This is a genomic window from Nostoc sp., from assembly GCF_036917555.1.
GTDB lineage: Bacteria > Cyanobacteriota > Cyanobacteriia > Cyanobacteriales > Nostocaceae > Nostoc.
Genome location: NZ_JBALDD010000001.1, coordinates 1 through 57,296, shown reverse-complemented (window position 1 = coordinate 57,296; position 57,296 = coordinate 1). Strand labels below are relative to the sequence as shown.

The window sequence follows — 57,296 nt, the reverse complement described above, 5'->3', positions numbered from 1 at the left end:
AATATTTATAATTTGTGACTGTAACCAACATTACCCCATCTACCTTTCACATTTTGATAATATTCAGCTTGTGACTTGTATTACCCTCTTAACGACGATTAACCGTTGGCAAGCGCAACTAGTGCAACAGATGCTGATTGTTCAGAACCTAGCAATACGAATAATTGATTAGGGTGGGAGGGGGAAAGCATCTTATTTGGAGGTTGGTATTCTCATGGTTTTGTCACTACGTCCATATAATTAAGTCTGCTGAAAAAAAGAGCAAGAGACTTGTATTGGTATAAGTATTTTCGTTAAGCTGGCAACCAAAGACGAAAATTAAGGTCTGAATTGCTTAAAAACGTAGTTTAACGATGTATTCATAAGTCATTAGTAAAGACAAATGACTTATGACTAAGCACAACCCAATACGGTTTGAAATGTTTTCGACCTCATACCCACTTAAAATAAAATAAAAAATGGCTAACAACGAAGAATCACGTGGTTTAAAGTCTCTATTTGATTGGTTTGCAAATCGAAGGAAGTCAGGATCTACCAGCCTCGAACGCCAAGAACGTGAAATTGCTGATGGTTTGTGGCACAAATGTTCTAAATGCGGCGTGTTGGCATATACAAAAGACTTGAAAGCCAATCAGATGGTTTGTGTCGAATGTGGTCATCACAATCGGGTAGACAGTGATGAGCGCATCCGTCAATTGATAGATAACAATACCTGGAAAGCGCTGGATGAGCATTTGCGTCCAACCGACCCGTTAGAATTTCGCGATCGCAAACTCTACAGCGATCGCTTGCGGGAAACACAAGATAAAATTGGCTTAATAGACGCGGTTAGAACTGGTTTAGGTCAAATCAATGGTTTGCCCATTGCCCTTGGAGTTATGGACTTTCGCTTCATGGGTGGTAGTATGGGTTCGGTTGTGGGAGAAAGACTCACCCGGATGATTGAGCAAGCCACTCAACGACGCTATCCTGTAGTTATTATCTGTACCTCCGGTGGCGCGAGAATGCAAGAAGGTATGCTCTCTTTGATGCAGATGGCAAAAATCTCCGCAGCCTTACAGCGCCATAAAGACGCCCGACTATTATATATTCCTGTTTTGACCAATCCGACAACGGGCGGTGTTACCGCTAGTTTTGCAATGTTGGGCGATATAATTTTGGCAGAACCCAAAGCAACCATTGGTTTTGCTGGTCGGCGAGTGATTGAGCAAACCCTGCGGGAAAAACTACCCGAAAATTTCCAGACTGCTGAAGATTTGCTCCAGCACGGTTTTGTTGATGATATCGTACCTCGTACCCAATTAAAGAACACCTTAGCCCAGTTGATTGCCCTACACCAGCCTGTATTAACAACACCTCACATGGTGTTGTGGGAAACAATGTCCTTGACTTCTACCGCCGCAGAATAAAGCATTGGGCATTGGGCATTGGGCACTTGTACTGAGTTTACGGTGAGCGCAGTCGAACTGCGACTTGTGCCGAGCGACTTGTACTGAGCGTAGTCGAAGTAAGCCGAGGTAAGCCGAAATATTGGGCATGGGGCAGAGGAGAAAACTCTTCTCCCTGCTCCCTGTTTCTCTCATGCTCTGCCTGGCTCTTGGAGAAACATGAGTGGAACAAGGGCTATTAGTCGGAATAGACCAGAGAGGACAAACAAGCTTAGTAAACCTCCAGACTGGGCAAATTGGACGATGAAACTGCCTATAGTTGTGCCCAAAGCACCACTTACTCCAGCAACGGCAGCTGCGATTGCAAAATAGATAGACTGATTTTTAATTGGTGCAATGCCCAATTGTATATTGTTACTGCACAAGTCAATTGCCGCCCAAGTACCTCCAGTCAAGATATGTAACAGTGGCAACCACAACCAAATATCAAAGCGATTTACCCCAATCCCTAGCCACAATAGTGGTGTGACTCCAACCAAAATCCCAATACAGATGAGGATGGGACGATTACCTATCTTGTCTGCTAATTTTCCCCACAGGATAAGCATTAGCAAAGTTGCCCCCGCCTGAAGGCTGTTGTAGATAGTCACATAGCTGACATCTAAATTCAGCGTGTTGAGCATATAGAGGTTAAAAAAAGGACTGCTAAGGTTAACAGCAAGCGTCCAGAAGCTGAAATACAGCAGAAAAATCAAAAAGTTAGAGTTTTTCCAGATGCTGTTAGTTGACTGGTCTTGTGGCAAATGAATTGATTGAAGCGCTTCAGAAGATTCATCTTTTGCAACCTCTGATTGAATCTCACTTGTTGGTGATGACTTGCCATAATAAGTGTTTTGCAATTGCGGATTCATATCCACCTGGAAAGACTGACACCCCAATCCCATAATCCCGAACACAACACTTACCAGTAGAACTATCCCATAACCTTGTAAAGTTCCCCCATACCAATGTGATACAACTAGACCAGCCATTGGTACGCAAACCAAATTAGTTAGACTAGCAGCACTATTGCGTGTCCCAAAATACCTGCCTCGTAATCGCCGGGGAACTATCATTGCCACCCAACTTAGCCACGATGCAGTTCCTAGTCCTCCCAAAAGATTGCTGAATAGAACAATCAAGAGTGTCAATATGACTAACTGGTGAGCATCAATCACTTGCAAGCTGACGCTGACAATACCAATTACTAAAATCAGCCATAGCAGCCGACCAATTCCGTGTGTCCGAAGCGAATATTGAAAGCGGCTGGTGCTGCGTTCTGACAAGTAAGCACCCAACGGCTGAATGAGATTGACCAACATGGGAATAGAAGACAGCATCCCAAATACCACTGGACTAGCACCCAACTCCACTAATAAATTGCTGAGTAAAATCCCGCCAGTTCCAAGAGAGTAAACCGATGCTAAGACAGAATCCGCAGTAGAGGCTTGCAAACTAGTGCGAATAGTATCCTTGGAAATTCGAGCAATTGCTGTTGGTGGTGAGGCAATCTGGGTAAATTCCAGAGCCAGTGGCGCAGTTGTTTCAATCTGAACAGAATCCATCAACATAAATTATGGGTGAAGTATCCTCGGATAAATCAGGTTGCAAAAGGACTCAGTATGCTTTAATTAGCATTGCTGATAATTTTTCGTTATTTTAGCTTGCAATTTTCAGCCAAAATTTCAAATAAGTAAAATATTATTCCTTAATAACACAAGGTATAAGCCAGGAAAGAGAATATTATTTGTTTGTGAACAATAAAGGATTATTTAATTTTTTGGCATTGGTGATGGCGATCGCGATCGCTATTATTGCTTGTCATAGCCTACAATTGCCAAGCAAGCCGTTAGCATCTACCGCAGTCACCATCAAACTTAGTGGTTGGGGAGGCTCTCCTGTTGAGCAAAAACTCTTGAGACAAGTACTGCAAGACTTTGAGGCACAACATCCAACTATTAAAGTCAAATATGAGGTAATTTCCGACCAATACATGGATGTAATCAAAACTCGTTTAGTTGGGGAAGCTGCGCCCGATGTTTTTTATCTAGATGCGCTGGAAGCTCCTTTCTTAATGAGTCAAAATGTCCTAGAACCATTAGAAAGTTACATTACCCCCGAATTTGACCTAACGGATTTTGAAGATACCCTACTCGACAGTTTCAAATACCAAAATCAGATTTACGGTCTTCCCAAAGACTATTCCACCCTTGCCCTGTTTTATAACAAAAAAGCCTTCGCCGCCGCAGGCTTGAGTAATCCGCCAGCGACTTGGGATGAATTACGTAACTACTCGCAACAATTGACAGGCAAACTTAACAAATATGGCTTTGGGGAAATTCCAGAATTAGCGCGTCAAGCTTATAAAATTAAAGCCTTTGGTGGACAACTTGTTGATCAAAATGGTTATGCTACTTTTGCCAGTGAGTCAGGTTTACAGGGTTTAGAGTTGGTAATAAACCAGTACCAAAAAGACCACTCATCTGCCCAAAAATCTGATGTGGGGACAAACTCAGGTAGTGAAATGTTTGGTCAGAGTAAAGTGGCAATGGTGATTGAAGGTAACTGGGCAATTCCCTATTTAACTGAAACCTTTCCCCAAGTAGAGTTTGCTACTGCACCAGTACCTATGATTAATGATAAAAAAGGCACAATGGTGTTTACAGTTGCCTACGTCATGAATAAGCAAGCACAACACAAAGCCGAAGCCTGGGAGTTGATTTCTTATCTCACAGGTAAAGAAGGAATGCAAAAGTGGACAGGAACAGGGTTTGCTTTGCCAACACGTAAATCAGTGGCAAAGAATTTGGGTTATGACCAAGACCTGTTGCGATCGCCATTAGTCGCAGGTGTGAATTATGCTACACCGTGGCAGGTAGGTCAGTATCCAAGTGCGATCATGAATAATTTTGATAACCAGTTTGTCAGTGCCTTATTAGGACAACAACCACTAAAGCAGGCAATGCTGAAGGCAGAGAATGAAGCTAATCAGCAGATTAAGGCGATGCAGTAACTACGTATACTTGTTTAAAAAGTAAAATATCAACTCCATGAGTACAATTTCTGCCGTTGAAGGTTTTATCTTATTCCGTGGTCATCAGGTGTGGTATCGCATTGTTAAACCAGACCAAGAAGATTCTAAAAAGCTACCACTGCTATGTCTTCACGGAGGACCAGGAGTACCCCACGACTACTTAGAACCATTAGAAGCGTTGGCTTCGCCCGCCGCAGGCATCGCCGCAACCGGACGCAGGGTGATTTTTTACGATCAATTAGGGTGTGGTAATAGCGATCGCCCCACAGACCCCAACTTATATTCCATAGATTTATTCAAAGAAGAACTCTTCGCCGTCCGCAGTGCCTTAAATTTAGACCAAATTCATCTTTTTGGGCAATCATGGGGCGGTTGTTTAGCCTTGGAACATGCTCTTTCTCAACCGACTGGGTTAGTCAGTCTCGTTCTAGGTAACACGCCTTCTAGCATTCGACAATTTGTCACTGAAGCTTATAGCCTGATGAATGAGCTACCAATCGAAGTACAAGAGGTCATTCGTAAACACGAAGCCGATAGTACTACTCAAGACCCCGAATACAAACAGGCAATGGAAGTATTCAATCATTCTTTTCTTTGCCGACTAGACCCTTGGCCCAGCAGCTTAACTAGAGCTTACAGTAAAGTTGGTACAGAGTTTCGGGGTACAGGCAAAATCATCGACTGGAATATTCAAGACCGCCTCGGTGAAATTATCGTACCTACACTGCTGCTATCAGGTCGTTACGATGAGGTTACGCCTACTTGTGTTGAAACAGTTCACCAGGGTATTTCTGGCTCTGAGTGGGTACTGTTTGAAAACAGTTCACATATGCCTCATCTCGAAGAGACGGAACGATTCTTGCAAGTCTTGAGCGAATTTTTGAATCGTGTCGAAACAGCCCTGTAAAGGTGAGATTGTAAGTTGAGTCTCATATTCCTTGAAGCTAAGTCTTCATTTACTCTTGAATTCTCGAAGTTCCGAGTTCTGAACACGAAGTTCCAATATGGTAAACATTAAAGCATCCATAATAAGAATTAAAGCGTTTATGAATACTTTAATGTTTGCCACTAATGTTGTTTTCTAGCAGTTCTCTTTCGCTTTGTAAACGAACCAACAGCTAATCCACCAAAGACTACTACTGCCCCCATGATGATTGTTGGTTCTGGAACTTCTTGGGGAACTTCGATAGAGCCGCTGACTAGAGCCAGACCATTCAAGGTAGTAGTTGATCCTAAATTAACAATGTCCTCTTCGGAGAACAATAGTGTGCTTATACCATTTTTGAATATGCCCTTACCCCCTGTGATATTCACGATGCCAGAACCTTTCGCTGTCAGATTATCAAAATTAACTGAAGCACTGGCATCACTAGTTCCAAATAACTTGTTATCATCGTCGCCAAACACAATGTAGCCTAATGGGAAACCTTGGACACCAAATACTTCTGGATTATTGTTAAAAGTGAGATTTCCCTTGTCATCAATCACAGAGTATGTCAAACCTTTGTATAATCCTAAATCATAGGGGGCATCATCACTCAAACCAACCTCAAATACCTGTGAAACGTTGCCTGAAATAGGCGTAATATTGACTGTTGTCCGATAATTGCCAATAAATGGATAAATGGTCTTTGCTGTTGCTCTGCTTACATTTGAGCAAAGACTAACTGAGGTCAAAACTAGTGGAACAATCCAGATTCTGAGTGAATGAAGCATCATTTAAAATCTCCATTTTTAAAAAGTACCTATTTTCACAGAGAGTTTACAATACCTAAGAAGCAGTTACAATGAATAATCCTTTGATAAAATTGGCATTTTTTTATCAAAGGATATATAGAAACCTCTTCTAAAGATAAAAATTCCACTCTGGTGCATAGCCCAAAAAGAGAACAACAGCTAAGTTAAGCAAGTTTTTCAATAATTTTCTAACCTTTTCCCAAAGCAGAATAATCTTTTCCTTACAAAATGAGGATTGAATGCTTTTGTGACAGGAGTACGATAAATAATCATGCACAACCCATCGCTACAGCCGGGTTAGTGCGAGATTAAACGGAGGTTCAGTAGTGTTTGAAATCAACAGGTGGCGCAGAAATTCCAGATGGAACATCACCGAAGACTTGGCTGGGTATATCTTCATGATGCCCACCATTCTAGTTTTGGGAACTTTTGTAGTCTTACCCATTCTCTACGCCGTTTTTCTTTCTTTGCAAAAAGTCCAACTTCTTGGTGGTATTGAGTACGAGTTCATCGGTTTTCGCAACTTCACGCGATTAGCTGAAGATGAAAGAGTTTGGATTGCTTTGAGAAACACAGCCGAATATGTAGCCATTGTTGTGCCAACTCAAACTATCCTAGCTTTAATTCTGGCAGTAACTCTGAATTCTGGGATTCGCGGTAAAAACTGGTGGCGCATCCTCTATTTTTTGCCGACAGTCACTTCTTCAGCAGTGCTGACACTCATCTTTATGTGGATTTATAACACTGATGGGCTACTAAACGATTTTCTCGCTTTTGTGGGGCTACCTACTTATAACTGGTTGGGCGATCCAGCAGTTGCGCTCAAAGGCATTATGATCATGAACATTTGGTCAACAGCGCCGTTTTTTATGGTGATTTATCTGGCGGCGTTGCAAGATATACCCCAAACACTTTACGAGGCCGCAGAACTTGATGGTGCAAATGGATGGCAACAATTTATCCACATTACTCTTCCCTTGCTTAAGCCTGTAACCTTCTTTGTGGCGACAGTGGGGGTAATTGGCACTTTTCAACTTTTTGACCAGTCTTACATCTTCTCTGGCGGTACTGGCGGACCAAACAACGCTACCTTAACTGTGGTGCTGCTGATTTATCAAGCTGTATTTCGGAATTTACAAATGGGATATGCAGCTGCGATCGCATTTTTGTTAACAGCAGTGATCATTGCCATCACTTTGATTCAGCGGCGACTTTTCGGAGGCGAACGAATTTGACTAACACCTCTGGCTTATCCTGGCTCAAAGCCCTGTTGTACATCTTGCTGACACTTTATGCCATCATTACCCTAATTCCCTTTCTCTGGGCACTTTCAGCATCATTTAAGCCACTAACAGAGATTGTCAGTGGTGAACCCAACTTTCTCCCCAAGAATTTTACTCTCGATAACTACAGGCAAATCTTTCTCCAAGAACCGCTATTTTGGCGCTGGTTGTTCAACAGTGTAGCGATCGCCGTCAGCGTTACGCTTTTAAACTTGTTGTTAAATTCAATGGCTGGTTATGCCTTGGCAAGACTGCGCTTTGTGGGCAAGCACTTTTGGTTCTTCCTAATTTTGGCAGTACTAGCAGTACCGACGCAAATCACCCTGATTCCCACATTTTTGATTTTGAAAGCGATCAGCTGGCTGAATTCTTATCAAGGCATGATTGTACCTAGCATGGTTAATGCCACTTTTATCTTCATGATGCGGCAATTTTTCGTTAATTTTCCTAAAGAACTAGAAGAAGCAGCGCAACTAGATGGCTTGAATACCTTTGGAATTTTTCGACATATTGTCTTACCTTTGGCAAAACCAGCACTAGCAGCACAGGCAGTTTTTGTGTTCATGGGGAGTTGGAATAATTTTTTACTGCCTATAGTTATCCTATTTGACCCAGAAATGTTTACCCTTCCTTTGGGGCTGAACACCTTCAAAGGTCAATACATCAGCTATTGGAATTACATTATGGCGGCTTCTATGGTCTTTACCCTGCCAGCTTTAAGCATTTATGCCTTTTTTAATCGTTACTTTATTCAAAGCGTCACCTTTACCGGGGGAAAAGGTTAATAGGTATTGGGGCATTGGGCATTGAGCATTAATTATTCTCCTTTGCTCTCTCTGTTCCCTATGCCCGATTCCTTAGACCCCAGAACCCATTCCCCATACCCTATGCCCCATGCCCCATTCCCTAAACAGTATTTTGGGCAACAAATTGCACTCCTAACGTGATATTGGTATTACAGCGACTCAATCTCTATCTATCAGTAAACAAGCATTATGGGTTTTGCAGACCTATCGATCGCAGAGATAGCAGCCGACTACAGCATTCCTGTAGAACAAGTGTTTTCTCTGTGCAACCAACTGGGAATCGCCTACAAACACCAAAAGACCCGTTTGGCGTTAGAAGATGCAAAGGCAATTATTTCCCAAATATCCTCTGAAATACGCCCTGAAGGTACTAACGACTTGGTGGGTGATCACGAAGTCCCCTGAAGGGTTATTTCAGAACTTTGGCTAATAACTGATAGCTAATGATAAAAAACAATGAGTCATTAGCAATTAGCAGCTTGGAGATTGAGAATCGCGTTCTTAGCTGTGTTGAGCGTCAAAATCTTTAAGGGGAAACATGTTTATAAGACTAATTGGCGTTGTTGTGGCTACTGTTTTACTCTCGTTTCAGTTGATTGTCGGTAGCGCGACAGCAGTGGAACTAGACGAAGCTACCCGAACAGTGCCATTAAATACTCAAGGTGATACCGTTGTACTCAACCTTAAACAAGTCAAAGAAGGCAAACGCTTATTTAATTACGCTTGCGCCCAATGTCATGCTGGTGGAGTTACCAAGACAAACCAAAATGTGGGACTCACTCCAGAGGACTTGGCACTGGCAACACCTAACCGTAACAACATTGAAGGTTTAGTAGATTACCTGAAAAATCCCACTACTTACGACGGGGAAGAAGAGATTTCCGAAATACACCCCAGTCTCAAAAGCGCAGATATTTTCACAGCAGTGCGAAATCTGACAGATGATGACTTGGAGGCGATCGCCGGTCATATTCTCTTACAACCCAAAATCGTTGGTACTAAGTGGGGAGGCGGAAAAATCTATTACTAAATCCCGGAACTGAGTCATTGGGAATAGGGCATTGGGCATTGGAAATAGGGCATTGGGAAGAATTTAGTCCCCATTCCCCATTCCCCATTCCATATTTCCTATTCCCCATTTACTGCTGATTGGACGGCTTTTTGCAATAAATTACTCTCCATTCTTAAAAAAAAAATAGATATATGACAGATTGTCATACTTTGGCGTTGATTTTATTTAAAATGAGAAAGGGAAAAAAATTGTTTGTTAGGAGAGAGCTATGAAATTAATTTCGGCAAGCTGGCGACGCCTTAGTTTAGCTGTGTTGACAATCCTTTTAGTTGTTAGCAGCTTTGCTGTTTTTACTCCCAGTGCTTCAGCTGAAACCTACAAGGTGAAATTGGGTAGCGATAAAGGACTGCTAGCATTTGAACCGAAAAAGTTGACAATTAAACCAGGTGACACTATTGAATGGGTGAACAATAAAGTTCCTCCCCATAATGTTGTGTTTGATGCTGCCAAAAACCCCACTAAGAGCGCCGATTTAGCTAAATCTCTGTCTCACAAGAAGTTGCTCATGAGTCCTGGTCAAAAGGAAACAACCACCTTTGCAGCAGACGCACCTGCTGGTGACTACACCTTCTACTGTGAACCTCACCGTGGTGCTGGCATGGTTGGTACAATTACTGTCCAAGGCTAGAAACACTATCGTTTCACATAAGAGATTACTCAGTGAAATTAGCTCATAGCAACACGCCACACTCCTAGAGTGACGCACAAAATACACAAATGGCGGTAACTAGTCCTATCCTTACCTAAGACGCTAAACAATCTGTAGCGATCAAGGAGTGAACTCGTTACCGCCAATTTTGATCAAATTTGACTTAATCAGGGATTAATCGCGTTTATACTCTTGCTGGAGCCTTGTTACGAGGAAATTTTGTTGAGAATACTTTTATTAATTCTACTGTCGGCGATCACCCTATTCAAATTTACATTCATTAGTCCAGCGCTAGCTGCCGAAACATCCAATGGTGCTAAAATTTTTGAGGCTAACTGCGCTTCTTGCCATATAGGTGGCGGTAACATCCTTATCAGCCAGAAAACCTTGAAAAAGGAAGCATTGTCAAAATACCTAGAAAATTACAATCAAGACTCAATCCAGGCGATTATCCACCAAGTGCAAAATGGTAAAAATGCCATGCCTGCTTTTAAAGGCAAGTTAAGTTCTGAAGAGATTTTAGAGGTAGCTGATTACGTTTTTCAAAATGCAGAACAAGGCTGGTAAAGTAGCTATCCCGTCTAGTTTTTGTGGGGTGAGCGGTTTTGCCTATCTTTAGTTAATGGCCAGCTAGACGCTCATCCCACAACATAGGAGAATTTATTTATTGGAAATTCTTCAGTGCATTATCCTTGTTGGAACCTTTTAACGAACTTCTAAGTTAAATATTATGGATGACGAACTAGCGATCGCTAATTTGTCAACTACTAAAAATAATATTTTAAACCCAAAACCATGATTTAAAGACGTGATTTATCGCGTCTTGAAAAACCAATTATCTACATCAATAACCCTTAATCTAAGCGGATTGTATTTTAAACAGGACTTATACAAACAATAGTCGAAAAGAATGATTTTCAGGTAAGGACAATAACCTGCAGGTACTCCAGTTGAGAACTTGTAGAGTAGCCGCTTCTTTATCAGACGCTGCGAATGCGTCTAGATAAATTACCCCTACCTGAATCCAAAATTATCAGCGGGTGATTATTTTTCTGGATTAGACTTTTGTCTGTTTTCCTTGACTTCGCGCAACCGTTCTACTAATTTTTTATCCGATTCAGCAGCAGATGTAGACTGGCCCTGATTGATTTTCGGCAACAACAACGGTTCAGAAGTAGTAGCTGCCGATGAAGGCGTAGGCTGGTTATTTTTAATTTGCAGTTCAGATAATGGTTTGGGAGTAGCTGCTGGTGCAGTTAATGGTTTGAGAGTACCTGTTGGTGAGGATGTAGGTGGGTTATTTCTGATTTGTAAATTAGGTAATGGTTTAAAAGTAGTTGCTGGTGAGGGGGTAAGCTGATTGTTATTGATTCCCGGTGCAGATAATGACGAGGGCTTTTGCTCTTGATTAATTCCAGTAAGATTGCTCGTACTGTTTTGGAAACGTAGATTGAATGGATAGGAACTAATCTGTTTATCTCCCTTAGGGGATTGCTTGTTGAAGTATTGCCTTGCTTTTAATTGCAATTCCGGGGAAATTAACTTGTCTTGAAATTTTATATCTAAGACCTTACCATCAGGATCTACAACCAATACACCCAAAACAGCACCTTCAAGATTTGACTTATTCGTGGATAATGTTTGGCGGATGACTGGTTTTTGTTCAGCGTTGGGGTATTGTTGCTGGACTTCCTTTCTCAGGTTGGCGTAGGAGTCTAGCTGTGCAATTGCCTGTTGAGTTCCCTTAGTCGATAAATCGGGTGTTTGTAGCGTGCTTCCCCTAGTTCCAATTAAAATACCCCGATTCGTTGGAGCTTGTTTTAGAGAATTTATCAGCGGGTTTTGAGCAATTGCAGACGACGCATTCGGAATTGGTTGCGTCATTGCCTGAATTGGCACAGAAGTCGTATTTACCTGTGCTGTTTCAACGGGTGTACTGTTAGATAGGATTGGAGGCTGGGCATTCCGCAGAAGATCAGCAGGTATTTGCTGCGACTGCAATTCTGGCAACCTATTTACAGCTAGCGGCTTAGGTGGCTCGTATTTGGCGACGCTCTCATTCACATTCACCCGAGGAACTGGTCGAGAGAATCTGGCGCTGGTATTAAATTTAGAACTATCAAATTTAGACGCGTCAAACCGCAGATTATCACTAGGAATCATCCGCAAAGACTGCCTTGTAGGCAAGGAAGAGACTCGATAGTTATTCGATGATGCCGGTAGCGGAGGTAATACCAGCTGACCGGATGGTGATGGGGCTAATGGGGTTAATCCAGTTTGGGCGCTAAAGTTTGGAGCAGCAAGTGGGGCAACTGGAGGTAATTGTTGTAAACCAATTTGGGGTGTGCTTTGCGGCAAACGGTTTTGGTCTGCTTGGCTCAATTCCAAAAGTCCGACTGTTTTGGATGATGCTATTTCTTTGGGCTTGTTAGACTCCATCGGCATCAATGGTACGATCATCGCGATCGCACCGTGGATACCAAGGGAGGCTATAGCTGCTATCCCAATTGGCTGGCTTAAAATTTCTGGTATATTTTTCAGCAGGGAGACGTAAGACATAGCTGTTATCGTTCACTCACTCAGTTGCAGTTTACTAGCGATTTTCTCTCTCCGACATTGCAATATCTTGTAAGAGATGCGTTCCTCATAAGGAAATAATAACTTCCTCAGTTGGCAATCAAAACGCCAAAATTGCCATTTATTCAAGTTTTTAATTAATCTAATGACGCTGTATCATATCTTCAAAATTCGAGCTTGCTAAAGAGATATTTGAAAAATTACTACTTTTGATTTTTTATTGTTATGACGCACACAATTAAAATTAATATCTGGGAGTTTTATAAAGTTTAAGTAAACGCACAAGGTTGAATACATTAAAAATCTGCCGAAGTTGCCTTGTTTTTTAAGTCAACTACACTTCTGTAACAGATGACACACGTGCTTATCTAGGTTTGACCCTTATTTGAAAATACTACCACATCAGTAGCTCCTCAAACTGTTGCAAATTGTACAATTTTATTGACATCCTAGCGCTAAATCCCACCAAAGCTATTGGTTTTTTCTCAAAGGAGTGAGTCAGACGATCGCAATTCTAGTTCCTGAATATGACTACTTCTTCGTCAAAAAAGTTCAAACCCTCAATCTTGCATCCAAAATTTTAAATGCCGTTACCAACAGTTATTTTGCCTGGATATCTAGAAAGTGCGATCGCTTATCGCCAACTAGAACAATCCCTACAAAACTTAGATTTTCCCACAGTTACAGTTCCACTGCGGCGGCGTGACTGGCTCCCCACTTTGGGAGTAAGACCCGTAACACTGATTCTGCAACAACTCGATTACACAATCAAGCATATATTACGTCAACATAATGCTACTCAAATTAACTTAATTGGTCACTCAGCCGGAGGTTGGATATCCCGCATTTACATGGGAGAAAAGCCCTATTTAGCACGCGGTGATGTCAAACCATTTCTCTGGCAAGGGCATCCTTTGGTTGCTACTCTCATCACCTTAGGTACACCCCATATTAGCCAAGAACGCTGGACACGCTCCAATCTAGATTTTGTCACCAATAACTATCCAGGAGCTTTTTACAAAAACGTTTGTTACGTTTGTGTAGCTGGCAAAACTATCTTTGGAGAAAGGCGACCTGGTAGTTGGTTAGCTTACAGTAGTTATCAATTAACCTGTGGAAAGGGCAACACTTGGGGAGATGGCATTACACCCATTGAAGCTGCTCATTTAGAGGGGGCAGAAAATCTGGTGATTGAAGGTGTCAAGCATTCTCCTAGAAGTCCTGGAGTTTGGTATGGCTCACCAGAACCCTTAAAAGCTTGGGTACAATATTTGATTTAAAAAACTTTATTTTTATCTGAATAAATGTAAAATTTATTAATATTTCTTAGCTAAAATTAGAATTAAGAATAAATACTTAGTTAAGAACAGGAGGGGTGAGCCATGCAAAGCACCCAGTTCGATCAGATTTTGCGACGAATAGCGACGATATTATCAGTCGTGATTTTGACTCTGTGTTTAATTTATATCTCTACCGGAGTAATGCTTTCTTTTTACTATGAACCGACAGCAGGCGGAGCTTATAACTCATTGAAGATGATTAATACACAACTGCCATACGGCTGGTTGTTTTGGAGAGCGCATGATCTTGCTGGTAACGCGGTAATTGCGATCGCTCTAATTCAAATTGTGGTGATGTTTTTAGGTCGGCAATTTCGCAAGAGTTGGCTGGCTGCTTGGATTAGTGTGATTTTGTTAACCCTAAGTGCGATCGGGCTGGATTGGACAGCAATGATTTTAGATTGGACTCAGGAAGGATACTGGCGTTTTAGCATTGAGCTAGGAACCATCGAAGCCATTCCTTTCATTGGTGGACAACTGCGCGAAATCCTGACTGGGGGTGGAGCGATTAACACAGTTACTGTCGAACACCTTTACACAATACACAGTTACCTAATTGCGGTGGCGACGCTAATTCTCGCCATAGTACATTTGTCTGCTTTACTCTGGCAGGAATGGCAAATGTATCAAGAAGCGCCAAGACCAGAATTTGGTAATTTACAACAACCACCAGAAGGCGAATTTATTCCTTCCCAAAGTTAATAAAGAGTTAAGAGTCAAGAGTTAGGAATTCCTCGCCTGCTTCCCCTGCTTCCTATGCCCCCCATCCCTTTCATCCCCCAGGAGCCTCACTAGTAGAAAGTTGAGATAATTCTGCCAGGGATAGGTCTTCAACCTCTGGTAACTTTTCTAGAGAGAGGGGAGTGGATCGGGTAACACCAGATAAGCGTTTTAAAAGGCTAGGTCTGGGGTCATGCAATAGGTAAATAATGCGATCGCCAATTTCCCAATCTTGGTTAGCTGGTATTACCTGTAAGCGTTCTGCTCGTTCTACCAATAACGGTATCAACACCCCAGTCCGAATCTTTTCTTGGATGCGATCGCATTGAGTTGAAAACTCCAAGTCATCTAGCGTAGTTGTCCCCAACTTCACTCGCCCATCATTCAAATATTCATTCCAAGTTTTAATCGCTAAGTCTGGAACAAAAGCTTGATTAACTTTATTACTAGCTGAGGTACTCGCTTGCGGATCGCGGGGAAAAACAGCTAAGACGCGCGGGGGTTTAAACTCCTCAGCTGCTCGTTGAGCCAAAACAAAATTCACCTCCCCATTACTTGTCATAGCCAAAAAAGTACCCATAGAGGCAAGTCCTGCCTCTTCCAAAACAGCAGCATCCAGCGCACTGCTGGCAATAACCCGGAGATTTTGCGCCTCGGCTTGCACAAGACATTCGGGGTCAGTATCAATCATCACCACATTTTCTCCCCGTTCTTGAAAGAAACGAGCAATCACAAGACTCAAGGGATTACAACCCACAATCACTGCCCCAGTTACGTCCTTAGAGGTGATTTCTAGCCATTTCGCAACCCAGCCAGCTGTTAGCCCTTGGCAAACAACAGTCATGATAATTGTGAGGAAAACTAAAGCTTTGATGGAATCACCGCCGTTAATGCCGCGCTGTGTCAGTGAAATTGCAAAAAAAGAAGCTACAGAGGCAGCAACAATTCCTCTCGGAGCAACCCAGCTTAAAAATAGTTTCTGTCGCCAGTTGAGGTCACTGTTCCAGGTACACAACAAGATATTAATCGGGCGAACGACAAACATTAGTACCAAAACGGTGAATAAACTACCCCAACCCAAAGCAAACACACTGGCAATGGATAGGTCAGCAGCTAATAAGATAAATAGCACCGAGACACTGAGAATTGTCAGCTGACCTTTAAAGCTGCGTAACAGACGTTCTTCCGGGACTGAGGAGTTAGCAAAGACTGCTCCTGCAACTACTGTTGTCATTACTCCCGATTCACTGCGGATCATCTGCGATAAGGTAAACAAGCTCCAAAGTATCGCCAACACGACTAAGTTTTTTAGCTCAAATGACAGAAAACTGGCGCGTTTAAAAATCAAACTCATCAGATAACCGCCAGCACCACCAATTGCTGCACCAACACCCAGACGTATAAGTAAACCGACGATCGCATTGATCGGGCCAGCATCGCCGTTCAAAATCGTATCGAGGACAACGAAGGCGAGGATAGCTCCTACAGGGTCAATTAAAACCCCTTCTCCTTCCAAAAGTGTTGCCACTTGTCGATCTACATTGATTTGTTTGAGCAATGGCCCAACGACGGTTGGACCTGTCACCACGACTATGGAAGCATAGAGAAAAGCTATGTTCCAGGGAAATTCACCCAACCAGTGGGCTGCCATACTTCCACCAAGCAGGGTGATTAGCGTTCCTTGAGTGACCAGCAACTGTAGGCTGACTGAAACTCTACCTAACTCACGCAGATCCAAGTTAAGTCCGCCTTCAAACAAAATGATTGCCGTTGCTAGGGCGACTATAACTTCCAGCCCAGTGCCTAGCACGTGGGGATGCAAAAGCCCTATGCCATCAGAGCCAAACAAAATGCCCAATAGCAATAACAAGACGATGCTGGGTACACGAAGGTATGCAGCCAGCACTTGGGCGCTAATGCCTGCAAAGACAGCGATCGCCATCTGTATGGTGATTTCAAAAGATGCTTCCATGTTGTAGATTTTGAGCGATTTATTTCAAAATCTCTGGTAAAAAACCGTAGATATTAACTCTACAAAGTACAACATCATACCCTTTGTTCCTTACTGTCTTCAGCGTTTTTTAGATATGTGTATACCCCGAAATTTCCAGCGCCCAATGCTGACGCACCCTGCGGCTGACCACAGAAGCATCTACGAACTTTTTTATCTATCTCCATATCTTTATATCCTCTTCAAGCTTTTGCTTCCACCCAGTTTAACTGCCAGAAACTTTTTTTGGCAAAACCTGTTGACAATGGCAAGGAAATTGGTTAACTTATAAAAGGTCTGAGTCCGATGCCCCCATCGTCTAGAGGCCTAGGACACCTCCCTTTCACGGAGGTAACGGGGATTCGAATTCCCCTGGGGGTACTTAAAAACCACAAAAAACAAAAGCTTTTTTGTTTGAAATCTAGCAATAAAAACCATCATTCAGGTGTATTCCTGAATGATGGTTTAACTGTTATTATGCATACAGCTCTTTGCTGGCTAGCTCTTCTACACGTTGGTGAATAGCCAAAAGATTTAACCGCAAATCTTTGCTCAGGCGATTTTCAATAATTCCCACTGGCATAGTGAGTTTAGGCCAAACTTGAATTGTGTAGGACAGATTTGTTCCTAGATACTCACCGAAAGAATAAGGCTCTAAGCACCAGCTACCAGAAAAGCCTTTAAAATCTCCCTCTACCATGCGGAAATTAATTGCTTTGGGGAAGCATTCTTCCAAATCTAGAACTACCCGCGCACAAAAGTTGAAATTCAGTAAACGTTGGGAGCCTACTTGCTCCAGTCGAATTCCACCATTGGGATGCTCGATTAGGCAACTCTTGGCGAGGTTGGGGAGGAAGTCTGGTAAGGCTTCATAATTTGTCAGAACCTTCCAGATTTGCTCCACTGGGTGGGGAATTTGGACTTTAGCACTGATTTGTCGCTGTCGCTCTGCTATTTTCTCAATTTGAACTTCTACCTCAGTAGGCAAATCCCCTTCTAGGTTGGTGTCATCAGTGGAAGACTGCAAATCAGGGTTCTCTGTTGTGTTCTGTTTTTTAGTCACTTTCAGAATTATGGTTTGCTTTCGTCAGAAAATTGGGGCAAAGTCAAGGTGAAGCAAATTTCGCTCTGTTCAGAATCCGAGATTGGGAGACTTTCAACAGCGATCGCTCCATTTAGATGCTGCACTAAAGACTTGACTAAAGCAAGTCCCAAGCCAGTCCCTGGAGTCCAACGCCCTTTTCCACGGCGGAACTTATCAAAGATGTAGGTCGCTTCTTCTTCAGAGATGGCACGTCCTGTATTCGTCACCTTCATGATAACTTGATCGATTTGTTGATCGACTCGGTGAGCAGCTTCAAGGCATACTATTGTATCAGGCTCTGAGTATTTACAGGCATTCGTTAACAATTCTTGCAGGATGCGGTCAAAGCTCTCCAGTTCAGTTTGCAATTTGAGCGATTCCTCCGGCAAATCTACAGAAATATTTAATCCCTTTTCGCCAAGTTTTTTCTTAAAAGATGCTGCTATATCTTGAATTCTAGTATTTAAATCTATAGATTCTAGTTGCGGGGCTTCGTGAGGCGACTCTAGCTTTTGGAGGGTCAACAAGTCATTAATCAAGTTGATTTCCTTTGAACATTCCTGCTCAAGAATATCCAGATATTTACCCTGACGCTCTGGTGCTATTCCTGGCAAACGCAAGTTTTTTATTGACATCAGCATATTTGTCAAGGGGTAGCGTAGGCGATCGCTCATGTTACTCAAAAATTCATCTTTGAGTTCATTAAGTTTTCGCAGCTGCTCGACATACTGCCGTGTTCTTTCATGCAATTTCGCTTGGAGTTCCAGACTACTCTGGAGTTTTGCCGTCCGCTCATCTACCAAAGTTTGCACTTGGCGCAATGTCTGTGACTGAATTATGGCGTTACTCACTTGAGCGCAAACCATTTCCACAAGATTTAATTCTGCTGGTTGCCAATTGCGAATCACAGCTTGCTGTAGCACCAAGAATCCTAAAATTTTACCTTGACTTTCCAATGGTACTAAAAGTACCGCAGGCAATTCCTCCATTGCAAATAATGGAGCAGCTGTCAAGGTATCGTTTTGGTCTGTATAGTCATCGAAGATTACTGGTTTTCCAAAATCCATGAAGGCACGCTGGCATAAACCACAGTCTGAAATCAAGAAAGACTGAGCTGAAGTATCTAGTTGACTAGTGCCGGAATTTTGTGTTTCTTTAGCCCATTGAGCAATCACAGTAGCTTTCGCTTTCGGGATTTGTTTTTTAGCTTGAGTCTTAAATAATGGATCTGTATATTTTAGTAATATAAGCAAACCCCGATCTGCCTGTAGAGATTCGGCTGTCGAGGCGATAACTAATTGGAGCATTTGATTGAGCTCCAAGTTGCTACGACTTAATAGAGTTAATTGCTTGATCAAGTTTTGATGCTGCTTGCTCTTTTCCAGGGACTGCTCTTGATGAGTAATTTGTTGAGCTTGTGCTACTACAGAAAAAGCGATCGCGCAAGCCGACTCCACTTCTTTGAGCAATTGTTTTTCTGATTCACTCCATTCATAAGGTTGGAATTTAATCAGATTAATCACTCCATTATTATTGCCACCAAACCGAGTGGGAATTGCCAAAACCGCTTTTATCGGTAGTGGTAAATATTGACACCCAACTACCAGACTGTTCTGAATTATGGAAATGTCTTCAATAGTTAATGGTTGGGCAGCACATTGCAGCACTGGCGAGTGCATAAGCAACTGTTCCATCGAAAACATTTCTTCTGGGTGTGGTAACCCTAGATACTCATCAGCACACCAATTAGTAGTAGTTGCTTCGTCTGATGTTTCATCCGCTACTGAAACCAAGCAGCAGCAATCTACTTGAAAAGCAACTCCTAGCAATTGGGCAATCTCTTGCAGCATCAAAGCCGTAGCAGAGTTATTAGCAATGATTTGGTTAATCTTTTGTACCAACTCGCGGGCAGGTTCTTCCTGATGCTGCATCAGCTTGACTTGGTAAGGTTGTAGTCGATCTATGTCATCTATGTAATGTGGCGGCGATGATAAAGGCTTTTTCATTTTTGGCACGCCCTCGGATAATAACCCCATTGTTCTTGCACCCAACCTCTTGGCATATTCTTCACGTTAGTTGTGTTGCTACACCCTGATAATTGACAAATTTTGTGTGAATACTTTCTCTCACCTGTTATAGCCCTTTTCTATCTCAGATGGCCAAATTTCCACTACATCAAGCAAATTGCTACATTATTACATAAGTAATAAAATACTTAAGATATCCTATAAATGCTTAAGTTAGCTTATTTTTAACTGCTCTATCTTGAAATAATTTATTAACTGTATCCTGTCTGTAAGTATACATAAACCGTAATTTCTCTGGAATTACAGCAAAATTCCTCTTTTGAGGACGTAAAATTACGTAACTTGTTTTATAAAGCTTTATTACATTTCTTGAAAAAACTAGTAGGTTTAACAAGCTACTCTTTGATCTCCGTAACTCTCAGTAAAATATCAATAAAAGTAAAAAAGACACAAGGAGGTTGCTCTTGCAGTGTAGGCTTCTCTTCTCTACAAGAGGCTGCACCAACGAGACACACTCGTATTCAGACCTACACTGATAGCGTAACTGTGGTAGCGAGTTTGTGAGCGTCTTGCTCTCAACCTGTGGCAGAAATTTGGAGTAGAGCTTAAATTTAAATAAATTCTTGCTCATCAGAGGTTGGGCAGTTCTGGCTAAATTTTGAATGCAGCCCAGTTATTAGTAAAAATAACTAAGCTGCATTCGTCTGAATATAAAACTAAACCGCATCAATTTTCAGAACTATATTTTTTAAAGTAGTAAAAGCATCTTGTACTCCCTGCTGGTAGTAGCGGGCTTTTCGGCCCGCCCTACTCCAGGTTCGAAAATGGACGAAGTTTATCCAGCCAAGCTCTCGACACTCAGAGGAACCATATCGCCATTCCTCGTTAGTCCTAACAACATCGGTTCTTGGGGTTGAATTAGTTGACCTGTAAGTACACAGCGTTCTTCTTGCTGAGCTGTGGCAGCTATGCTAGCTCGAATGTCGGATCGCGAAAATCGAGGCTTCCACTCACCTGATTTTTGCTGGACATAATTCCAAAGGATATCTCGGATCAGAGCTTGATATCCCTGATTCCCAGCTATTTCTTTGAGCTTATCTTTGAGTTCCCGCTCTAGGCGAATGCTGGTAACTTCCATATCGGTGGTTGGGGTGCGAGCGATCGTATGCATCAGTTTTTCTCCTTGAAGGTATAGACAGGATAGTAATACAAGTGTAGTATGTTTAAAGGAATGTTCAATAGGTGAAATTTTCTGTGAAATCCATTTACCCCATCTCTACTTCAATTTTGTGCACTACCAATTGCCGAACCAATTGGGAATCAGCTGCTATGGAAGTGGAGTATTTATTTATGGGCGATGGTAGCCGAAATCATGGGCAAATCACAGAGGGTAATGATGATTATAAGTATGTAGGCTTTAGTGCACTAATTGCAAAACCACAACTAAATCAAAAAAGCGGGGGGTACAGGCGAAGGAATCCTGTACCGATATGAGACCAGAAAATTTTCCGGTCAATTCTAACCCCCGCTTCACCGAAAACTTGAAGCGGGGGTTTTTTTATAAGGAGTTATAGCTGTGACGATATCTTCCATGCGCGGCGCGAACGCAATGCAAGTGTTAGAGCAATCTGTGGTGGTGTTTTCTCAAAATTACTTGCCACTATGTCGGGTCAATATCAAGCGGGCGATTGTGCTGTTAGTGACCAACAAGGCGCAACCGCTGGGTTTTACTACAGAAGGCGGATGGCAAGTTCACTCACCCAGTTTGGTAATTGATGTGCCAAAACATATTCGCTTGACAATCACTTCTAATGAGCGGATGTGGAAAGTTCCGCCAGTGAATCGGCGGGAAGTATTGCGACGAGACCATCACAGTTGCCAATATTGCGGCAGCAGCAAACATCTAACGCTAGATCATGTGATGCCGCGTTCTAAAGGCGGTTCTCACACTTGGGATAACGTAGTCGCAGCTTGTGAAAGATGTAACTCCCGTAAAGGCGATCGCACCTTGTTTGAAGCTGGTATGCAACTGCATACCAAACCAAAAGCGCCAATCCACCCCGCGATTTCTTTTGCTGAACAGTTTTGGATAGATATGCAAGCAAACCTGGAATAACAGGAGAGCATAAGGAATGCTGAAATTAACTTACACTGAAAGCAGTTTTGATTTGGAATGTGTCACTCTGTCGCTAGAAGAATGGGTAGCGCAACGAGTGATTTTAGCCCTGCGAGTTGGGCAAGGTTTGTGCATTGAACCCACTACCGCTTCCTTTTTGCTTCCTGTTGATTTGCCAGGAGTAGAAGTATTGAGGGCTGAGGTAAAAAGAGATGACAGAGAAATCATTGCCCTCTGTGCGTGCGATGCCGAATATATGGAAGTTACCCTGCGGGGTTCTTGGCTATCAACTAGTTCTAAGGATTCTGTCGGTGTGTTTGTCACCACTATGAGCGATCGCGCTGAGTTCTTTTTGCACAAACTTTGGCAGGAAGCTCAATCTTGTGCTTCTGTGATGAGCGAATAAACGAAATAGTCGGGTGAGAAATTCTCCTCACCCTTTATTGCGCCATTTTTAGTAGTTCAGGAATTGTCACAAATCGGTAGCCTTGCTGTTTAAGTCCACTGATGATTTGTGGCAAAGCTTCTACAGTTCTGTGGCGATCACCACCACCATCATGCATTAAAACAATAGAACCAGGTTTCGCGCCTTTGAGGACATTATTTACAAATGCCTGTGGTTTGGCGTGAGGATCGGTATCAGCAGAAGTTAGCGACCACATAATGACAGCATCTTTCTGGCTTTTGGCGTAAGCGGCTAGTCCGTTGTTTAAAAAGCCTCCAGGAGGACGAAACAGAGACGTTTTAACTCCTGTAGTTTTGTATATCAGATCGGCTGTGCGATCAATTTCACTTTTGGCTGTGGCTTCATCCATTCGCCGATACCAATGATGCCAAGTATGGTTGCCAATGGCGTGTCCCTCGGCTACCTCACGCTTGGCTAGGTCAGAATTTGCTTGTAAAGCTTGTCCTACCCAAAAGAATGTTGCTTTAACATCATTTTGCTTTAAGATATCCAGCATTTCTAAGGTTGTCTTTGGCCAGGGCCCATCATCAATGCTGAGAGCAATAACCTTTTCGTTGTTGCTGATTTGCACCTTATAAACTGTTTTTCCCTGAAATTTAGTTGGGACTGTAAAAGTAGGGTTTTCTACTTTGGCTGATGGCGGTAGTTGGGCATTAATTTGGCCCTCTACTGTATGAGCTTGAACTTTTGCAATATGGATTTTGCTTATTGGTTGGTTCGACCCCAATTGGGGGGCGATACTACAAGCTGTAATCGTAGAGGCGATCGCGACAATACTAATTATCTGTTGTCGCTTGAGGTAGTTGTCTATCACGTCAGGCTTTTAAAGATTCACCCGATCATAAGCTGTAGTTTAACTTTTTAAAGGGTTTAGCAAGCTCAAATATAAGTGCAGAAGCTTTTCTAGACAATTTCAAAAAAATTTTCTAAAACCCCTTGACACCTTTTGTAGTATTTTGTAGTATATATGTAGTGAGGCGAAATACAAAGCTTCTCAAGAGTCAAATTTATGTTCTACATACAACTAAAGGACAGGCATTGGAATAAACCAGAGTCCCCACCCGACAAGGCTGCTTTTACTTGCAAAACATCGGCAGTAGAGGCAACAAACGAAAAAAGTTCTAAGTTTGCACTCATTAAAACCACTGAATATATCCGTAATACACAACAGGCTTGCTACCTAGAATTTCGGTTGTTTTCCTAACAGTTTCTAACAGTAAAAAGTCAATTATCTGAACCTTGAAAACTAAATAAGAAATGGGCAAGTTCACCAACAAAATCTGTGCTTAAAAACCTCAAAGTTTAGGCACAGATTCCCAAAAATCGGGGTGTAGCTCAACTGGCTAGAGCGTTCCGTTGTCTGCGGAAATGTTGCGGGTTCAAATCCCGTCACCCTGGTTGTAGTCCTGTAGGCGAATAGTTTAAGCCGTCAGTTTCTCAAACTGAAGATTGCGAGTGCGAATCTCGTCAGGACTCCCAAATGGCTGAGTAGCCAAGTGGTCAAAGGCGTTGGTCTGCAAAACCGACATCGTGAGTTCAAATCTCACCTCAGCCTCTGGTGCGATCGCAGTGTAGCTTAACCAGCAAAGCCCCAGGTTCATACCCTGGTATATGCGGGTGCAAATCCCGCCACTGCCACCAAATGCAGGGATGGTGTAACGGCAACACCTCGTGACTCCAAATCCGATGTTCTAGGTTCAAATCCTAGTCCCTGTGTCAGACAATTTTAGATTAAAAAATTTAATCCAAAGTATAAAATTCGGTAAATTATGCCCTCGTGGACGAATGGTTAAGTCAGTGCTCTTTCAAAGCACGGATGCGAGTTCAATTCTCGTCGAGGGAATGATTATGGGTCGGTGGCTGAGTCTGGCTGAAGGCGACAGTCTGTAAAACTGTTCTTTTTTGCACGCAGGTTCAAATCCTGCTCGACCCACTATGGAGAGGTGGCTGAGTGGCTGAAAGCGGCAGATTGCTAATCTGTTGTACGGCACGCGACTCCGTACCGAGGGTTCAAATCCCTCTCTCTCCGCCTTGAGAGTGTGGTGTAACTGGATAACATCTCAGTCTGCGAAACTGAAGATTTGAGGGTTCAAATCCCTCCGCTCTCGTTACATGATCTCTTCTTTTATCCCCCGGTAGCTCAGTTGGTAGTTAGCGCCTGTTTGAAAAACAGGAGGTCGTCGGTTCGATTCCGATCTGGGGGGTTTTGTTGCCTCATAGCTCAATGGTAGAGCAAGCGGCTGTTAACCGCGCGGTTGTAGGTTCGAGTCCTACTGAGGCAGCCATTCATTGCCGGGTGGACGAATTGGAAAGTCGCATCGCTCTGAACGATGAGGTTGCAGGTTCAAGCCCTGCCCTGGCAATAAAGCCCTGTGGTGTAATTGGCAACATAGCGCCCTTTGAAGGCGAAGATTCCAGGTTCGACCCCTGGTGGGGCTGCCAAACTTTGCTCTTGTAGCCCAACTGGAAGAGGCTGCCGTCTCAAAAACGGTAAGTTGTGGGTTCAATTCCCACCAAGAGTACCAAAATTTGCTCCTGTAGCCCAATTGGAAGAGGTGGCAGACTTAAAATCTGTTTCGTTGTGGGTTCGACTCCCACCAGGAGTACCAATACCAATTCGTAATTCGTAATTAAGAAAGTCAGATTTAATCTGGGTTTCCTGGCTTGAATTTGTTGCCGGATTTTAGAGAATTGGTACAAGCTCTCGTGGCGGAATGGAAGACGCACGCTTACCGAGGATCTAGTTTTTTACAGGTTCAAATCCTGTCGGGAGTACCAAAATATCTGGGTGTGGCGCAGATGGGAGCGCAGGAGTTTTGGGAACTCCAGGTCGCAGGTTCAATCCCTGCCACTCAGACTTTGCCCTTGTAGCCCAACGGAAGAGGCGCTTCGCTTAGAACGAAGAGGTTGCTGGTTCAAATCCAGTCAGGGGTATTGGTGATTATGCGGGGATGGAGCAGCGGTGGCTCGTGGGGCTGCATAACCTGAACATCGCCAGGTTCAACTCCTGCCCCCGTCACCAAAATTAGTGCTGGTGTAGCTCAATTGGCAGAGCAACTGATTTGTAATCAGTAGGTTGCAGGTTCAATTCCTGTTACCAGCTTGATGCGGGTGTGATGTAACGGTAGCATCTGAGTACGCCATACTCAGTGCGTGGGTTCAAGTCCCTCCACTCGCTTGCGTAGTCCTGTAACTCAATTGGTAGAGTGTCTTCCTTACAAGAAGAATGTTGCGGGTTCAATTCCTGTCAGGACTACCAAATATTGGGAGTGTAGCTCAATGGAATAGAGCTTCGAGCTTCTACCTCGAAAGTTGTGGGTTCAAATCCTACCACTCCCGCCTGAACAAGTAAAAAGAGCAAAGTAAAAAGTAAAAAAAAGAGAAATAATTAAATTCTTTCTTTTGACTTTTAACTTGTTTGATGGGGTCATAGCTCAAATGGATAGAGCGCCTGCCTTGCAAGCAGGAGGTTATGGGTTCAAGTCCCATTGATTCCATTGATGGTGTCTGAAGCCAAAGTGGTCGAGGCGCTGGTTTGTGGAACCAGTCAAAGCGGGTTCAAGTCCCGTCAGACACCCCTGAATGGAAGATGCCGCTAAATGGACGGCAACTGGTCTTGAAAACCAGGGTATGGGCAACTGTAGGGGTACGCTACGGGAAGCAAGCTACGATTCCTCCATCTTCCTCTTTTTCCACCAGAAGCCGAAAAGCGAGGCGCTGTGCTGATAACACAGAAATAGGAGGGGCAGTACCTCCCTGGTGGATTTATATCTAATGTTGGTATTACAAAGCTTGCGATGTAAGTATCCGATCGCACTTGCTCATTTCTTATTTAAATTAACTTGGGTGGTTGGCATAACGGCTGTGCAGCGGGCTTTTAACTCGCAGAAATAGGTTCGACCCCTATACCACCCACTAAACAATTCAAAATTCAAAATTCAAAATTAAGAAATGCAATCCTAGCTAGCCTTTTGGCAATTGCTAATATGCACCTTGAATGCACGTTGGGTTATGAATAGGAACTAGCGATCGCTAGTTGAGCATGTTGCAATAATACATCTTTATCCAAAGCATATATGAGATATTGCGGTGTTACTGCCAGTAGTTTCTCAATTCTTTCTCTAGCTGCTTCTAGCACTGCTTCATCTAAGCTACCGTTACTGAGGGAATCTGCAAAATCTTCAGCAATCCGATAAGTTCTTTCAATAGATGATGAATTAATATTACGCGACACAATAAACAGATCGCAGCCTGCATTAAATGACCGCGCCACAGTACCAGCTTTCATAAACATATCTGAGATAGCTTTCATATCCAAATCATCAGATACAACTACTCCCTCAAAGCCAAGTTCCTCTCTAAGTATGGATTTGAGGATAGCCTGGGAAAGGGTTGCTGGCACATTATGATCTATCTTGGGAAATAAGATGTGGACAGTCATAATCAAAGGAATCTGGACTTCGATTAAAGCTCTGAAGGGTATAAGTTCTCGAAGTCGCAAATCTTCTAGAGTTAAATTCAGTATTGGTAGCTCAATGTGAGAGTCCTTGCTGGTGTCTCCATGTCCAGGAAAGTGTTTGGCGCATCCCAAAATTCCTGAATCTTGAAGTCCAAGGTAATAGTCACAGGCACCTTGAGTAGCAGTTTCGGGAGTGTTACCAAAAGCGCGAGACCCAATCACGGGGTTCTCAGGATGGGAAAAAATATCTGCTACAGGTGCCCAGGATAAATTTATTCCCAGTGATTTGAGTTCTACCGCTGTGGCTTTTGCTACTTCATAAGCGTGCGATCGCAGCAATAAGGCATGAGGAAAGCGGGTAATTGGCGGTGGTGTACGAATTACACGACCTCCTTCATGATCGAGAGTGATGAACATGGAATCACGTTCAGTGTATTCTCGTATCTGCATGTTTAAATCCTTGAAGCTTTCCAACCAAACCTGATATGGGGTGCCATCCAAAAAGTTTTTAGCAAAAAATATCACCCCAATCGGTTTTAATTCATTGAGTGCGCGTTTATCGTCATCGCTTAATGTAGTGCTGGAAATACCTAAAATCAGGTGATGTCCAAAGCGCCTTAGCTGCTGCGATACACTCATAATCTTTTACCTATAAGTTGTGAGGTAAACAACTTGGTTGTTCAACCTAGAGGACATAAACATTTATCCTACACCCTTATAGGGAGAGGAAAGTTTTCAAAGTAGTTTTTAAGCAATACCCCAGATATTTTCTCAGACCAAATACACAAATTAGCAAAGAAATCAACTACTTTAAGACAACTTTTGAAATTAGCTATTTTCAGTCAAAGGAAATACTTTTGTTTCCCGAAATCACCTGCATGTAAATATAGATAAAGTGTGCGCTGCAAAGCTATTGCCAACAATGGTATTAGCAATTTGTTTCGGCAGGTGCGCGTAGGTAAAATTCCCTTTGACAAAAGTTTTTTGGGGAAGCGATCGCACAATAACTGCCAAATGTAACGGATTGCAACGTATAATGAGAACGACAAAACCATTAAGAAATATTGAAGGGCATTAGGGTTAAATGCGAGTAGCGATCGCGGGTGCTGGTTTAGCAGGACTTTCCTGCGCAAAATATCTCACAGACGCAGGTCACACTCCCATTGTCTTGGAAAGCCGGGACGTACTGGGTGGTCTTGTTGCGGCGTGGAAAGACTCTGACGGCGACTGGTACGAAACCGGGTTACACGCCTTCTTTGGGGCATACCCCAATATGCTTCAATTGCTCAAGGAGTTGGGCATTGAAGACAGACTCCAGTGGAAACAGCATACGCTGATTTTCAATCAACCGGACAAGCCTGGGACACTATCACGTTTTGATGTTCCAGATATTCCATCTCCTTTCAACGTGATTGCATCGATTCTTCGTAACAAAGATATGTTGACTTGGGAGCAGAAGATTCGGTTTGCAGTTGGCCTCCTTCCAGCAGTGGTTCGGGGTCAAAAGTATGTTGAAGACATGGACAAGTATAGTTTCTTAGAGTGGTTGAAAAGGCAAGGTGTTGACGAGCGAGTAACTAGTGACGTTTTTATCGCCGCATGTAAAGCGCTCACCTTTATCAATCCTGATGAAGTTTCTGCAACGATCCTATTAACTGCACTGAATCGCTTTCTCCAAGAACGATATGGCTCCAAGATTGCATTTTTGGATGGTTCTCCCACAGAACGTCTATGCAGCCCGATCGTAGATTACATCACAGAACGCGGTGGAGAAGTGCGGTTGAATGCCCCCTTGAAAGAGATTTTGCTGAACACTGATGGCACGGTGAAAGGATACTTGATTCGAGGGTTAAATGGGGCAGAAGATGAAGTTTTCACGGCTGATGTGTATGTATCTGCCATATCAGTTGACCCGTTAAAGGTAATCTTGCCTAAACCTTGGAAGCAAATGGAGTTTTTCAAGAAGCTAGAAGGCTTAGAAGGAGTACCAGTGATTAACCTGCATCTGTGGTTTGACCGGAAACTTACAGAAATTGATCACTTACTATTTTCGCGATCGCCCCTCCTAAGCGTTTATGCTGATATGAGCAATACCTGCCGTGAATACGCCAACCCCAATCGCTCGATGCTGGAATTAGTTCTAGCTCCGGCAAAAGATTGGATTGCCAAATCAGATGAGGAGATAGTGGCTGCAACCATTGCCGAGTTAGAAAAACTCTTCCCCGACCATTTTGGGGGAGACAATCCAGCAACATTGCTGAAATCTCATGTGGTGAAAACGCCGCGTTCAGTTTACAAAGCGACCCCTGGTCGTCAACAGTACCGTCCTGCACAAGTTACGCCCATTGCTAACTTCTATCTCGCAGGAAGTTATACCATGCAACGCTACTTAGGCAGTATGGAAGGTGCCGTACTTTCTGGTAAGCTGACAGCGCAGGCGATTTCTGAGGCCCTCCTGGTAGCAAATTCCTCAAACCTGCAAACGCTCACCCGACCGCCCGCAACGAATGCTGCAACTGCCTGATTCCCCCCCGCGCATGAAAACGCTGGTCTCTGTAGACGAGTCATACAAACTTTGTCGGCATCTCACAGCAAAGTATGCCAAGACTTTTTACCTGGGTACTTTGCTCATGAGTCCGGTAAAACGTCAATCTATTTGGTCAATTTACGCTTGGTGTCGCCGTACAGATGAATTGGTAGATGGCCCTGCATCTGCTATTACCACGCCAGAAACCCTAGACCTATGGGAACAGCAGCTGGAATCGATTTTTGCGGGATGCCCACTAGAAAATTACGATGTAGCTTTAGTTGATACCCTCCAGCGCTTTCCGATGGACATTCAACCATTTCGGGATATGATTGCCGGTCAGCGCATGGACTTATATCGCAGTCGTTATGAAACCTTTGAGGAGTTATACCTCTACTGTTACCGTGTTGCTGGCACTGTTGGCTTAATGTCAACATCAGTTATGGATGTGGATAACACCATATATGCAGCACCGTGGCGGCAAAACATACAAGTTTATGTTCCCACAGAAGAAGCGATCGCTCTCGGAATTGCCAATCAACTTACCAATATCCTGCGGGATGTGGGAGAAGATGCCAAACGGGGACGGATCTACATTCCCCTTGAAGACTTGGCAAAATTCAACTATACCGAGCAAGACTTCTTCAAAGGTGTGGTAGATGATCGTTGGCGGGCATTGATGCGCTTTCAAATTGATCGCGCCCGCCAATTTTACACCACATCCGACCAGGGAATTACTTATTTAGCATCCGATGCCCGTTGGCCTGTGTGGGCAGCATCAATGCTGTACGGTCAAATATTGGAGGTGATTGAACGCAACGATTACGATGTATTCAGTCAGCGGGCTTTCGTTCCCCAGTGGAAAAAGTTACGCACCTTGCCCATAGCTTGGATGCGATCGCAAGTCCTTTAAAAAATTAGTCATTTGTCCCTAGCTCCTTAGTCCTCAGCGTTTTATAAATAACCAATGACCAATACAACTCTTGGAGAGGCTGCGCTAACGACTACGCTCAGTACAAGTGACAAATGACAAATAACTATTGACTCTTACCAACAAACCTGCTAACATTGATATTCGTGAGTCAGGAGAGGTGGCTGAGTGGTCGAAAGCGGCAGATTGCTAATCTGTTGTACGGCAGGCAACTCCGTACCGAGGGTTCGAATCCCTCCCTCTCCGTTTTTCAGGTTTTGATACACGGAGAATATCCTGTGTAGAAAAATAAATATTAATGCCGGGTAAATACTCCTACTCCCAAAGATGGATGATATGATTTATCCTTTGGAGCCTTGATAAGATCCAGCTAAGTTACAAATCTAGTTTGGATCTTCTTTTTAGGCTGCTAAATATTTTGAGGAGTAAGAGTAATTTATGAAAAAAATTAGCACCGCCTTAGCCTTCAGTATAGCTACCCTAGCAACTGGGTTTCTGGTTGGGGCTTGTGGTGATAACAGTACCCCCAACGGTACAGCTAACAACAGAAGTACCGCTACCCCAGCGGCAAACTCAACTACTACAAGCAGTGCTAAAGGACTAAAAATTGGTTCCCTGCTACCAACAACAGGCGACTTGGCTTCTGTAGGACAGCAGATGCTAGGTTCCGTTCCTTTACTTGTCGATACAGTCAACGCTTGCGGTGGGGTGAATGGCGAACCTGTTACCTTGGTACAAGTAGACGACCAAACCGACCCAAAAGCTGGAGCTGCCGGTATGACCAAACTAGCAACTTTGGATAAAGTAGCAGGTGTAGTTGGTTCCTTTGCCAGTAGCGTTTCTAGTGCAGCAGTCTCCATTGCCACACCAAATAAAGTCATGCTGGTTTCCCCTGGTAGTACCAGTCCCGTATTTACCGAAAAAGCCCAAAAAGGTGATTTCAAGGGCTTTTGGGCACGTACAGCTCCTCCCGATACATACCAAGCACTAGCTTTAGCCCAACTTGCCAGAAAAAAAGGTTTCAAGCGAGTTTCTACAGTCGTGATTAATAATGACTATGGCGTAGGGTTTGAAAAAGCATTTGTGCAAACTTTTGAAAAATTGGGTGGAACTATAGTTAATAAAGATAAGCCTGTCCGCTACGATCCAAAAGCCCAAACATTTGATACAGAAGCGGCTGCTGCTTTTGCTGGTAAGCCAGATGCAGTCCTGGCTGTACTCTATGCGGAAACTGGTAGTCTGTTCTTGAAAGCCGCCTATCAGCAAGGTGTGGCGAAGGGAGTACAGATTCTGCTAACAGATGGGGTAAAATCACCGACTTTTCCCGAACAAGTTGGCAAAGGCGGTGATGGTAAATATATTTTAACAGGAGCGATCGGTACAGTACCGGGTTCCGATGGTAAAGCATTAGAAACTTTCAACAAACTGTGGAAAGATAAAAAGGGTGGTACACCAGGGGAATACGCTCCTCAAGCTTGGGATGCGTCTGCTTTATTGACATTGGCGGCGCAAGCTGCTAAAGAAAATACAGGCGTTGGTATAGCCAGCAAAATTCGGGAAGTTGCTGATGGACCTGGCACAGAAGTTACTGATGTCTGCGAGGGGCTGAAGTTACTTAAAGATGGTAAAAAAATTAACTACCAAGGAGCCAGCGGCAACGTAGATGTTGATGCTAACGGCGATGTCGTCGGTGTATACGATGTTTGGACAGTAGGAGATGATGGCACAATCAAGGTGATTGACAAAGTTACACCTAAATAGAAGTTAAGAGTTATGAGTTATGAATTTAATCTTAATAACTCTTAACTCCTAACTCTTAACTTTTAAAGCCCACTGAAGTTGTAACCAACTCCTAACAACAAGCCCACATCAGTTTCATCGAAAAATCCAGCATTTATAGCAGCTGTTGCTGTAAATTGAGGAGTTAGAGGTACATCAATGCCAGCAGATGCCAAAAAGGCAAATTGTGAATCATCACCAGTTTTATAAGCTGCACCCACTCCGATGTAAGGTGCGATCGCTAATGGTTCGCTAAAAGCATCTGCTGATTTGAAGGTAAAATCATAGGTGATCGGAAGTAAAATTGTGGTGTTATCCCCAAATACGGCTGAGGGTCGCACTGATATAGAATTTGTCAGTCCGATTTTGCTGACTACCGCAAAGTTACCGTCGCCCAAAGACGTGTCACCACCACTCAAACCAATGTTAGCAGCGATGCCAAGATAGCTACTACCACCACTGGTAGTTCTACCTAAATCAATATCCGATTGCGCCACTTTGGTAGCAGATGGTTGAGCAGTAGTTTGAGAAGTCGGTTGTACAAACTCAGAGGTGAGCGTTGCAGATGAGGTCGCCACTGTGCCTGGAACGGGTGTGGGTGTTACACTAGCGTTTTCTTGTATCGCAGTGTTGGGCAACTGCTCTACCTTAGTTAAATTTGTGACTGTAAAAGTCTTAGTTATTTCTGTAGAGAGATTTTGGCTTTCAATGTCTATTTCTGGACTAAACTCGTTGGGAGACGCTACGGTTGCAGAAGGTTCAGTTGATGGCTGACTGCTCACCTTGTCTACTGTCTGGGCACTTGCAGATAAACCGCTACTCAGGAATGCAAGAGCAGCTAAACTTGGCAACCAAAAAACACCTTTACGAAGAAAAATAGTATTCACATTCACTCCTAAAACAATGTTGCCACGAAAAATAAAGGTTTTTGTTGATTTAGTCAACAAGTTCGGGCAATACTCAAAATTTAACATCAAAAAATTATTTTTACATCTAGACTTTACTTGAGTTCTCTAGTTATTATTTACTAGCAAAAAACTAAATACTATAGTAATCTTGAATCATTTGTGAGGAACAAGACTCCCGATAACTTTTACGAAGTCGGGAATCTGTGGGTTGCAATTTTCACAAATTAAATAGAATTGCTATATATTTATTTTGAATATCCTGAATTTGACAGATGACAAATAGTCTCTTTGCCTAAAATTAAGATAGTGTTTGTTAAGGAGGCGATCGCAATTGCGACCTCTCCGATGAAGGGAAGAAGTTTTTAGTATAACTGCCTTGCTACCAAAGGCGGCTTGATTGTGAAGTGATATTACAAAGCTTGCAAAAATATTTAGAAATTGCCTACAAGGCAAACATAGTTCTAACGTAGAACCTATTAGGAGAGACTTGAGGCAAATGTGATGAGCGAAAATAATATTCAAAAGTATCGGTTTGTCTGTACCTTGACTTTCGGTGATATCTACGGTCAAATAATTGTTTGGTTGATTACAATTACCCTAAGTTTGGCATCAGCTTTGGCGCTGATGGGTGCCAAGCGGCCCGTATACGCTTTAGCAACAGCGGGTCTCGTCGTTCTGCTATCGCTACCTTTCTTGGTGTTTGCGTTTGTCACTACCTTGTTAAATCATATTGAAGTCAGTCCTGTAGGGCCGGGAACCAAAATGGAACCTATACCAGGTAATGTGTCTCAGCAACAACCTGTACAAGCAACTAGCTAAAGAGTTAGGAGTTATGAGTACAGACGCGATTAATCGCGTCTGTACAAGAGTTATAAGTCACTCTATCTGTGCCATAACTCTTTGTTTTTAACTTTTCACTCCTAATTTCAAAATTTTTTATAACATCCCTGTCTATAGGCAGGGAATTTTTTTGTAGAGATGCTACTGTTACAACGCACTACCTGATTAATCACGTCTCTACAATAGAACAGCAGTGGTTTGCAATCAGAGGGCTAATTATGCTGGAACACGATGTGATTATTGTTGGGGGTGGATTGGCGGGATGTCGCGCTGCTGTAGAAATTGCCCGTACTGACCCTAGTTTAAATATTGCTGTGGTTGCAAAAACCCACCCAATTCGCTCTCACTCGGTTGCGGCTCAAGGTGGTATGGCTGCATCGCTGAAAAATGTTGATTCTGAAGATAGTTGGCAAGCACATGCTTTTGATACTGTCAAGGGTTCTGACTACTTGGCAGACCAAGATGCTGTGGCGATTCTCGCCCAAGAAGCGCCAGATGTGGTGATTGACTTGGAACATCTCGGCGTTTTGTTCTCTCGCTTACCCGATGGGCGCATTGCCCAAAGGGCTTTTGGCGGACATTCCCACAACCGCACTTGCTACGCTGCTGACAAAACAGGTCATGCGATTTTGCACGAATTGGTTAACAATTTGCGGCGTTATGGGGTGCAAGTTTACGAAGAGTGGTACGTGATGCGTCTTATTTTAGAAGAAAATGAGGCGAAGGGTGTGGTAATGTTCCATCTTTTGGATGGACATATTGAGGTGGTGCGGGCTAAGGCAGTGATGTTTGCCACAGGGGGTTATGGTCGCGTTTATAATACTACCTCTAATGATTACGCTTCTTCAGGTGATGGTTTGGCAATGACTGCGATCGCAGGTTTACCCCTAGAAGATATGGAATTTGTGCAGTTTCATCCCACTGGTTTATATCCGGTAGGGGTGCTGATTTCAGAAGCGGTGCGGGGTGAAGGGGCGTATCTGATTAATAGTGAAGGCGATCGCTTTATGGCGAACTATGCGCCCAGTCGGATGGAACTAGCTCCTCGTGATATTACCTCACGAGCGATCGCTTATGAAATTCGCGCTGGACGTGGTGTTCATCTCAATGGAAGTGCTGGAGGCCCCTTTGTCTATCTGGATCTACGCCATTTAGGCAAAGAAAAAATTATGAGTCGCGTTCCCTTCTGTTGGGAAGAAGCCCATCGTTTAGTAGGTGTTGACGCAGTAACTCAACCGATGCCAGTCCGCCCGACAATTCACTATTGTATGGGTGGTATCCCAGTGAACACCGATGGTCAAGTTCGTAGTAGTGACGATGGTTTTGTTGATGCTTTCTTTGCTGCGGGTGAAACATCTTGTGTTTCCGTACATGGGGCGAATCGCTTGGGCAGTAATTCTCTGCTGGAATGTGTCGTTTATGGCAAGAGAACTGGGGCTGCGATCGCCAAATTTGTGCAAAAACGTAAGTTACCCTCTGTAGATGAGCAACAGTATGTAACAGAAGCCCAGCAACAAATTCAAGCTTTGCTAGAACAACCAGGACAGTACCGTATTAACCAAGTCCGTGAAGCTTTTCAGGATTGTATGACTGAGTACTGCGGCGTTTTCCGCACTCAGGCATTAATGACTGAAGGTTTGCAGAAACTAGAAGAAATACAACAAAAATACCCTCAAATTTATTTAGATGACAAAGGTAGCTGCTGGAATACGGAACTCGTAGAAGCTTTAGAATTACGAAGTTTGATGGTAGTAGGGCAGACCATTTTGGCATCAGCTCTGAATCGCCAGGAAAGTCGTGGCGCTCATTTCCGCGAAGATTATTCCCAGCGAGATGATACGAATTTTCTCAAACACACAATGGCTTACTACTCACCAGCCGGAATTGAGATTCAATATCGACCGGTGGCGATTACTATGTTTGAGCCAAAAGAGCGTAAGTATTAGCTAGTGTTTCGGGGATAGGATGTAGGGTTAAGCAATAATATTCCTATCTCCTGAATATATTTGAATTTTCTGTATATCCATAATTAATAGACGTATATGCCAAACTTTACAGTCATCATTAAACATTACGAAAGAAAACATTGGCAAAACAAAATTGATGAAATTAATTGGTTTAGAAGCCAGTCTTCTTTGATTCAAGCCATTGAGTTAGCTGCGATAGCAAAAGATCACCGAGGAAGGCGTTATTCACACCAACGGCGTATTAAACCATTAGCATTAGACAGAGCTAAAACGGTCTTGGTTGGTATAACTAACATATTTCAGCAATGCCTAACATTTGAGCAAGTTCACGAGCTAGTCAAAACGGAACTACATAAAATTTGTGGTATCGGTGAGCTATATGTTTACGATACATCGTTCAGAATTGGTGCAAAGCTTAACTTACTGCCTGAAAAGGTTTATCTTCATGCAGGAGTTGGTAAAGGTGCATCTGCACTAGGTCTAGATATAGCAGGTCATGCAATCGAAATGGATACTTTACCGGACGAACTCAAGCATCTTCCACCTTATGAAGTTGAGGATATTCTATGTATATACAAAGATCAGTTTAATTAGTTCAACAACTGTGCCTGTCTTCAAACCATTGCATAATTGGGAATTGGAAATTTATTGTATGATGCAGAACTTAAGCCAGATGAGCAATACTGAACTGAAACGATATCTTTCAGAACACAGAAATGAAGAAGAAGCGTTTCGGGCTGCATTGCAAGTTTTAATGAGTCGTTGTGGGTCTGCTACACAACACCCTTATCCTTTCGATCTTGACAATCCTGAAAGGGAGGTAGAAGCTCTTTTAAAAGAGAAACTCAATCGAACTGAGTGATTCCTATTGCCTATAGTTTAATAAATTGAGGCTTAATACAGCTTTACGTAAGTTCGTAGCAAATTGACAGAGGAAAACTTTTGAAGGTAGGGTGAGCAACAGAAACTATCCTCAAGCATTCAAGATATGACTGGTCAGCAAAAAGCTACAGGGTTTTATGATCGCACCTACAGAATGTCGGATTTAGTAGTAAGTGCGAAGATATTTTCTGTATGCCGTAAAATTCTTACTATAAAAACAAGATTTTTATTTAAAATATGAGTAATTCACAAACTTGGTATATTGTCAAGCGTTCTGCTGGAAACTGTGAAATTATCCCCAGCGACCAAGTTAGCGACGATAATTTAGAAATTATAGAACAGTGGGGGCCTTTTAGTTCGCAAGAAGAAGCGATCGCTCGGCGTGTTGGACTCATTAGGGCTGGAAAGTGCCAACCAGTTTAAGTTAGGAGTTAGAAGTTGACAGTGACGGTCTTTATTCCTAACTCCTCACGATTCACTCTTAACTTTATTCCTAACTCTTCATTTTTCTGCTGTAGGTGTACCCTTAACAGCAATTTTTTTACCTATCACTTCCACCGCTTTAGCAAATTGAGGGTCTGCTAGGGTAGCGAGTTTGTCACGTTCATGGAGCCACAATTCCTCCATCTGCTTTTTGGTCAAATCCACCTTCACATCTGGCGAAATGCCTTTATGATTGATATCTGTACCATTAGGGGTGTAGTAATGAGCAATTGTCACCGCTAATCCTGAACCATCTTCCAGGGGACGCACCGATTGCACTAGTCCCTTACCAAAGGTTTGAGTACCCACCAAAGTAGCACGCTTATTATCCTGCAAAGCCCCTGAGAGGATTTCACTGGCACTAGCTGAACCTTTATCTACCAACACCACCAATGGTTTAGTTGTTAAGGCTTTTCCGTTTGCTTCTTCCTTTTCTGCCTCTCCTTGGCGTTCAACAGTGGAGACAATCTTACCTTTATCTATCCACATCCGGGCAATATCCACGCTGGAGAAAAGTAAGCCGCCTGGATTACCACGCAGATCGAGAATATATCCAGCTACCTTTTTGTTTTCTAAATTTTTGATAGCGGTTTGCATTTCTTTACCAGCATTGGCACTGAACTGGTTCAAGCGAATGTAACCAAGATTGCCTGCTGGGGTATTCTTTTGAGAAAACTTAACTGGATGGATTTCAATTCGCGCCCGTGTAATGTTAAATTGTTTTATCTTAGTATCGCGCTGAATAGTCAAGTTGACTTGCGATCCTGCCTCACCCCTAATTAAGGATACTGCCTGATTGGTATCCATCCCCTTGGTATCTTTACCGTTAATTTTGAGGATGATATCTTTTGCCAGAACACCAGCTTTAAAGGCTGGTGTATCCTCGATTGGCGCAATTACAACCAATTGCTTGGTTTTTTCATCCTGACTAATGGTGATCCCAATCCCTGTCAATTCTCCAGAGGTATCCACCTGCATATTCTTGAATTCCGATGGATCCATAAATCGGGTGTACGGGTCTTCTAGCTTTTTCAGCATTTCCCGAATGGACTTATACGCATCCTGCGGATTACTGTAGGACTTGCTCAAGTATTCCTTACGAACAGCCTGCCAATCTACCTGATTAAAAGTACCGTCTACATATTGGCGCTGAACAATTTGCCAAACTTCATCTACTAATTCTTTGGGACTTGCTTTAAATAAAGCCTGACCTCGCGAGTGAATGCCAAGGCTAGTAACAGCGATCGTGGAGAGTGTCACTGCCGTAGCACCCAAAACAAGCCTACTTTTTGTAATCACCATAATGACAGCTGCGTCAGAGGGAAAATTTATAGTCAGTATGCTCAATCTAACACAGGCTACCACTTACAGACCAAGTATGTATTCTTAATTTAAACAAAATACTTGACAATCAGACGACCTTGGTGGTTAAAAGATATAAAGTTTTTGGGAATGGGGCATTGGGCATTGGGCACAAGAGGCAGAGGTGCAGAGGGGAAAAACTTACTACAACTTCAATTTTCCCCTGCTCCCCTGCCCCCTTTAAGGTTCTACCCAGCGTTCATCTGCCTTAATCAGGTTAATTAATTCCTCTACACCTTTATCTTCGGGGACTTTTTTAATTTCTTCTCGACCACGATACAAAGAAATATAACCAGGTGTTTTACCAACATACCCATAGTCAGCATCTGCCATTTCTCCGGGGCCATTGACAATACAACCCATAACTGCAACGTCTAGCCCAGTTAAGTGTTTAGTGGCTTCCCGGACTTTGTGCAGCACTTCCTCTAGATTAAACAAAGTGCGTCCACAGGAAGGACAAGCGACGTATTCCACCATCGTTTTTCGCAATCCCAAAGCTTGGAGAATGCTATAGCAGACGGGAATTTCTTTTTCTGGTGCTTCTGTAAGGGAGACACGAATTGTATCGCCAATGCCATCAGCAAGTAAGGTAGCAATACCAGCCGTAGATTTAATTCGCCCGTATTCGCCATCACCGGCTTCCGTAACGCCTAAATGTAGCGGGTAATCCATACCCAGTTCATCCATGCGCTTGGCGATGAGGCGATAGGCGGCTACCATCACTGGGACTCGTGAGGCTTTCATGGAAATTACCAAGTTGTGGAAATCCAAAGATTCACAAATGCGGATGAATTCTATGGCAGATTCCACCATTCCTTCAGGGGTGTCACCATAAGTAAATAACATTCTCTCAGCTAGGGAGCCGTGATTTACCCCAATTCGCATCGATTTACCTTGATCACGTAAAGAAATTACTAGAGGTTCTAAGGTTTCGCGGATTTTATCGCCAATTTCGTCAAATTCGGTTTTAGTATATTCGGTTCGATTGATGTTTGGCTTTTCAAACACATACAAGCCCGGATTAATCCGCACTTTCTCTATATGCTTGGCAACTTCCACGGCGATTTTTAGCCCGTTGTGATGGACATCAGCCACAACTGGCACGTCTTGGTAAGTTTTTATTAATTTTTGTTTAATTTCCCCTAAAGCTTTAGCATGAGCCATACTTGGCACTGTGACGCGGACAATTTCGCAGCCAATTTCGTGCAGACGACGAATAGCAGCTACGGAACCATCAATATCAAGAGTGTCTTCGTTAATCATTGACTGCACTACAACGGGGTAGCCACCGCCAATGGTGACATTTCCCACCTTTACAGGGCGGGTTTTACGCCGCTTGATAGTTGTATCAAAGGTAGCTTGAGATGATGTGATGCTTGAAGTGTCTACTGTGGGCAGAGTTTGCATAACCTGATTAGATAAATTTTCTGTAGCTCAAATATCAGATTTAATAAATCTCTGTTTCCCAGATTGCCACAGCTAGCGCTTTTTTGGACGATTACTATAGAAAAAAATGGAAAATAACACAGGCAAAGAAATCAAGAGCATTTGAGGAGTTTTGCTCATTTGTAAAGATATATTACTTAAAATCTTTTTAAGTGAGTAGCTTGAGTAGTGATCGCGCAGGTTGCATAGGAAAGGTTAATGAAGCGAGCGCTTTTACACTGAGTCATAATTACTACTAATATCATCGTAATTCTATGACCAAAACTGCAATATAATTATAAATTATCATTCTTTATACTACCATCAGGCGTAATTGTATTGTAAAAAATAGCACCATCAAATTTTGTATCTTTTAAATCTGCTTGTTCAAGATTGGCGTAACTGAGATTAGCTTGCTGTAAATTAGCGTCTTTTAAAGAAGTATTCTTCAAGTTAGCATTATTAAGATTGCAACCTCTCAAGTTGATACTGCTTAGGTCAAAGTACTGCACGACTAAGGTCAACTCCTGAAAAGTCTCTCTCACCTGCGGCATAGCGTTTGAGTAATTCATCTCGGTTCATAAGAGCGATCGCTAAATTTATGTTTTTATAATACAAATATACTATTAAATAAAGAGGATGAGGAGCGATCGCCTTTACCACCAGCTAAATTAGACTTATCACTAAATTCTTTGATGCTTATGCTAAAAAAAACATCTACATTCCAGAAAGCTATAGAAGCGGTAGAAGCATTAGATCCAGAAGCTCAGGCTATTCTTGTAGATATTGTCCAAAAGCGCCTCAAACAACAGCGACAGGATGACTTATTAAAAGAAGTCGCGCAAACAGAGAGTGATTATGATCAAGGTAATGTCCACCGTGGTTCAGTTGCAGATTTGATGGCGGAGTTAGACGAGTGAAAAATTTGGTTTGGAGTCCTTTTTATTCGTGCTTTTAAGCGTCTGTCAAGAAAAATCCTGAGTTACGTTCTCAAATTGAACAAGTATTACAACAAATAGCTGAAGACCCATTTCAAGTCAGTTTACGTAGTCACAAGCTAAAAGGTGATTCATCGGGTAGATATTCATCTTCAATTGATTATCAAAATCAAATTTTATTTAAATTTGTTACAAATCCTGATTTAGGAGAAGAAGAAATTTTATTGCTAACTTTAGGTTCTCACGATGACGTTTACTGAATTCACCATTATTTTTAACTAAGGCAAGCCTAACAATTAGAAAATAAGTGCAGATTTTAGATGAACACCCAAATAATAACCCAACTACCCATTCCCCCGCATTTTAATCCTGATAAAGTCGGCGAAGTCTGGCGTGTACCTTACCAAGAACGTGCTGCCGAAGCTAAAATCTGGGCAAAACAACACGACATCAAACCAGCATCTTTAGATAAAACCAGCATTTGCTTACTATTAATTGATGTCCAAAACACCTTCTGCATCCCTGGATTTGAATTATTTGTAGGTGGAAAATCTGGTAATGCGGCGGTGGATGATAACGTCAGATTATCTGAGTTTATCTATCGAAACTTGGGAATAATCACGAAAGTTGTATCAACTCTAGATACTCACACAGCAACGCAAATCTTCCATCCGATTTTTTGGGTGAACACTGCCGGAGAACATCCCACTCCAGCAGCGACTAGTATCACACCAGCAGATATTCAACAAGGTATCTGGAAAGTCAACCCAGCAGTTGCTAACAGTGTTACTAATGGGGATTATGAATTATTAGAAAAACACGCTTACCATTACCTTAAGCAACTCAGTCAAGATGGTAAATATCCCCTTACTGTTTGGCCTTATCATTCTATGTTGGGTGGTATCGGTCATGCTCTAGTTTCATCGATAGAAGAAGCGATATTTTTCCACGGCATTGCGCGTCAGAGTCAAACGCAATTTGAAATCAAAGGTGAAAATCCTTTAACAGAAAACTATTCCATCCTACGTCCAGAAGTGTTAGAAGATTTTGAACAACGTCCACTTGCTCAAAAGAATACATTGCTGATTAAACAACTTTTAGAATATGATGCAGTAATTATTGGTGGTCAAGCTAAAAGTCACTGCGTCGCTTGGACAATTGACGATTTATTAACAGAAATTAAACAGGTAGATGCTACTCTGGCGAAAAAAATCTATTTACTAGAAGATTGCACTTCCCCCGTAGTTGTCCCCGGTGTTGTGGACTATACAGAACAAGCAGATGCAGCATTTATAAGATTTGCAGAGGCAGGAATGCACATTGTAAAATCTAGCGAATCCATAGCATTTTTTTAACGCAAAAAATGCTATGGATTTGCAGAAGAACATAGAGATTTACTCCGCGTTCCTACCCTGCAGGAAGGCGAAGCGCCTATGCGTTTAAAAACATACTCATTTCTTCAAATAACCCTTGGGATCTTGCGCTACCCAACCCAGAGATGAGCTAGAACGCACTTCAAAATGGAGATGCGGTTGAGTGGATGTTGGTTTTCCACTAGTGCCTACTGTTCCTAATAAGTTTCCTTTTTTCACTTGTTGACCGACAGTAACTTTGATACTGTCAAGCTGGGCGTAGCGGCTTTGAAGTCCGCCACTGTGGTTAATAATGACCAACTTGCCATAAGAACCTTGCTCGCTGGCAAAGGCTACAGTTCCAGGTGCGATCGCTTGCACACTAGTACCAACTGGTGCTAATAAGTCAACACCACTATGGAAGAAAACTTCACTTGTCCCAGGATTTATTTGCCAGCCGTAAGCTAATCCTACAGTTGCCACTTGTGCTAAAGGATATCCAGACAAAGATGCACGGTTTGGTGTACCTGCATCAGTAGGTAAAGGGGACTTAGTTACAACACCATTAGGCGACCAATTTACCCCTGGAACAAACACGATTCTGGGGTTTTGTTGACAGCCATTCACCTCAAACAGGCTATCAGCACGAACTTTGTATTGTGCCGCCACTTGTCGCCAAGTTTGACCGCGAGGCACTTCGACTACAATCCCATTATAGGGAGGAATCTGAAGCACACTACCAACCGCCGCAGCTGCACCATTTTGCAAAGCTGGATTCATGCCAATAATAGTTGTCGCAATGAGATTGTAGCGCTGCGCTATACTCTCCAAAGTTTCGCCACGAACAACTTTATGGCGTTGGAAGCGAGATAAGGCTGGAGTTGAGCAACCACCCACAGCAGCGTTAGCACTGTTTGAGTTTGAGTATGCCAGTATGCTTACTAGGCCCAAGGTGCTAACTAAGCTACAGAGAAACAGTTGACGAAAGGGTAAAGTCATGTATACAGGTCAAGAGCGCATTAACTTTAGATTTTAGATGGGAAGAGTGGGGAGTTGCTAGGAAGCCGGGGAAGATAAGGGGACAAAGGGACAAGAGGACAAGAGGAAATTATTGAACAAGTCTCTCCCTTGTCTCTTCTCCATACCCCCTGCTTTTTCCCCAATCCCTAATTTCTCATAAATTGATCTGTCCACTTGCCGTTCGCTTGACTACACTTAGAAATTAGCAACTGCATTGCTGTTATTGAGCAAAACAATTATGAAGTTATCCTTAAAGCAACTGGCGGTTTATGTGTTTTTACTGGTAATTGGCGGTAGTGCAGGTTTGTTTGGCAGTCGCTATCTCCTGCCACAAAATCGCTCATTCCAACAGCTAAAAAATGTAACAATGGCTTCGCCTCCAGAATCCGTAGTTCCGAATTCTCCTAACGGAGCTATTGGGGCTACTGGAGGCGATAACGTGAATTTTATTGCGACGGCAGTGCAAAAAGTTGGCCCGGCTGTAGTGCGAATTAATGCAACTCGCAAAGTAGCCAATCCCATCTCTGATGCTTTGAAAAATCCCCTCTTGCGGCGATTCTTTGGAGAGGATGAGCAACCAATTCCTCAAGAACGTATTGAGCGCGGTACAGGATCAGGATTTATCTTGAGCGAAGATGGGGAATTACTCACCAATGCTCATGTAGTGGCAGATACAGATACAGTACAAGTTACCCTCAAGGATGGTCGGAGTCTAGAGGGTAAGGTGGTAGGAGTTGATCCTGTGACAGATGTGGCAGTGGTAAAAATAAAAGCGAATGATTTGCCGACAGTAAAACTGGGCAATTCGCAAAACCTGATCCCAGGACAATGGGCGATCGCTATTGGCAATCCTCTGGGTTTAGATAATACTGTTACTATCGGCATCATCAGCGCTACCGATCGCACTAGCACTCAAGTTGGTGTCCCAGATAAGCGAGTCAGCTTTATCCAAACTGATGCCGCAATTAACCCTGGTAATTCTGGTGGCCCCTTATTAAACGCCCAAGGCGAAGTGATTGGTATTAACACAGCCATCCGTGCTGATGCTCAAGGACTCGGTTTCGCCATCCCCATTGAAACCGCCGCCCGCATCGCCAATGAACTTTTTACTAAAGGGCGTGTGGAACATCCCTTCTTGGGTATTGAAATGGCAGACCTTTCTCCTATCAGAAAACAGCAGATTAATCAAGAAAATCAACTGAATATTCAGCAGGATGCTGGAATTGTGATTAAAGGGGTCACAGATGATTCCCCAGCCAAGCGTGGAGGACTGCTTCCTGGAGACGTGATTCAAAAATTTAATGGTAAATCGGTGAAAACTTCAGCCCAAGTTCAAAGGCTAGTAGAGTCGAGCAAAGTTGGAGACATAATAGCTATCGAAGTCAACCGCAGCGGTAAAATTCAAACCTTTAAAGTCCAATCAGGAGCTTATCCTGAAAGGAAGTAGTCAAAATAATTCGTAATTCGTAATTCGTACTTACAAGATGCTCTCTACGTTCGCGCAGTGTATTGCAGACAGACGCTAAAAGCGTAGCTTGCTTCTCTGTAAGAGTACGCGGACTGGCTAACGCTGTGCTATCAGTGGAAGATTGAACTTTCCATAAATATCTTGTTGACCACTAAATTTTAATTCAGTGTCGGCTCCTATACCTTTTTTAATTACGAATTACGAATTAGTAATTATTTGGTCAATAGTCCCAGAATGTTTGACTACTAATTACTAATTATTGACCATTAGACAAATGATCTAACTGCATTCTTTGTTCCATCTGGCGCAGAAAATACCCCGTCATCATGGCCGACGCTAGAAGTCCAGCTAAATTCTCCCGATCTGTTGTGATTTGCACGTTGAAATTTTCTGCCGGGAGCATTCCCACTAGTCCTTGGACATTTTGCGATATGATTTGTTTAATTTCGGGACTGGCGGACTGAGCAACCCTAGCTAAAACATCAGGAGACTGATGCTGTAGATATTTGAGTAACTGATTAGGGTATTCCTCAGAGTGGTCGGAAAGAAGTTGATTAGGGTGTTCCTCGGAGTTGTCATTCAAAAAGTCAGGATTAAACACCATTGGCAGTTTTATTTAGCTTAATTGCTAACTCTACTCTAAACCATAGTACAAGGGTAGCGCATTCACCACGAGTATAAGTCTAGAGGAAGGAAGTGGGATTAGGGGAGAGATGACAGGTGACAGGTTATAGGGAATAATCTGTACGCTGTAACCTGTACCCTATTCCCTTCTTTAATCCCCATTACCCCTTATCCCCAGAGGGGGCCCCACCTTCCCCACTCCCTTTAGTTCTAGTTCTAGTTCTAGTTGTTCTTCCTTTTGACTGGTAGAAAGTATTTGTGGGAGTTGTTCGATTTGGAAATACTGATGGAATTTTGGGGTTACTTGGAGTGAGTAGGAGCGAGAATCGCTGTCTCGGCGCTTGCGGATGAAACCAAGTTCGACGAGTTCTGGAACGTGTTGATATACTCCTGAACCGCGTAGGTTAATCAAGTCGCTTTGGAGTATGGGACTATTAAGGGCGATCGCGGCCAAAGTTCGCAATGCACCTACACCCAATTCTACTGGTATCATCGTTTGCACTAAATCATGAAAGTCAGACCGTAGTTGCAAACTGTAGCCATCTGGGGTTTCTATTACCTCTAGGGCGCTATCTCGGTGGGCATAGTTGTCCATGAGTTCAATTATGCCTTCTTTGACAGTGGCGCGATCGCACGCGGCATACTCGGCGATTTCGCCGAGCGACAAGGGTTTACCCTTTAAATAGAGAATTGCTTCTATCTTCGTCGCTGTGGCTGTAATCATTTAGTCATTGGTTATTAGTCACTTGTACTGAGCGTAGTCGAAGTATTGGTCATTAGTACATGACAACTAATAATCAACAAGTGTGTGGGGTTATATCGTAAATTGTCAAAGTATTTTTTAAAACTTTCAAATTGGGCATTGGGAAAGAGGAGGCAGGAAGCAGAAGTTCTTTAATTTTGAATGCGTGAATGCGTGAATTTTGAATTGATTTCTCTCCCCACTCCCTCAAAAGCCTCTACTTGTGAGAATAAATTCTGCGAGCGCTAAATCTTGTGGAGTGGTCACTTTTAAATTTGTCTCTTCTCCCTCGACAATTCGGACTTCGATGCCGCACTTTTCAAATAAAGCAGCGTCGTCAGTTACTTCCCAACCTTGACAGACTCCTTCAGCATGGCACTGTTTCAACAACTTGACATCAAATCCTTGGGGAGTTTGTGCCGCCCATAGTTGTCGTCTGTCGGGTGTATCTTGAATTATGCCTTGTTCATCAACAACTTTGATGGTGTCTTTGACGGGTACACCAGCAATTAAACCGGGACAGTACCGAATGGCCTCGGCACAAGAGTTAAATAAATCTGGTGTGGCTAGGCATCTGGCGCCATCATGAATCAACACTTGTTCTGCGGCTATTGGCAGAGATTGTAAGCCATTGTAAACAGATTCTTGGCGGGTGGAGCCACCTTGAATCAATTCCACTGGTTTAGTCAGCTTCAGATCGGCGATAATTGTTTTGAACTCTGGCCAATCGGTAGACTGAGAAATAATCCCGATCCAACTGATTGTACTGGCGGCTTCTGCGGCTAATAAAGTCCAAGCAATAATTGGTTGCGATCGCACTAGTAGCAGGAGTTTATTGCGGTTACTACCCATTCTTTTTCCGATTCCCGCAGCTGGAATTAGTAAATACACAGAATTCCTCAATCTTTAAGCTATATATTTTCCCCTAAAATAGGGAGCGAGTAAGCGTCAATAAATATTATGCGAGTAGTAGCCCTTGTACCTGGCGGAATTGGCGACCAAATTCTCTTCTTTCCGACTCTAGATGACCTGAAGCGCCATTACCCTAACGCTCAGATAGATGTCGTTGTTGAACCCCGGTCAAAGGCTGCCTACCGAGTGAGCAAGTCAGTTCACGAGGTACTGAACTTTGATTTTAAAGACCGTAACAGTCTGGCAGATTGGGGTAATTTAGTAGGCACAATTCGCGATCGCGAATATGATGTTGCCATTGCTGTTAAGCAAAATTGGTTGGTGGGTCTTTTACTCTGGTTGACAGGAATTCCTATACGCATTGGCTACCAAGGCAAAGGATCGGGTTTTCTTACCCATGCTGTGCCGTTCAAAGCATCTCAGTATGCGGCAGCAGTCTACCACGACTTGCTGCAACCATTGGAAATAAATAGCCCTGTCCCAGAGTTAGCAGTAAATGTGCCGAAACCAGATATTGAGTGGGCACAAAAGGAACAAAAACGTTTAGGGGTTCATGAAACAGGCTATATCTTGATTCATGGCGGTTCTGGCCAGTTATTACAGGCTAAAGAACTAGATAAAATCTACCCTGTCGAAAATTGGCAGCAAATTATTCAAGCCTTCCAACAAAAGCAGCCGGATTTACCTGTGGTGCTTATTAAGGGAGTTGATGATGAGCTGTTTGTGCGATCGCTTCTGGAGTCTTCTCCAGATATCAAGGTGACAGCCCCAGATGATATTGGTAAGTTAACTGCCATAATTGCCGGGGCAAATTTGATGTTATCTACTGATAGCGCGGCACTACAACTAAGTATTGCAGTCCAAACCTATACCATTGCCATATTTGGCCCCAGCGATCCAGCTAAGTTGTTGCCGAAAAACGATAAATTCCTGGCTATTGAATCCCTTACGGGAAAAACGGCGGATATTTCACCAAACACAGTTTTAGAGAAAATTTGGGGTGGCTAAACCAGTAGTTTTCCCAAAATTAGATACCTAGAACAGAGAGTAAGCCTCAAAACCTCTCTCCTGTGAAGAGAGAGGTGAATGTATATTGCATACAAATGAAAAGCTCTATAATTTATCACTCAGCCGTTGTCACAAATTGGGAACGGCTTTCAGTTTTTATTTAGACAAATCGATCTATTTTAGTGCGTTATACCATTTCCAAAAATATTTCCAACATATTAATTGGTTGTAGAGGTGTACATCTGTATATTAGTGTCAACTTAAGCTAAAACCCTTTCAAAATCTCGTTTTCAGCCTCTGGCTGGAAATGCTACTCCTGGCGGCTCTGCCGCAAGTTCGGAAGGCGGAGCCTCAATGAGAGGCATTCCCGGTCGGAGACTGGGAACGAGATAACCAGATAATCTGCTAAAAGCTTTTTCTAGACTGGCTTTAACCTTAAGTTGACACCAATGACAGATGTACGCCCCTACCTATTTGTCTGTATTAGATATTTTGTGAAATAATAAGTAGGTCGGCAGAATAAAACCAAACTATGTTAACAAAAATGAACGAGATTAAAATCTTCTTCCCTGCTGCCGACGCTTGCAGACTCGCTCTAAGCGTTCGCGTAGCGTCTCGTAGAGAAGCTATACCGAAGGCTTTACGCTGCGCTATCCTGCCTTATCCCAACGATAAATATTTACGCCCACCTACTTATTACCCCATCACTAATACACCCTAAAAAATTGGATTTTTTAATTAGGAATCTCTTAACTTAACGTGAGTTCAACGAACCTCTTTCACCTAGCCCAATACCGTTCAGTTAAACCCAAAATTCTTAGAGATGCGTTAGCCCAGCAAGATGAAGTACAATTTCGCATCTCTACAGGTCAAGGTCAAATTCCCCATCTAAAATCCAAAATCCAAAATGGTATTAATTAGAGGCAAGTAATAAATGTCCAGCTTGCCATATATGTTCCCACAAATATACTGGGATAATCAGCATTACTATCAGAAACAAACCAGTCAGGAGTCGCTTTCTGCTGTCGAACCCTCTTTTCCAAACCAATTTGTAAAGATATATTCTCGTGAACAATTTTTGCATTAGCAATTTCTAGCATTTTTTCTATTGACTTTTGTAGCCACTCTGCTCGAACAAATAAACTGTGAGATGGATGATCGCCGTAGCAAAAAGGTACAATGAGAACAAGATATCCTTTGTCGTTTATTATTTTATTCAGGCAAAATTGAATAATTTCTTGATCGTCTTTTTTTTCTTGGGTCTCTTTGTTAATGCTATGAAATAACAAACCCGCTAGCACGACTGCATCAAATTTTTGATTCTCTTCAACAAGTTCAGACAGGAAAAGCGATAAATCTTTGGTAACAAACTTTCTATTTGGGTAGAGTTTTAAACATTGTTCAATAGCTAATTCACTGTGATCGACTCCTAAATAGTCACATCGAGCCGGAAGATATTTGCTTAAAGCCCCATTACCGCATCCTAAATCTAATAAAGAGAATGAGTTTTCTGGAAAAGCGTTACTTAAAAAACCACCTGTAGGTGTATATCGGGTGAGATTTTCCGGGGCTTCAAAGTAAGAATAATAGTCATCTTGGAAACGTTCTTCTTCAGATGTTGCACGTTCAGGTACTAAATTTGTCATTCCAAAACCCTCATTTTCTCAAACTTGTTTGATTACAAAATTGCTCTTTCAGAATATTGCGAACTACTGAAAGCGCTTTATTGAGCAAGTATAAAATACAACTTACTTTCTTTCCTGTATCAGAAACAGGTTTCTATTCTCAGCATATTTGCTATAGTCAATTTAAAAAATATCTTTTTAGATAGATAAAAATTTCATCCTTAGAGGATGTTTGAAATATCGCAAAGTATACTATATATCAATACGATTCAGTTAAGTTTTTGGTATTGATTTCGGCAAATAGAGGCGCGAAATTATACTTCGTGTCGATGCGCTAAGACTTGTCTACAGAGGATTTCGGGCTTAACTGAACGAGATTGCAATATAAGAAGAATAACCTCACACAGTGCAATAAAACGAAGAAAATTTTCTCAAAACTCTTCCATGACCTATTAGCTATTTAAAATATTTCAAAAAAAGCATCATCTAATTCATAACCCAGAATTTGCGCCATAGACTTTAGCCGTGAGAGGCTGGGGATATCCTGTTGTTTAAGCCAGTCACCTAAAGTAAAGATTTTATGCATCAAAAATATTTCTAAGGCTTCAGGATTATACTGAATACCTTCTTGGGAACTAAACTGGTGTGGTACAAGCATGGCGGCATAACGAGCAAATTCTCCAGCTTTCCAATCTAGTAAAAATGGCAACCAGGGATATTTAGCATCTAGACGCACAAACCACAGCCGCACCTCTGGAATTTCTGAGAGTTCTCGTGGGTCGCCAGGCTGGAGATCGTAATTGACATCAAAGCGTAGCTGCTGTTCGTGGGATGCAACCCCATCTTGCAGCAGTTTTTCAATCACGGTTGACGCAGGCGACAGATCCAGATTGTTAATGAAGTCATTATTGAGTGCGATCGCAATTGTCATTGATTCAGCAGCCACTTTCTTGATACTTAACTGTAGGATCGAGAATATACAGTAGCAGCTTTCAGGGGTTGACGCTACATTTTTGATAGCACAAAGTCTTCTTCATAAATCAATTAGTATTTACTGATACTTTTTTACTGATAATTTCGTCAACCCATACAAGGTTTAAACACAAGTCTGACCTTGCTCAAATTTATTTGATACTTTTGCTTAATTTTCGCTGGTTATAATAAATATACATCCATTTATAGCCTTGATATGAGCCACTGGCGATGCCTGCGGTAAATGCTCGCCTATGCCATTCACTTCACCGATGTTTACTAAAATTAAATGTTACTTTGATCATTGCTATAATTACTCGCATCTAATTAAAGAATTACTACACAATTAATATGGTACGCCATTAGAATTAGCCTACTTAGGTAAGGCAATGTCTGCCCCAAGGTGGACATTTATAGCAATTTTAAGTTAAAGTTGTAATGAGTTTGTTTTAGATTAAGGTCTGACAAAGTAGCCGTCAACAAGCAAAAAAATACATGATCGCCACCTGTCACTTTCACAGCATCAAAAGCCAAAACATAAGTACAGGTGAGATAGCAGTGTGCAATATCATTGCATATATTAAATAACCAATAAACGTTTAGATGGGAAAATTCCCCCAACAGTTAACGAGCTGTAATATGCAAAAACAAACAATTACTACAAGACCAATTCGTTCCTTAGAAGATGCACTTGAGCGTTGTCAAATTTTGGGTATGCGCGTCAGTCGTCAGCGTCGCTTTATTCTGGAATTACTTTGGCAAGCAAATGAACATCTTGCTGCAAGAGAGATTTACGATCGCTTAAACCAACAAGGCAAAGAGATCGGTCACACCTCTGTTTATCAAAATTTAGAAGCATTATCCAGTCAAGGCATCATTGAGTGTATTGAACGCTGTGATGGGCGTTTGTATGGCAACATCAGTGACTCTCACAGTCATATAAACTGTGTGGATACAAATCAAATTCTTGATGTTCATGTAGAACTACCAGAAGATTTGATCCGCAAAATTGAAGAAGAAACAGGAGTGCGGATTACTGACTACAGTATTAACTTTTTTGGCTACCGCAATCCGCAGGAGGGTTAGGGATTGGGGACTGGGGATTGGGGAGTGGGGAGAAGTTGCAGTAAGTTTTTCCCCTCTGCCGCCCCAATGTCCAATACTTCGGCTTCGCTCAGTACAAGTGTCCAATGCCCAATGCCCTATTCCCCAATAGAATTATTACTAAAAACTGTCTCATCATCGGCATCATCATCATCTAAACCTACTGACAAAATTGCGCCTTCACAGCTTTCAATTAATCCGATCGCAAGGTTTTTGTTCCAATTAACGTTTGTGTTTGGCGTGATTTTCATGGTGTTTAAGAAGGGCTGCTGCGATGCCTGCGGCGGTAAACTACGCAAATGTTTCAGTTTTTGAAACAACTCTTTAGATAATAAAGCACCATTATCAGCGGCCAATTTTTTGTCAGTCGCAGCAAGGATGGCGTCAAATAAGCAAGCGTTGGTGAGATTGGCAGAATTAAGATTTGTCCCCATTAGGTTTGCCTGTTGCAGGTTTGCGCCTGTGAGGTTTGCCTGTTGTAGGTTTGCGCCTGCGAGGTTGGCGTTTTGTAAGTTCGCGCCTGCGAGGTTCGCCTGTTGCAAATTGGCTCCAGCCAAATTCGCCCCCATTAACTCCGCATTAGATAAATTTGTTTGCTCAAGATTTACCCCAGTTAACATCACTTGCAATAAAGAGGCTCCCGATAAATTGAGTCCAGACAGAGACTTGATTCGGGTTGCGAAGGCACTTTTATGTAAAACCGTTGTCCTAGCAATTAGCACACTTAGCGCCTCTGGATTGAATTCTGTCAAATTGACTGGATTCCCACAAGGCCAAAATGGAAATTTTGTTTCTCGGTAGCAAGCACAAAGCAATAAAAACACATTCAGTCCCACCGCAGCATTCACCTGTTCAACATTCACAAGGTTTTGCAGTACATGAAAATTAGTCAAAGCTTTGTGGGCTATCCCCTCATCTAACCAACGTCCTTGACAGTAAGCACGCCAGAAAAATAAAAGACGTTGAAACAAAACTTCAAACGAAAATTTGTGCTTTTGCTGGCGGCGTAATCTGGCGATCGCTAGTTCTTCAATTTCTTGTCTAAGTATCCCGTAACCTAGTAAATTATAAATATTCTGGGCTACGCTACTGGGAGAATCAAGTACAAAAGTGGGCGTACCATAAGCCTCATCTTGGTACTGAGTCAGAAGTTTAAATTGAGCAGCAATAGCATCTGCACAAAGAGATTCTCCTAACTTGAGATGCGAAAACTCAATTAAACTACTTTTTGCTGCGCTTTCACCTGAGCTTTCTACATCCCAAATTTTAAAATAAAACGCTGGTAAACTATTAAATTCACCAGCTAGATTAATTTGATGACGTTGCGAGTGTAAAATTTTGAGAGCGATCGCTTGCATCTGCTCAAGTAAATCTTGAGGATGACGACAGCCGAGTAAATTAGCGATCGCTTCTGGAGTCCGATGAATATGAGCCGATCCTGAACGCAGTAGCATCGTCTTAATCCCACCAATTAGCGGATAACCCAACAACCATCGACTCAGGCGATGATGAATTTCCGATAACAGAAAAGACTTTTGGGTATTAGCAGCTAACTGCAATAGTTCATCATCTAGCAATCCCTCGCGGTGCAAAATGCCCAACAAATGCAGCATTAGGGGTTGACGGATAAAGGCAGATAATTCTCTTAACTTTGATTGGTTGGCAAATAACCCTGCCTGTTTTAACAATGTAAAGAAATTTTGAGCAATGGGCAATGATTGCACTTTTGCCCACTGCTGAAACCATTGTTTGAGTTCGTCTCCATCCAATGGCTGAATAATAATTCGCCTCAACAATAGTGGTAGTTCTGAGATGATTTCTGGTAACGTCGTTGAGCGACTTGTCAACACAATTTTGTGGCGGTGCTGAGATTGAAAGTTTAGTAATTGCTGAATAAAAATTGCTTGTGCCCTGATACCCTGAGCAGAATGGGGCAATTCATCCAAACCATCTAGCAGCAACAGACAAGGGAGATTTTCTTGCTCTAACCAAGTTGAAAGATTAACACCAAAGGCAGAATTTAAAGTTTCGATTAAAGTTTTACCGTATTTTACATCTCGCAACCTAATTACTATAGGCATCCAAGTAGGGTATAATTCCTGTGCTACCTGTGCTGCCCAAAGTTGGCAAAAACTAGTTTTTCCATAACCAGGTTCTGACTCAATCACAGCGATCGTTTCTAAATCAGTTAGCTGTTGCTGTGCCCATGTTTTTAAATCAACTGGTTTAACAGCTTTTTTATCCTGCTCAGAAATATTTTCTTCTATTGGTAAGCCTTTTTGTGGCACATAGATATCCTTAAGAGCAAAGGATTCCATTAGCAAAGGGATCCTGAGGTTTTTAATCAAACTTGCACGGTAATGTTCTCGGTGCAAATCAATTTTTTCACTGACTGTAGAACCAACTTCTGGGGTGATGAAACCGGGAGATAATGAAATCCCCAAACGAAAAAATTTTTGCAGTTGGGCTAAAGGTGCAGCATTCTCGGTGACGACTACCAATATGTCACCAGGAAGTGAGTTGACTAAACGCTGTGTTAGAAGTTTTGCTTCCACTTCCTCAGCACCATTGGCAACTAACCAAGCTATAGCAGCGTTATTTATTTGTTGCACCAGTAATGAATCTGCAACCGAAGATAGTGCTTGTTCAGCTTGAGTATCAGTCAATTTACCTGGGGTGAGAGTCTTCAGCAATCCTTGTAGTTGCGAATCTTCGAGGATGAATTTACCAACGTCCTCTTTAAGGATGTGTGCTTGTATAGGTATAATTGCCCGGTCTAACCACGGTTTTCGTAAGTTTTCTTCCTGCTCTAGAATTGCTTGCAAAGCCTGGAGATAGGCAATTTGAAACGCTAGCCACGTCCCTTCGTTACGTTTTAACGGTTTTTTTTGGCTGAGGCTACGCAACAGTTTTTCTGTCAACTGGGAAATGACACTGATTTCTTCCCAAACAATACTTAAGGGCAGTTCTAAAACCTCTACCAAGGTACAGATATCAAAAGGTATAAGGCTTTTGAGTTCCATATCCTGAACAATACGGTAGGCAATACCTGCCAATTGCCCCCCAGAAAACCCTCTTATTTGATTGATTGCAATATGGCGTTCTGCCAACCAGTGCCGAATACTCAGGTTCATTTAATCACACAGTGAAGGCTGCATAAGGCAATTATGATCGATTTATCAGTTTGTGAAAACAGGTGACAATGGGGAAGACAAAGTTTTGTATCAAAGTTGTTTTCTGATTGGTAAAAAACAGTGCTGATCTAATTGAGTGGATTATGAGCGATCGCCCGCTAAAATTATTGTTAATCGACCAAGACCCGATTTTTCGTCTGGGATTACGGGTAGCTCTAGAAGCGATTCCTAACCTAGAAGCGATCGCAGTTGTAGAAACTGACACCGTTGCCTTGCAGATTTTAGCAGAAATTGCTGAAAAAGACCCTAACCAGGTAAATTTGGTAGTTTTAGAATTCGGTAATGGTCGCTCCACCACCAGTCAACAGCTAGGTTTACAATTCTGTCGGCAATTCAAAGCCTTATATCCCAACCTACCAATTTTGCTCCTCAGTTCTATTCAAGAACAAGGACTTCTATTAGCTGCGAAATCTGTTGGTGTAAATGGCTACTGCCCCAAGGGTACACCACTTCCTGAGTTAGTCGCCGCCATGCAAGAAGTTGCAGATGGTGGTTCCTATTGGTTCCAGGACACAGAAGCAATAATAACTCCTAACTCCTCACTCCTAACTCCTAACTCCGCACTCCCTTTCTCTAAACTGCGAAATAATTTACGTTTGTCAGGAATTGCTAACATTGACGCTACCCTAGCCGCAGTAACAGCACAATTACAAGTTCCCGGACTACCAGTACTAGATCGAGCAATTCTAACTGGACAGCGGCGAGAACTGCTAGCGGCTCGTTGGTTGCTAAATCAGTTGTTGGTTTCATCACAAGAAAGGCAAGAGGAACAGATTCCGGTTGCTGATGAGCCGCCTTTGACTCCTTCATTAAGCAGTGCCATTCAACAAAGGCAAACCATATCACCTTTACTTAGTCCGGGAACCCTACAATCTGCCTTGTTTACATCTTGTGTTAATAAGCTTCAATTTTCTTTAAGAAATGTCACAGATATACCTTTAGAAATTGATATCTTTCGTGAAGATAAAAAACGGGAATTACTTTATCTGATCCTACAGAAATTGGCTGAACAGTTGGATGAACTGCGTGCTTCTCAAATAGAGATAAATCAATTATATGAACTAAGAAATACCTTGTTAAGTGATTTATGGCGAGCAGCAATTATAGATTTTTTTGGAAAGTTTTCTCGGATAAAAATAGTTAATCAAAATATAGAAATTGTTAATTTACTGCTGCAAAATACAGAGGTTATACAAAGAGATATTCTCAATAAAATTCCGCTAATTTGTGAATTGTATTCTTATCTCTTATTTCAAACAGAATTGAACATTGATAATACCTCCTATCCAGTAGTGAGCGCTGAAGCTAAGTCCCAAGCATTGGCGATTTTAGAGAACTTGTTGATTCAGGTAGCGAATGGAGTAGTGCAACCACTGTTAAATTATTTAGCAGATGTAGAAGAGATTAAGCAAAACTTTTATGGACGCCAATTGATTTCTACAAGAGAGATTGAACGGTTTAGAAATGATTTGTCGTGGAAATATAGATTAAAAAATTATATAAACGAGCCAAAAGCAGTTTTTGAAAGTCGCTATGAACTATTTGTAATTGTACCTCGTGGCATTGCCAATACTTCAGTTTATGCTCCTCGAAATCAAGAGTTAGTAAAACTTTCTAATATTCCTTTAGTAGTCACATTGCTTCTAGAATTTAGTGATGCGATCGCACCGCGTTTAAAATCACTATTAGCTGTTTTTGGTAGCAGTATAGTCTTTATCCTTACCCAAATAGTTGGTCGGGGTTTAGGTTTAATCGGTCGTGGTATCCTTCAAGGTATTGGTAGCGTTTCGTCAGTAGAAAAGAACTTTAGACGAAATAGCGATCGACCTAAGTGAACCAACGCAGCAGAGGAGCAGCTTTCTATAAGTCTTTCTCCAATAAAAAATGACAAATAACAAATAACAAATTACAAATGACAAATGATTTTATCGGGCTAGCAATTTCTTATGTTTACGCTACCAGTCTGCTTGTGATTGGCGAGGGATTGCGTAAGCTGTTTGCTGTGAAGCCAGATTTGACTCGCAAAGTAATCCATATTGGTGCAGGAATGTGGGCTTTCGGTGTCCTGCTACTGTTTAGCCACTGGGAAATCGGAATCATACCTTTTGCTACCTTTATCGGATTGAACTACCTGTTTTACCGCTACCGAATTATCGGTGCAATGGATACCCAAGATAGCTCACCCGGCACAGTTTATTTTGCTATCTCAGTGACGCTGCTGTTCGGGCTACTGTGGCGACCGGAGGGGCCAGTAGATAGCGCCCCAATTGCTGTAGCAGGGATAATGGTGATGACCTGGGGTGATGGTGCGAATCGTTGGCTAGAAACCAATCCTGTTAAGGATTAGGGGGATTAGCCGCAAGGTACAGAACCTTGATAACTGAATGACCATGTAGGTGAGAGTTATTATCCTAGAACCCTCAAATCCTACCCCGTAGGTGCAACG

General features: G+C 42.5%; 50 protein-coding genes and 27 tRNA genes. 57 read left to right on the top strand and 20 right to left on the bottom strand.

What is annotated here, in order from left to right; all coding sequences use genetic code 11:
• Positions 1-458 precede the first annotated feature (458 nt).
• On the top strand, positions 459-1,409 hold the full coding sequence (gene accD / locus V7K60_RS00385) for an acetyl-CoA carboxylase, carboxyltransferase subunit beta (protein WP_334921998.1): 951 nt from the start codon (positions 459-461) through the stop codon (positions 1,407-1,409).
• Positions 1,410-1,579: 170 nt separating this feature from the next.
• Here accD and V7K60_RS00380 read toward each other — a convergent pair whose 3' ends face one another.
• On the bottom strand, positions 1,580-2,992 hold the full coding sequence (locus V7K60_RS00380; protein ID WP_334922032.1) for an MFS transporter: 1,413 nt from the start codon (positions 2,990-2,992) through the stop codon (positions 1,580-1,582).
• A 227-nt stretch (positions 2,993-3,219) separates the two neighbouring features.
• Between V7K60_RS00380 and V7K60_RS00375 the strand changes: the two genes are divergently transcribed.
• Positions 3,220-4,440: an ABC transporter substrate-binding protein gene (locus V7K60_RS00375; protein WP_334922030.1), complete on the top strand. Its 1,221-nt coding sequence runs from the start codon at positions 3,220-3,222 to the stop codon at positions 4,438-4,440.
• Positions 4,441-4,477: 37 nt separating this feature from the next.
• Entirely contained in the window at positions 4,478-5,368 is an 891-nt protein-coding gene (locus tag V7K60_RS00370) for a proline iminopeptidase-family hydrolase (protein ID WP_334921996.1), read from the top strand.
• A gap of 161 nt (positions 5,369-5,529) precedes the next feature.
• Here the strand turns inward: V7K60_RS00370 and V7K60_RS00365 are convergent, their stop codons facing one another.
• Positions 5,530-6,180, bottom strand: a complete 651-nt coding sequence (locus V7K60_RS00365) for a hypothetical protein (protein WP_334921994.1) — start codon at positions 6,178-6,180, stop codon at positions 5,530-5,532.
• 344 nt (positions 6,181-6,524) lie between these two features.
• On the opposite strand from V7K60_RS00365, the gene V7K60_RS00360 reads away from it, so the two are divergent.
• From V7K60_RS00360 to petJ, 6 genes are all read left to right on the top strand, one after another.
• Complete coding sequence (locus V7K60_RS00360; protein ID WP_334921992.1) at positions 6,525-7,433, top strand: carbohydrate ABC transporter permease; 909 nt, start codon at positions 6,525-6,527, stop codon at positions 7,431-7,433.
• Positions 7,430-8,266, top strand: a complete 837-nt coding sequence (locus V7K60_RS00355; protein WP_334921991.1) for a carbohydrate ABC transporter permease — start codon at positions 7,430-7,432, stop codon at positions 8,264-8,266. The genes V7K60_RS00360 and V7K60_RS00355 overlap by 4 nt, the downstream gene beginning before the upstream one ends.
• A gap of 210 nt (positions 8,267-8,476) precedes the next feature.
• The gene (locus V7K60_RS00350) at positions 8,477-8,692 is read left to right on the top strand and encodes a hypothetical protein (RefSeq protein ID WP_334821807.1); all 216 of its coding nucleotides are present in this window, start codon (positions 8,477-8,479) and stop codon (positions 8,690-8,692) included.
• A 133-nt stretch (positions 8,693-8,825) separates the two neighbouring features.
• Positions 8,826-9,317, top strand: coding sequence for a photosystem II cytochrome c-550 (gene psbV / locus V7K60_RS00345; protein WP_334921989.1), 492 nt, complete (start codon positions 8,826-8,828; stop codon positions 9,315-9,317).
• A 250-nt stretch (positions 9,318-9,567) separates the two neighbouring features.
• A complete protein-coding gene (gene petE / locus V7K60_RS00340; RefSeq protein ID WP_334921987.1) occupies positions 9,568-9,987 on the top strand; it encodes a plastocyanin in 420 nt (139 codons plus the stop codon).
• 243 nt (positions 9,988-10,230) lie between these two features.
• Positions 10,231-10,575, top strand: coding sequence for a cytochrome c6 PetJ (gene petJ / locus V7K60_RS00335; RefSeq protein ID WP_334921986.1), 345 nt, complete (start codon positions 10,231-10,233; stop codon positions 10,573-10,575).
• 477 nt (positions 10,576-11,052) lie between these two features.
• On the opposite strand, the gene V7K60_RS00330 is transcribed toward petJ, so the two are convergent.
• Positions 11,053-12,567, bottom strand: coding sequence for a hypothetical protein (locus V7K60_RS00330; protein WP_334921984.1), 1,515 nt, complete (start codon positions 12,565-12,567; stop codon positions 11,053-11,055).
• A 602-nt stretch (positions 12,568-13,169) separates the two neighbouring features.
• On the opposite strand from V7K60_RS00330, the gene V7K60_RS00325 reads away from it, so the two are divergent.
• Complete coding sequence (locus tag V7K60_RS00325; RefSeq protein WP_334921982.1) at positions 13,170-13,865, top strand: esterase/lipase family protein; 696 nt, start codon at positions 13,170-13,172, stop codon at positions 13,863-13,865.
• A 102-nt stretch (positions 13,866-13,967) separates the two neighbouring features.
• Positions 13,968-14,627: a cytochrome b N-terminal domain-containing protein gene (locus tag V7K60_RS00320; RefSeq protein WP_334921980.1), complete on the top strand. Its 660-nt coding sequence runs from the start codon at positions 13,968-13,970 to the stop codon at positions 14,625-14,627.
• Positions 14,628-14,697: 70 nt separating this feature from the next.
• Here the strand turns inward: V7K60_RS00320 and V7K60_RS00315 are convergent, their stop codons facing one another.
• Positions 14,698-16,617 carry a cation:proton antiporter gene (locus V7K60_RS00315; RefSeq protein ID WP_334921978.1) on the bottom strand — a complete coding sequence of 640 codons (1,920 nt, stop codon included), beginning with the start codon at positions 16,615-16,617 and terminating at the stop codon, positions 14,698-14,700.
• Between the two features lie 326 nt (positions 16,618-16,943).
• On the opposite strand from V7K60_RS00315, the gene V7K60_RS00310 reads away from it, so the two are divergent.
• Positions 16,944-17,016: transfer RNA gene (locus V7K60_RS00310), tRNA-Glu, on the top strand.
• 94 nt (positions 17,017-17,110) lie between these two features.
• Here the strand turns inward: V7K60_RS00310 and V7K60_RS00305 are convergent.
• The 3 genes from V7K60_RS00305 to V7K60_RS00295 all read right to left on the bottom strand — a co-directional run bounded on the left by V7K60_RS00305 (position 17,111) and on the right by V7K60_RS00295 (position 20,917).
• A complete protein-coding gene (locus V7K60_RS00305; protein ID WP_334921977.1) occupies positions 17,111-17,698 on the bottom strand; it encodes an SRPBCC family protein in 588 nt (195 codons plus the stop codon).
• Between the two features lie 8 nt (positions 17,699-17,706).
• The gene (locus V7K60_RS00300; protein WP_334921975.1) at positions 17,707-19,725 is read right to left on the bottom strand and encodes a GAF domain-containing sensor histidine kinase; all 2,019 of its coding nucleotides are present in this window, start codon (positions 19,723-19,725) and stop codon (positions 17,707-17,709) included.
• Positions 19,726-20,581: 856 nt separating this feature from the next.
• On the bottom strand, positions 20,582-20,917 hold the full coding sequence (locus V7K60_RS00295) for a hypothetical protein (protein ID WP_094347436.1): 336 nt from the start codon (positions 20,915-20,917) through the stop codon (positions 20,582-20,584).
• A gap of 438 nt (positions 20,918-21,355) precedes the next feature.
• Between V7K60_RS00295 and V7K60_RS00290 the strand changes: the two genes are divergently transcribed.
• Positions 21,356-21,862, top strand: coding sequence for an HNH endonuclease (locus V7K60_RS00290; RefSeq protein ID WP_334922028.1), 507 nt, complete (start codon positions 21,356-21,358; stop codon positions 21,860-21,862).
• 16 nt (positions 21,863-21,878) lie between these two features.
• Complete coding sequence (locus tag V7K60_RS00285) at positions 21,879-22,268, top strand: alr0857 family protein (protein WP_334921973.1); 390 nt, start codon at positions 21,879-21,881, stop codon at positions 22,266-22,268.
• Positions 22,269-22,302: 34 nt separating this feature from the next.
• Here the strand turns inward: V7K60_RS00285 and V7K60_RS00280 are convergent, their stop codons facing one another.
• A complete protein-coding gene (locus tag V7K60_RS00280) occupies positions 22,303-23,142 on the bottom strand; it encodes a polysaccharide deacetylase family protein (protein ID WP_334921971.1) in 840 nt (279 codons plus the stop codon).
• Positions 23,143-23,652: 510 nt separating this feature from the next.
• Here V7K60_RS00280 and V7K60_RS00275 point away from each other — a divergent pair.
• The 25 genes from V7K60_RS00275 to V7K60_RS00155 all read left to right on the top strand — a co-directional run bounded on the left by V7K60_RS00275 (position 23,653) and on the right by V7K60_RS00155 (position 26,243).
• A tRNA-Asp gene (locus V7K60_RS00275) sits at positions 23,653-23,726 on the top strand.
• A 4-nt stretch (positions 23,727-23,730) separates the two neighbouring features.
• Positions 23,731-23,807 (top strand) — tRNA-Glu (locus V7K60_RS00270).
• 3 nt (positions 23,808-23,810) lie between these two features.
• Positions 23,811-23,883, top strand: a tRNA-Cys gene (locus tag V7K60_RS00265).
• A gap of 10 nt (positions 23,884-23,893) precedes the next feature.
• Positions 23,894-23,969: transfer RNA gene (locus V7K60_RS00260), tRNA-Met, on the top strand.
• A gap of 3 nt (positions 23,970-23,972) precedes the next feature.
• Positions 23,973-24,044, top strand: a tRNA-Trp gene (locus tag V7K60_RS00255).
• 56 nt (positions 24,045-24,100) lie between these two features.
• Positions 24,101-24,171, top strand: a tRNA-Glu gene (locus tag V7K60_RS00250).
• 7 nt (positions 24,172-24,178) lie between these two features.
• Positions 24,179-24,261, top strand: a tRNA-Tyr gene (locus V7K60_RS00245).
• 4 nt (positions 24,262-24,265) lie between these two features.
• Positions 24,266-24,357 (top strand) — tRNA-Ser (locus tag V7K60_RS00240).
• A 4-nt stretch (positions 24,358-24,361) separates the two neighbouring features.
• A tRNA-Arg gene (locus tag V7K60_RS00235) sits at positions 24,362-24,436 on the top strand.
• A gap of 21 nt (positions 24,437-24,457) precedes the next feature.
• Positions 24,458-24,532: transfer RNA gene (locus tag V7K60_RS00230), tRNA-Phe, on the top strand.
• A gap of 6 nt (positions 24,533-24,538) precedes the next feature.
• A tRNA-Asn gene (locus V7K60_RS00225) sits at positions 24,539-24,613 on the top strand.
• 5 nt (positions 24,614-24,618) lie between these two features.
• Positions 24,619-24,691: transfer RNA gene (locus V7K60_RS00220), tRNA-Gln, on the top strand.
• Between the two features lie 3 nt (positions 24,692-24,694).
• Positions 24,695-24,770 (top strand) — tRNA-Gln (locus tag V7K60_RS00215).
• 6 nt (positions 24,771-24,776) lie between these two features.
• A tRNA-Leu gene (locus V7K60_RS00210) sits at positions 24,777-24,853 on the top strand.
• A 6-nt stretch (positions 24,854-24,859) separates the two neighbouring features.
• Positions 24,860-24,937 (top strand) — tRNA-Leu (locus V7K60_RS00205).
• Positions 24,938-25,028: 91 nt separating this feature from the next.
• Positions 25,029-25,106: transfer RNA gene (locus tag V7K60_RS00200), tRNA-OTHER, on the top strand.
• 6 nt (positions 25,107-25,112) lie between these two features.
• A tRNA-Pro gene (locus V7K60_RS00195) sits at positions 25,113-25,185 on the top strand.
• Positions 25,186-25,189: 4 nt separating this feature from the next.
• A tRNA-Leu gene (locus tag V7K60_RS00190) sits at positions 25,190-25,262 on the top strand.
• A 96-nt stretch (positions 25,263-25,358) separates the two neighbouring features.
• A tRNA-Thr gene (locus V7K60_RS00185) sits at positions 25,359-25,431 on the top strand.
• A gap of 4 nt (positions 25,432-25,435) precedes the next feature.
• Positions 25,436-25,506, top strand: a tRNA-Gly gene (locus tag V7K60_RS00180).
• A 5-nt stretch (positions 25,507-25,511) separates the two neighbouring features.
• Positions 25,512-25,587: transfer RNA gene (locus V7K60_RS00175), tRNA-Val, on the top strand.
• A 6-nt stretch (positions 25,588-25,593) separates the two neighbouring features.
• Positions 25,594-25,667 (top strand) — tRNA-Arg (locus V7K60_RS00170).
• Between the two features lie 84 nt (positions 25,668-25,751).
• Positions 25,752-25,825, top strand: a tRNA-Ala gene (locus V7K60_RS00165).
• A gap of 6 nt (positions 25,826-25,831) precedes the next feature.
• Positions 25,832-25,905, top strand: a tRNA-His gene (locus V7K60_RS00160).
• 267 nt (positions 25,906-26,172) lie between these two features.
• Positions 26,173-26,243, top strand: a tRNA-Lys gene (locus V7K60_RS00155).
• Positions 26,244-26,337: 94 nt separating this feature from the next.
• Here the strand turns inward: V7K60_RS00155 and V7K60_RS00150 are convergent.
• Positions 26,338-27,426, bottom strand: a complete 1,089-nt coding sequence (locus tag V7K60_RS00150; RefSeq protein ID WP_334921969.1) for a glycoside hydrolase family 3 protein — start codon at positions 27,424-27,426, stop codon at positions 26,338-26,340.
• A 445-nt stretch (positions 27,427-27,871) separates the two neighbouring features.
• Between V7K60_RS00150 and pds the strand changes: the two genes are divergently transcribed.
• From pds to V7K60_RS00130, 4 genes are all read left to right on the top strand, one after another.
• Positions 27,872-29,311: a 15-cis-phytoene desaturase gene (pds, locus tag V7K60_RS00145; protein WP_334921967.1), complete on the top strand. Its 1,440-nt coding sequence runs from the start codon at positions 27,872-27,874 to the stop codon at positions 29,309-29,311.
• Complete coding sequence (gene crtB, locus V7K60_RS00140; protein ID WP_334921966.1) at positions 29,295-30,227, top strand: 15-cis-phytoene synthase CrtB; 933 nt, start codon at positions 29,295-29,297, stop codon at positions 30,225-30,227. Before pds ends, crtB begins: the two co-directional genes overlap by 17 nt.
• A gap of 172 nt (positions 30,228-30,399) precedes the next feature.
• A tRNA-Ser gene (locus tag V7K60_RS00135) sits at positions 30,400-30,491 on the top strand.
• A 192-nt stretch (positions 30,492-30,683) separates the two neighbouring features.
• The gene (locus V7K60_RS00130) at positions 30,684-32,006 is read left to right on the top strand and encodes an ABC transporter substrate-binding protein (protein ID WP_334921964.1); all 1,323 of its coding nucleotides are present in this window, start codon (positions 30,684-30,686) and stop codon (positions 32,004-32,006) included.
• Positions 32,007-32,068: 62 nt separating this feature from the next.
• Here V7K60_RS00130 and V7K60_RS00125 read toward each other — a convergent pair whose 3' ends face one another.
• Positions 32,069-32,911, bottom strand: coding sequence for a hypothetical protein (locus tag V7K60_RS00125; protein WP_334922026.1), 843 nt, complete (start codon positions 32,909-32,911; stop codon positions 32,069-32,071).
• Between the two features lie 522 nt (positions 32,912-33,433).
• Here V7K60_RS00125 and V7K60_RS00120 point away from each other — a divergent pair.
• From V7K60_RS00120 to V7K60_RS00100, 5 genes are all read left to right on the top strand, one after another.
• Complete coding sequence (locus V7K60_RS00120) at positions 33,434-33,751, top strand: hypothetical protein (protein WP_334921962.1); 318 nt, start codon at positions 33,434-33,436, stop codon at positions 33,749-33,751.
• Between the two features lie 239 nt (positions 33,752-33,990).
• Positions 33,991-35,718: a succinate dehydrogenase/fumarate reductase flavoprotein subunit gene (locus V7K60_RS00115; RefSeq protein WP_334921960.1), complete on the top strand. Its 1,728-nt coding sequence runs from the start codon at positions 33,991-33,993 to the stop codon at positions 35,716-35,718.
• 96 nt (positions 35,719-35,814) lie between these two features.
• On the top strand, positions 35,815-36,333 hold the full coding sequence (locus V7K60_RS00110) for a hypothetical protein (protein WP_334921959.1): 519 nt from the start codon (positions 35,815-35,817) through the stop codon (positions 36,331-36,333).
• 58 nt (positions 36,334-36,391) lie between these two features.
• Complete coding sequence (locus V7K60_RS00105) at positions 36,392-36,601, top strand: DUF6887 family protein (RefSeq protein WP_334921957.1); 210 nt, start codon at positions 36,392-36,394, stop codon at positions 36,599-36,601.
• 257 nt (positions 36,602-36,858) lie between these two features.
• The gene (locus V7K60_RS00100) at positions 36,859-37,044 is read left to right on the top strand and encodes a DDE transposase family protein (protein WP_334921955.1); all 186 of its coding nucleotides are present in this window, start codon (positions 36,859-36,861) and stop codon (positions 37,042-37,044) included.
• A gap of 78 nt (positions 37,045-37,122) precedes the next feature.
• Here the strand turns inward: V7K60_RS00100 and ctpC are convergent, their stop codons facing one another.
• The 3 genes from ctpC to V7K60_RS00085 all read right to left on the bottom strand — a co-directional run bounded on the left by ctpC (position 37,123) and on the right by V7K60_RS00085 (position 40,463).
• Positions 37,123-38,406 (bottom strand): carboxyl-terminal processing protease CtpC, encoded by a 1,284-nt coding sequence (gene ctpC, locus V7K60_RS00095; RefSeq protein WP_334921953.1) that lies wholly within the window; start codon positions 38,404-38,406, stop codon positions 37,123-37,125.
• Positions 38,407-38,646: 240 nt separating this feature from the next.
• On the bottom strand, positions 38,647-39,873 hold the full coding sequence (gene ispG / locus V7K60_RS00090) for a (E)-4-hydroxy-3-methylbut-2-enyl-diphosphate synthase (RefSeq protein WP_334921951.1): 1,227 nt from the start codon (positions 39,871-39,873) through the stop codon (positions 38,647-38,649).
• A gap of 314 nt (positions 39,874-40,187) precedes the next feature.
• Positions 40,188-40,463, bottom strand: a complete 276-nt coding sequence (locus V7K60_RS00085) for a pentapeptide repeat-containing protein (protein WP_334921949.1) — start codon at positions 40,461-40,463, stop codon at positions 40,188-40,190.
• A gap of 129 nt (positions 40,464-40,592) precedes the next feature.
• On the opposite strand from V7K60_RS00085, the gene V7K60_RS00080 reads away from it, so the two are divergent.
• Both V7K60_RS00080 and V7K60_RS00075 read left to right on the top strand, forming a co-directional pair.
• Complete coding sequence (locus V7K60_RS00080) at positions 40,593-40,811, top strand: hypothetical protein (protein ID WP_334921948.1); 219 nt, start codon at positions 40,593-40,595, stop codon at positions 40,809-40,811.
• Between the two features lie 338 nt (positions 40,812-41,149).
• Positions 41,150-42,184 carry an isochorismatase gene (locus V7K60_RS00075; RefSeq protein ID WP_334921946.1) on the top strand — a complete coding sequence of 345 codons (1,035 nt, stop codon included), beginning with the start codon at positions 41,150-41,152 and terminating at the stop codon, positions 42,182-42,184.
• A gap of 96 nt (positions 42,185-42,280) precedes the next feature.
• Here V7K60_RS00075 and V7K60_RS00070 read toward each other — a convergent pair whose 3' ends face one another.
• On the bottom strand, positions 42,281-43,180 hold the full coding sequence (locus V7K60_RS00070) for a LysM peptidoglycan-binding domain-containing M23 family metallopeptidase (RefSeq protein WP_334921944.1): 900 nt from the start codon (positions 43,178-43,180) through the stop codon (positions 42,281-42,283).
• 259 nt (positions 43,181-43,439) lie between these two features.
• On the opposite strand from V7K60_RS00070, the gene V7K60_RS00065 reads away from it, so the two are divergent.
• On the top strand, positions 43,440-44,648 hold the full coding sequence (locus tag V7K60_RS00065) for an HhoA/HhoB/HtrA family serine endopeptidase (protein WP_334921943.1): 1,209 nt from the start codon (positions 43,440-43,442) through the stop codon (positions 44,646-44,648).
• Between the two features lie 277 nt (positions 44,649-44,925).
• On the opposite strand, the gene V7K60_RS00060 is transcribed toward V7K60_RS00065, so the two are convergent.
• From V7K60_RS00060 to ispD, 3 genes are all read right to left on the bottom strand, one after another.
• Positions 44,926-45,273, bottom strand: coding sequence for a DUF760 domain-containing protein (locus V7K60_RS00060; protein ID WP_334921941.1), 348 nt, complete (start codon positions 45,271-45,273; stop codon positions 44,926-44,928).
• 171 nt (positions 45,274-45,444) lie between these two features.
• Complete coding sequence (scpB, locus tag V7K60_RS00055) at positions 45,445-46,017, bottom strand: SMC-Scp complex subunit ScpB (protein ID WP_334921939.1); 573 nt, start codon at positions 46,015-46,017, stop codon at positions 45,445-45,447.
• 225 nt (positions 46,018-46,242) lie between these two features.
• Entirely contained in the window at positions 46,243-46,926 is a 684-nt protein-coding gene (ispD, locus tag V7K60_RS00050) for a 2-C-methyl-D-erythritol 4-phosphate cytidylyltransferase (RefSeq protein ID WP_334921937.1), read from the bottom strand.
• A 69-nt stretch (positions 46,927-46,995) separates the two neighbouring features.
• On the opposite strand from ispD, the gene V7K60_RS00045 reads away from it, so the two are divergent.
• The 3 genes from V7K60_RS00045 (at position 46,996) to V7K60_RS00035 (ending at position 48,876) form a co-directional block, all read left to right on the top strand.
• Entirely contained in the window at positions 46,996-47,955 is a 960-nt protein-coding gene (locus V7K60_RS00045; RefSeq protein ID WP_334921935.1) for a glycosyltransferase family 9 protein, read from the top strand.
• A 544-nt stretch (positions 47,956-48,499) separates the two neighbouring features.
• A complete protein-coding gene (locus V7K60_RS00040) occupies positions 48,500-48,676 on the top strand; it encodes a hypothetical protein (RefSeq protein ID WP_334921933.1) in 177 nt (58 codons plus the stop codon).
• A 38-nt stretch (positions 48,677-48,714) separates the two neighbouring features.
• A complete protein-coding gene (locus V7K60_RS00035) occupies positions 48,715-48,876 on the top strand; it encodes a hypothetical protein (RefSeq protein WP_334921931.1) in 162 nt (53 codons plus the stop codon).
• On the opposite strand, the gene V7K60_RS00030 is transcribed toward V7K60_RS00035, so the two are convergent.
• A complete protein-coding gene (locus tag V7K60_RS00030; protein WP_334921929.1) occupies positions 48,873-49,601 on the bottom strand; it encodes a class I SAM-dependent methyltransferase in 729 nt (242 codons plus the stop codon). The genes V7K60_RS00035 and V7K60_RS00030 overlap by 4 nt on opposite strands.
• Positions 49,602-50,040: 439 nt before the next feature.
• Positions 50,041-50,511 carry a CRR6 family NdhI maturation factor gene (locus V7K60_RS00025; RefSeq protein ID WP_334922025.1) on the bottom strand — a complete coding sequence of 157 codons (471 nt, stop codon included), beginning with the start codon at positions 50,509-50,511 and terminating at the stop codon, positions 50,041-50,043.
• A 680-nt stretch (positions 50,512-51,191) separates the two neighbouring features.
• Between V7K60_RS00025 and V7K60_RS00020 the strand changes: the two genes are divergently transcribed.
• Positions 51,192-51,638: a Fur family transcriptional regulator gene (locus tag V7K60_RS00020; RefSeq protein WP_322660180.1), complete on the top strand. Its 447-nt coding sequence runs from the start codon at positions 51,192-51,194 to the stop codon at positions 51,636-51,638.
• Between the two features lie 116 nt (positions 51,639-51,754).
• Here V7K60_RS00020 and V7K60_RS00015 read toward each other — a convergent pair whose 3' ends face one another.
• Entirely contained in the window at positions 51,755-54,790 is a 3,036-nt protein-coding gene (locus tag V7K60_RS00015; protein WP_334921927.1) for a pentapeptide repeat-containing protein, read from the bottom strand.
• A gap of 143 nt (positions 54,791-54,933) precedes the next feature.
• Between V7K60_RS00015 and V7K60_RS00010 the strand changes: the two genes are divergently transcribed.
• A complete protein-coding gene (locus tag V7K60_RS00010) occupies positions 54,934-56,685 on the top strand; it encodes a DUF3685 domain-containing protein (protein WP_334921925.1) in 1,752 nt (583 codons plus the stop codon).
• Between the two features lie 77 nt (positions 56,686-56,762).
• Positions 56,763-57,197, top strand: coding sequence for a hypothetical protein (locus tag V7K60_RS00005; protein WP_334921923.1), 435 nt, complete (start codon positions 56,763-56,765; stop codon positions 57,195-57,197).
• Positions 57,198-57,296 lie beyond the last annotated feature (99 nt).

Bases quoted from the DNA above. Each gene is read 5' to 3' on its own strand.
- V7K60_RS00330 (WP_334921984.1), bottom strand. From the start codon at position 12,567: ATGTCTTACGTCTCCCTGCTGAAAAATATACCAGAAATTTTAAGCCAG.
- accD (WP_334921998.1), top strand. From the start codon at position 459: ATGGCTAACAACGAAGAATCACGTGGTTTAAAGTCTCTATTTGATTGG.
- V7K60_RS00320 (WP_334921980.1), top strand. From the start codon at position 13,968: ATGCAAAGCACCCAGTTCGATCAGATTTTGCGACGAATAGCGACGATA.
- V7K60_RS00110 (WP_334921959.1), top strand. From the start codon at position 35,815: ATGCCAAACTTTACAGTCATCATTAAACATTACGAAAGAAAACATTGG.
- V7K60_RS00380 (WP_334922032.1), bottom strand. From the start codon at position 2,992: ATGGATTCTGTTCAGATTGAAACAACTGCGCCACTGGCTCTGGAATTT.
- V7K60_RS00085 (WP_334921949.1), bottom strand. From the start codon at position 40,463: ATGAATTACTCAAACGCTATGCCGCAGGTGAGAGAGACTTTTCAGGAG.
- pds (WP_334921967.1), top strand. From the start codon at position 27,872: ATGCGAGTAGCGATCGCGGGTGCTGGTTTAGCAGGACTTTCCTGCGCA.
- V7K60_RS00060 (WP_334921941.1), bottom strand. From the start codon at position 45,273: ATGGTGTTTAATCCTGACTTTTTGAATGACAACTCCGAGGAACACCCT.
- V7K60_RS00350 (WP_334821807.1), top strand. From the start codon at position 8,477: ATGGGTTTTGCAGACCTATCGATCGCAGAGATAGCAGCCGACTACAGC.
- V7K60_RS00295 (WP_094347436.1), bottom strand. From the start codon at position 20,917: ATGCATACGATCGCTCGCACCCCAACCACCGATATGGAAGTTACCAGC.
- V7K60_RS00030 (WP_334921929.1), bottom strand. From the start codon at position 49,601: ATGACAAATTTAGTACCTGAACGTGCAACATCTGAAGAAGAACGTTTC.
- ispG (WP_334921951.1), bottom strand. From the start codon at position 39,873: ATGCAAACTCTGCCCACAGTAGACACTTCAAGCATCACATCATCTCAA.
- V7K60_RS00075 (WP_334921946.1), top strand. From the start codon at position 41,150: ATGAACACCCAAATAATAACCCAACTACCCATTCCCCCGCATTTTAAT.
- V7K60_RS00315 (WP_334921978.1), bottom strand. From the start codon at position 16,617: ATGGAAGCATCTTTTGAAATCACCATACAGATGGCGATCGCTGTCTTT.
- V7K60_RS00065 (WP_334921943.1), top strand. From the start codon at position 43,440: ATGAAGTTATCCTTAAAGCAACTGGCGGTTTATGTGTTTTTACTGGTA.
- V7K60_RS00045 (WP_334921935.1), top strand. From the start codon at position 46,996: ATGCGAGTAGTAGCCCTTGTACCTGGCGGAATTGGCGACCAAATTCTC.
- V7K60_RS00285 (WP_334921973.1), top strand. From the start codon at position 21,879: ATGCTGAAATTAACTTACACTGAAAGCAGTTTTGATTTGGAATGTGTC.
- V7K60_RS00365 (WP_334921994.1), bottom strand. From the start codon at position 6,180: ATGATGCTTCATTCACTCAGAATCTGGATTGTTCCACTAGTTTTGACC.
- V7K60_RS00040 (WP_334921933.1), top strand. From the start codon at position 48,500: ATGAACGAGATTAAAATCTTCTTCCCTGCTGCCGACGCTTGCAGACTC.
- ctpC (WP_334921953.1), bottom strand. From the start codon at position 38,406: ATGGTGATTACAAAAAGTAGGCTTGTTTTGGGTGCTACGGCAGTGACA.
- V7K60_RS00080 (WP_334921948.1), top strand. From the start codon at position 40,593: ATGCTAAAAAAAACATCTACATTCCAGAAAGCTATAGAAGCGGTAGAA.
- scpB (WP_334921939.1), bottom strand. From the start codon at position 46,017: ATGATTACAGCCACAGCGACGAAGATAGAAGCAATTCTCTATTTAAAG.
- crtB (WP_334921966.1), top strand. From the start codon at position 29,295: ATGCTGCAACTGCCTGATTCCCCCCCGCGCATGAAAACGCTGGTCTCT.
- petE (WP_334921987.1), top strand. From the start codon at position 9,568: ATGAAATTAATTTCGGCAAGCTGGCGACGCCTTAGTTTAGCTGTGTTG.
- V7K60_RS00070 (WP_334921944.1), bottom strand. From the start codon at position 43,180: ATGACTTTACCCTTTCGTCAACTGTTTCTCTGTAGCTTAGTTAGCACC.
- V7K60_RS00290 (WP_334922028.1), top strand. From the start codon at position 21,356: ATGCAAGTGTTAGAGCAATCTGTGGTGGTGTTTTCTCAAAATTACTTG.
- V7K60_RS00150 (WP_334921969.1), bottom strand. From the start codon at position 27,426: ATGAGTGTATCGCAGCAGCTAAGGCGCTTTGGACATCACCTGATTTTA.
- V7K60_RS00025 (WP_334922025.1), bottom strand. From the start codon at position 50,511: ATGACAATTGCGATCGCACTCAATAATGACTTCATTAACAATCTGGAT.
- V7K60_RS00105 (WP_334921957.1), top strand. From the start codon at position 36,392: ATGATGCAGAACTTAAGCCAGATGAGCAATACTGAACTGAAACGATAT.
- V7K60_RS00325 (WP_334921982.1), top strand. From the start codon at position 13,170: ATGCCGTTACCAACAGTTATTTTGCCTGGATATCTAGAAAGTGCGATC.
- psbV (WP_334921989.1), top strand. From the start codon at position 8,826: ATGTTTATAAGACTAATTGGCGTTGTTGTGGCTACTGTTTTACTCTCG.
- V7K60_RS00300 (WP_334921975.1), bottom strand. From the start codon at position 19,725: ATGAAAAAGCCTTTATCATCGCCGCCACATTACATAGATGACATAGAT.
- V7K60_RS00010 (WP_334921925.1), top strand. From the start codon at position 54,934: ATGAGCGATCGCCCGCTAAAATTATTGTTAATCGACCAAGACCCGATT.
- V7K60_RS00370 (WP_334921996.1), top strand. From the start codon at position 4,478: ATGAGTACAATTTCTGCCGTTGAAGGTTTTATCTTATTCCGTGGTCAT.
- V7K60_RS00130 (WP_334921964.1), top strand. From the start codon at position 30,684: ATGAAAAAAATTAGCACCGCCTTAGCCTTCAGTATAGCTACCCTAGCA.
- V7K60_RS00375 (WP_334922030.1), top strand. From the start codon at position 3,220: ATGGCGATCGCGATCGCTATTATTGCTTGTCATAGCCTACAATTGCCA.
- V7K60_RS00115 (WP_334921960.1), top strand. From the start codon at position 33,991: ATGCTGGAACACGATGTGATTATTGTTGGGGGTGGATTGGCGGGATGT.
- V7K60_RS00120 (WP_334921962.1), top strand. From the start codon at position 33,434: ATGAGCGAAAATAATATTCAAAAGTATCGGTTTGTCTGTACCTTGACT.
- V7K60_RS00100 (WP_334921955.1), top strand. From the start codon at position 36,859: ATGAGTAATTCACAAACTTGGTATATTGTCAAGCGTTCTGCTGGAAAC.
- V7K60_RS00005 (WP_334921923.1), top strand. From the start codon at position 56,763: ATGACAAATGATTTTATCGGGCTAGCAATTTCTTATGTTTACGCTACC.
- V7K60_RS00015 (WP_334921927.1), bottom strand. From the start codon at position 54,790: ATGAACCTGAGTATTCGGCACTGGTTGGCAGAACGCCATATTGCAATC.
- V7K60_RS00020 (WP_322660180.1), top strand. From the start codon at position 51,192: ATGCAAAAACAAACAATTACTACAAGACCAATTCGTTCCTTAGAAGAT.